At 72.5% G+C, this 57,671-nt stretch carries 46 protein-coding genes (1 of these 46 cut by a window edge); 25 read left to right on the forward strand and 21 right to left on the reverse strand.

Annotation, left to right across the window (positions count from 1 at the left end; genetic code table 11):
• The 3 genes from ACH5A8_RS27750 to ACH5A8_RS27760 form a co-directional block, all read right to left on the reverse strand.
• Positions 1-734, reverse strand: the 5' portion of a protein-coding gene (locus tag ACH5A8_RS27750) for an ATP-binding protein (RefSeq protein WP_399006396.1). Its footprint begins 448 nt before the window's first position; 734 of the gene's 1,182 nt are visible here — the first part of the coding sequence; the start codon lies at positions 732-734; its stop codon lies off the left edge, out of view.
• Positions 731-1,468: a response regulator transcription factor gene (locus tag ACH5A8_RS27755; RefSeq protein WP_009190587.1), complete on the reverse strand. Its 738-nt coding sequence runs from the start codon at positions 1,466-1,468 to the stop codon at positions 731-733. Before ACH5A8_RS27755 ends, ACH5A8_RS27750 begins: the two co-directional genes overlap by 4 nt.
• Before the next feature lie 122 nt (positions 1,469-1,590).
• Positions 1,591-2,268 (reverse strand): spermidine synthase, encoded by a 678-nt coding sequence (locus tag ACH5A8_RS27760; RefSeq protein ID WP_399006399.1) that lies wholly within the window; start codon positions 2,266-2,268, stop codon positions 1,591-1,593.
• Between the two features lie 416 nt (positions 2,269-2,684).
• Between ACH5A8_RS27760 and lon the strand changes: the two genes are divergently transcribed.
• Entirely contained in the window at positions 2,685-5,108 is a 2,424-nt protein-coding gene (lon, locus tag ACH5A8_RS27765; RefSeq protein WP_399006401.1) for an endopeptidase La, read from the forward strand.
• A 157-nt stretch (positions 5,109-5,265) separates the two neighbouring features.
• Here lon and ACH5A8_RS27770 read toward each other — a convergent pair whose 3' ends face one another.
• Complete coding sequence (locus ACH5A8_RS27770) at positions 5,266-6,084, reverse strand: lysozyme (protein WP_399006403.1); 819 nt, start codon at positions 6,082-6,084, stop codon at positions 5,266-5,268.
• A gap of 283 nt (positions 6,085-6,367) precedes the next feature.
• On the opposite strand from ACH5A8_RS27770, the gene ACH5A8_RS27775 reads away from it, so the two are divergent.
• Positions 6,368-6,859, forward strand: coding sequence for a MarR family winged helix-turn-helix transcriptional regulator (locus ACH5A8_RS27775; RefSeq protein ID WP_399006404.1), 492 nt, complete (start codon positions 6,368-6,370; stop codon positions 6,857-6,859).
• Positions 6,860-6,972: 113 nt separating this feature from the next.
• Here the strand turns inward: ACH5A8_RS27775 and ACH5A8_RS27780 are convergent, their stop codons facing one another.
• On the reverse strand, positions 6,973-7,761 hold the full coding sequence (locus ACH5A8_RS27780) for a hypothetical protein (protein WP_399006406.1): 789 nt from the start codon (positions 7,759-7,761) through the stop codon (positions 6,973-6,975).
• A gap of 403 nt (positions 7,762-8,164) precedes the next feature.
• Here ACH5A8_RS27780 and ACH5A8_RS27785 point away from each other — a divergent pair, with 403 nt between their 5' ends.
• The 5 genes from ACH5A8_RS27785 (at position 8,165) to ACH5A8_RS27805 (ending at position 14,299) form a co-directional block, all read left to right on the forward strand.
• Entirely contained in the window at positions 8,165-11,326 is a 3,162-nt protein-coding gene (locus ACH5A8_RS27785; protein WP_399006408.1) for a nitrate- and nitrite sensing domain-containing protein, read from the forward strand.
• Positions 11,323-11,835 carry a roadblock/LC7 domain-containing protein gene (locus tag ACH5A8_RS27790; RefSeq protein ID WP_399006410.1) on the forward strand — a complete coding sequence of 171 codons (513 nt, stop codon included), beginning with the start codon at positions 11,323-11,325 and terminating at the stop codon, positions 11,833-11,835. Before ACH5A8_RS27785 ends, ACH5A8_RS27790 begins: the two co-directional genes overlap by 4 nt.
• Complete coding sequence (locus ACH5A8_RS27795; RefSeq protein ID WP_399006412.1) at positions 11,832-12,278, forward strand: DUF742 domain-containing protein; 447 nt, start codon at positions 11,832-11,834, stop codon at positions 12,276-12,278. The genes ACH5A8_RS27790 and ACH5A8_RS27795 overlap by 4 nt, the downstream gene beginning before the upstream one ends.
• Positions 12,259-12,921 carry a GTP-binding protein gene (locus ACH5A8_RS27800; RefSeq protein WP_399006414.1) on the forward strand — a complete coding sequence of 221 codons (663 nt, stop codon included), beginning with the start codon at positions 12,259-12,261 and terminating at the stop codon, positions 12,919-12,921. The genes ACH5A8_RS27795 and ACH5A8_RS27800 overlap by 20 nt, the downstream gene beginning before the upstream one ends.
• Positions 12,922-13,000: 79 nt before the next feature.
• Positions 13,001-14,299: a styrene monooxygenase/indole monooxygenase family protein gene (locus tag ACH5A8_RS27805; protein WP_399006416.1), complete on the forward strand. Its 1,299-nt coding sequence runs from the start codon at positions 13,001-13,003 to the stop codon at positions 14,297-14,299.
• On the opposite strand, the gene ACH5A8_RS27810 is transcribed toward ACH5A8_RS27805, so the two are convergent.
• From ACH5A8_RS27810 to ACH5A8_RS27825, 4 genes are all read right to left on the reverse strand, one after another.
• Complete coding sequence (locus ACH5A8_RS27810) at positions 14,227-15,297, reverse strand: C40 family peptidase (protein WP_399006596.1); 1,071 nt, start codon at positions 15,295-15,297, stop codon at positions 14,227-14,229. The genes ACH5A8_RS27805 and ACH5A8_RS27810 overlap by 73 nt on opposite strands.
• A gap of 648 nt (positions 15,298-15,945) precedes the next feature.
• Complete coding sequence (locus ACH5A8_RS27815) at positions 15,946-16,263, reverse strand: hypothetical protein (RefSeq protein WP_399006418.1); 318 nt, start codon at positions 16,261-16,263, stop codon at positions 15,946-15,948.
• Positions 16,264-16,273: 10 nt separating this feature from the next.
• Positions 16,274-16,933, reverse strand: a complete 660-nt coding sequence (locus tag ACH5A8_RS27820) for a TetR/AcrR family transcriptional regulator (protein ID WP_399006420.1) — start codon at positions 16,931-16,933, stop codon at positions 16,274-16,276.
• Positions 16,934-16,977: 44 nt separating this feature from the next.
• The gene (locus ACH5A8_RS27825; protein WP_399006422.1) at positions 16,978-17,916 is read right to left on the reverse strand and encodes a diiron oxygenase; all 939 of its coding nucleotides are present in this window, start codon (positions 17,914-17,916) and stop codon (positions 16,978-16,980) included.
• 150 nt (positions 17,917-18,066) lie between these two features.
• On the opposite strand from ACH5A8_RS27825, the gene ACH5A8_RS27830 reads away from it, so the two are divergent.
• Together ACH5A8_RS27830 and ACH5A8_RS27835 are read left to right on the forward strand one after the other, a co-directional pair.
• The gene (locus ACH5A8_RS27830) at positions 18,067-19,176 is read left to right on the forward strand and encodes a ferritin-like domain-containing protein (RefSeq protein WP_399006424.1); all 1,110 of its coding nucleotides are present in this window, start codon (positions 18,067-18,069) and stop codon (positions 19,174-19,176) included.
• A gap of 30 nt (positions 19,177-19,206) precedes the next feature.
• Positions 19,207-20,064, forward strand: coding sequence for a hypothetical protein (locus ACH5A8_RS27835; RefSeq protein ID WP_399006426.1), 858 nt, complete (start codon positions 19,207-19,209; stop codon positions 20,062-20,064).
• Positions 20,065-20,239: 175 nt separating this feature from the next.
• Here ACH5A8_RS27835 and ACH5A8_RS27840 read toward each other — a convergent pair whose 3' ends face one another.
• The 6 genes from ACH5A8_RS27840 to ACH5A8_RS27865 all read right to left on the reverse strand — a co-directional run bounded on the left by ACH5A8_RS27840 (position 20,240) and on the right by ACH5A8_RS27865 (position 26,835).
• Entirely contained in the window at positions 20,240-21,712 is a 1,473-nt protein-coding gene (locus ACH5A8_RS27840; protein ID WP_399006428.1) for a penicillin-binding transpeptidase domain-containing protein, read from the reverse strand.
• Between the two features lie 223 nt (positions 21,713-21,935).
• The gene (locus ACH5A8_RS27845; RefSeq protein ID WP_399006430.1) at positions 21,936-23,327 is read right to left on the reverse strand and encodes an FtsW/RodA/SpoVE family cell cycle protein; all 1,392 of its coding nucleotides are present in this window, start codon (positions 23,325-23,327) and stop codon (positions 21,936-21,938) included.
• Positions 23,328-23,370: 43 nt separating this feature from the next.
• Positions 23,371-23,931, reverse strand: coding sequence for an SH3 domain-containing protein (locus ACH5A8_RS27850; protein ID WP_399006432.1), 561 nt, complete (start codon positions 23,929-23,931; stop codon positions 23,371-23,373).
• Between the two features lie 134 nt (positions 23,932-24,065).
• Positions 24,066-25,388, reverse strand: a complete 1,323-nt coding sequence (locus ACH5A8_RS27855; RefSeq protein ID WP_399006433.1) for an ATP-binding protein — start codon at positions 25,386-25,388, stop codon at positions 24,066-24,068.
• Entirely contained in the window at positions 25,385-26,197 is an 813-nt protein-coding gene (locus ACH5A8_RS27860) for a hypothetical protein (protein ID WP_399006435.1), read from the reverse strand. The genes ACH5A8_RS27855 and ACH5A8_RS27860 overlap by 4 nt, the downstream gene beginning before the upstream one ends.
• Positions 26,198-26,328: 131 nt before the next feature.
• Entirely contained in the window at positions 26,329-26,835 is a 507-nt protein-coding gene (locus ACH5A8_RS27865; protein WP_399006437.1) for a dual specificity protein phosphatase family protein, read from the reverse strand.
• Positions 26,836-26,936: 101 nt separating this feature from the next.
• On the opposite strand from ACH5A8_RS27865, the gene ACH5A8_RS27870 reads away from it, so the two are divergent.
• Complete coding sequence (locus ACH5A8_RS27870; protein WP_399006439.1) at positions 26,937-27,776, forward strand: nuclease-related domain-containing protein; 840 nt, start codon at positions 26,937-26,939, stop codon at positions 27,774-27,776.
• Positions 27,777-28,117: 341 nt separating this feature from the next.
• Here ACH5A8_RS27870 and ligD read toward each other — a convergent pair whose 3' ends face one another.
• Positions 28,118-28,999, reverse strand: a complete 882-nt coding sequence (gene ligD, locus ACH5A8_RS27875) for a non-homologous end-joining DNA ligase (protein WP_399006441.1) — start codon at positions 28,997-28,999, stop codon at positions 28,118-28,120.
• 76 nt (positions 29,000-29,075) lie between these two features.
• Here ligD and ACH5A8_RS27880 point away from each other — a divergent pair, with 76 nt between their 5' ends.
• Positions 29,076-30,161, forward strand: coding sequence for a Ku protein (locus tag ACH5A8_RS27880; RefSeq protein WP_399006443.1), 1,086 nt, complete (start codon positions 29,076-29,078; stop codon positions 30,159-30,161).
• Positions 30,162-30,462: 301 nt separating this feature from the next.
• Here ACH5A8_RS27880 and ACH5A8_RS27885 read toward each other — a convergent pair whose 3' ends face one another.
• Positions 30,463-32,256 carry a beta-ketoacyl-[acyl-carrier-protein] synthase family protein gene (locus ACH5A8_RS27885; RefSeq protein WP_399006445.1) on the reverse strand — a complete coding sequence of 598 codons (1,794 nt, stop codon included), beginning with the start codon at positions 32,254-32,256 and terminating at the stop codon, positions 30,463-30,465.
• A gap of 1,025 nt (positions 32,257-33,281) precedes the next feature.
• Between ACH5A8_RS27885 and ACH5A8_RS27890 the strand changes: the two genes are divergently transcribed.
• The 9 genes from ACH5A8_RS27890 (at position 33,282) to ACH5A8_RS27930 (ending at position 48,470) form a co-directional block, all read left to right on the forward strand.
• Entirely contained in the window at positions 33,282-35,507 is a 2,226-nt protein-coding gene (locus ACH5A8_RS27890; protein WP_399006446.1) for a M4 family metallopeptidase, read from the forward strand.
• A gap of 335 nt (positions 35,508-35,842) precedes the next feature.
• Positions 35,843-39,073: an AAA family ATPase gene (locus tag ACH5A8_RS27895; protein WP_399006448.1), complete on the forward strand. Its 3,231-nt coding sequence runs from the start codon at positions 35,843-35,845 to the stop codon at positions 39,071-39,073.
• A gap of 218 nt (positions 39,074-39,291) precedes the next feature.
• Positions 39,292-40,995 (forward strand): serine/threonine-protein kinase, encoded by a 1,704-nt coding sequence (locus ACH5A8_RS27900; protein ID WP_399006449.1) that lies wholly within the window; start codon positions 39,292-39,294, stop codon positions 40,993-40,995.
• A 326-nt stretch (positions 40,996-41,321) separates the two neighbouring features.
• Positions 41,322-43,361: a TerD family protein gene (locus tag ACH5A8_RS27905; protein ID WP_399006451.1), complete on the forward strand. Its 2,040-nt coding sequence runs from the start codon at positions 41,322-41,324 to the stop codon at positions 43,359-43,361.
• A gap of 221 nt (positions 43,362-43,582) precedes the next feature.
• Positions 43,583-44,812: an HNH endonuclease gene (locus ACH5A8_RS27910; protein ID WP_399006453.1), complete on the forward strand. Its 1,230-nt coding sequence runs from the start codon at positions 43,583-43,585 to the stop codon at positions 44,810-44,812.
• Positions 44,813-45,083: 271 nt separating this feature from the next.
• The gene (locus ACH5A8_RS27915) at positions 45,084-45,347 is read left to right on the forward strand and encodes a hypothetical protein (protein ID WP_399006454.1); all 264 of its coding nucleotides are present in this window, start codon (positions 45,084-45,086) and stop codon (positions 45,345-45,347) included.
• 293 nt (positions 45,348-45,640) lie between these two features.
• Positions 45,641-45,958 carry a ferrous iron transport protein A gene (locus tag ACH5A8_RS27920; protein WP_399006456.1) on the forward strand — a complete coding sequence of 106 codons (318 nt, stop codon included), beginning with the start codon at positions 45,641-45,643 and terminating at the stop codon, positions 45,956-45,958.
• Positions 45,955-47,895: a ferrous iron transporter B gene (locus ACH5A8_RS27925; RefSeq protein ID WP_399006458.1), complete on the forward strand. Its 1,941-nt coding sequence runs from the start codon at positions 45,955-45,957 to the stop codon at positions 47,893-47,895. Before ACH5A8_RS27920 ends, ACH5A8_RS27925 begins: the two co-directional genes overlap by 4 nt.
• Positions 47,892-48,470: a NifU family protein gene (locus tag ACH5A8_RS27930; protein ID WP_399006460.1), complete on the forward strand. Its 579-nt coding sequence runs from the start codon at positions 47,892-47,894 to the stop codon at positions 48,468-48,470. The genes ACH5A8_RS27925 and ACH5A8_RS27930 overlap by 4 nt, the downstream gene beginning before the upstream one ends.
• A gap of 82 nt (positions 48,471-48,552) precedes the next feature.
• On the opposite strand, the gene ACH5A8_RS27935 is transcribed toward ACH5A8_RS27930, so the two are convergent.
• Together ACH5A8_RS27935 and ACH5A8_RS27940 are read right to left on the reverse strand one after the other, a co-directional pair.
• Positions 48,553-48,738, reverse strand: a complete 186-nt coding sequence (locus ACH5A8_RS27935; RefSeq protein ID WP_399006462.1) for a DUF397 domain-containing protein — start codon at positions 48,736-48,738, stop codon at positions 48,553-48,555.
• Positions 48,735-49,595 carry a Scr1 family TA system antitoxin-like transcriptional regulator gene (locus tag ACH5A8_RS27940; protein WP_399006464.1) on the reverse strand — a complete coding sequence of 287 codons (861 nt, stop codon included), beginning with the start codon at positions 49,593-49,595 and terminating at the stop codon, positions 48,735-48,737. The genes ACH5A8_RS27935 and ACH5A8_RS27940 overlap by 4 nt, the downstream gene beginning before the upstream one ends.
• Before the next feature lie 161 nt (positions 49,596-49,756).
• Here ACH5A8_RS27940 and ACH5A8_RS27945 point away from each other — a divergent pair, with 161 nt between their 5' ends.
• The gene (locus ACH5A8_RS27945) at positions 49,757-50,254 is read left to right on the forward strand and encodes an ATP-binding protein (protein WP_399006465.1); all 498 of its coding nucleotides are present in this window, start codon (positions 49,757-49,759) and stop codon (positions 50,252-50,254) included.
• Positions 50,255-50,313: 59 nt separating this feature from the next.
• Here ACH5A8_RS27945 and ACH5A8_RS27950 read toward each other — a convergent pair whose 3' ends face one another.
• On the reverse strand, positions 50,314-50,793 hold the full coding sequence (locus ACH5A8_RS27950) for a DUF2690 domain-containing protein (RefSeq protein WP_399006467.1): 480 nt from the start codon (positions 50,791-50,793) through the stop codon (positions 50,314-50,316).
• A gap of 533 nt (positions 50,794-51,326) precedes the next feature.
• On the opposite strand from ACH5A8_RS27950, the gene ACH5A8_RS27955 reads away from it, so the two are divergent.
• Genes ACH5A8_RS27955 through ACH5A8_RS27970 form a run of 4 tightly spaced genes read left to right on the forward strand, consistent with a single transcriptional unit; the run spans position 51,327 to position 56,341 of the window.
• On the forward strand, positions 51,327-52,172 hold the full coding sequence (locus ACH5A8_RS27955; protein WP_399006469.1) for a hypothetical protein: 846 nt from the start codon (positions 51,327-51,329) through the stop codon (positions 52,170-52,172).
• A 6-nt stretch (positions 52,173-52,178) separates the two neighbouring features.
• A complete protein-coding gene (locus ACH5A8_RS27960; protein ID WP_399006471.1) occupies positions 52,179-53,513 on the forward strand; it encodes a ParB N-terminal domain-containing protein in 1,335 nt (444 codons plus the stop codon).
• Positions 53,510-55,393: a DEAD/DEAH box helicase gene (locus ACH5A8_RS27965; protein WP_399006473.1), complete on the forward strand. Its 1,884-nt coding sequence runs from the start codon at positions 53,510-53,512 to the stop codon at positions 55,391-55,393. Before ACH5A8_RS27960 ends, ACH5A8_RS27965 begins: the two co-directional genes overlap by 4 nt.
• Positions 55,394-55,402: 9 nt before the next feature.
• The gene (locus tag ACH5A8_RS27970) at positions 55,403-56,341 is read left to right on the forward strand and encodes a DUF3883 domain-containing protein (RefSeq protein WP_399006475.1); all 939 of its coding nucleotides are present in this window, start codon (positions 55,403-55,405) and stop codon (positions 56,339-56,341) included.
• Positions 56,342-56,402: 61 nt separating this feature from the next.
• Here ACH5A8_RS27970 and ACH5A8_RS27975 read toward each other — a convergent pair whose 3' ends face one another.
• Complete coding sequence (locus ACH5A8_RS27975; protein WP_399006476.1) at positions 56,403-57,587, reverse strand: DNA cytosine methyltransferase; 1,185 nt, start codon at positions 57,585-57,587, stop codon at positions 56,403-56,405.
• Between the last annotated feature and the right edge of the window lie 84 nt (positions 57,588-57,671).

Raw genomic sequence — 57,671 nt, forward strand, 5'->3', positions numbered from 1 at the left:
GCCGCGCGCGCGGAGGCGACCATGTTGGCCTCCTTCAGCACGCCCGCCAGATACGGCCACACCTCGAAGCGGCGCATCTTCAGCGGGACGACGCCGTTGTCCAGGCGGGACAGGTCGAGCAGCGTCTCCACCAGCCGGCCCAGCCGCTCGGTCTGCTTCAGGGCGGTGCGCATGGTCTCCGCGTCGGGCTCGGTGAACCCGTCCACGATGTTCTCCAGCACCGCGCGCAGCCCCGCGATCGGGGTGCGCAGCTCGTGCGAGACGTTCGCCACCAGTTCCTTGCGCTGCTGGTCCTGGGCCGCCAGCTCGTCCGCCATGCGGTTGATCGTCTGGGCCAGGTCGCCCAGCTCGTCCCTGCGGTTCTCGCGCACCCGGCGCGTGTAGTCGCCGTGCGAGATCGAGCGGGCCACGGCGTTCATCTCGTCCAGCGGCGCGGTCAGCGAGTGCGCCACGAACTGCGTGATGAGCAGGGTCGCGATCATCGAGAAGACCATGATGAAGCGCAGCTCGGTCTTGGTGTGCACCGCGATCATCGACAGCCCCGTCGTGATCAGCACCGAGATGACGACCAGCGTGCCGAGCTTCGTCTTGACCGAGAAGCCCAGCCTGGCGCCGACCGGGAGGCGGCGCGCGCCGTCCCGGGGGTCGCGCCGGTCCCGGCGCGGGGGTTCCTGCCGGCTCCGCCGCGCGGGCTCCCGCCGGTCCCGCCGTACGGCCGGCCGCCCCGTGCTCATGGGGTCGGCGTCTCCAGCGCGTAGCCCACGCCGTGCACCGTGCGGATCCGCTCGGCGCCGATCTTCCGGCGCAGCGCCTTGATGTGGCTGTCGACGGTGCGGGTGCCGGAGGCGTCCGCCCAGTCCCACACCTCGGCCAGCAGCTGCTCACGGGAGAGCACCGCGCGCGGGGTGTTCGCCAGGCACACCAGGAGGTCGAACTCCGTCGGCGTCAGGTGGACGTCCTCGCTGCGCACCCGCACCCTGCGCTGCGCGTGGTCGATCTCCAGCTCGCCCAGGCGCAGGATGCCGCTGCGCGGGGTCGCGGCGGCCAGCGCCGCGCGCTCCATGCGGCGCAGCAGCACGTGCACCCGCGCCGCCAGCTCCCGCATCGAGAAGGGCTTCGTCATGTAGTCGTCGGCGCCGACCCCGAGGCCGACCAGCATGTCGGTCTCGTCGTCGCGCGCGGTGAGCATCAGCACCGGCACCGGCCGCTGGGCCTGCACCCGGCGGCAGACCTCCAGTCCGTCGAACCCGGGCAGCATGATGTCGAGGATCAGCAGATCGGGCTGCCAGGCCTCGGCGGTGTCGACCGCGGCCGGACCGTCGCCCGCCGTTTGCACCAGGAATCCCTCGGCGCGCAGGCGGGTGGCGATGGCGTCCAAGATGGTCTGATCGTCCTCGACCACCAGAACCCGGCGCTGTGCGCCCGGGCCGGCCGTCGTGCCGTTGTGCGAGGTGTGTGTCTGCTCCATCGCCCGCCCCTGAGGTGTGCTTCCGGAATCCGTGGGGTGATTCCTTGACTGCGCATGGTTGCGATTGACGCTTGAATGATCGGCGTCAGGGAAGCAGCGTACGGGGAGTCACCGCGGCTTTGCTATCCAGGTCTGACGGCGAGGTGCACCACGTCGGGAACGCCCCGGGCAACGGGGATCTCTTCGGTGCGCACCTGTTGGAATCCGACATTCCACAAGGTTCCTTCAAATTCCGGAGACGGCTTCGCCGACCACACCGCGAGCACTCCGCCGGGTCTCAACACCCTTGCGCAGCCCGTGAGTCCGGCCGGCCGGTACAGCCCCTGGTTGCCCTCGGTGACGGTCCAGTCGGGGCCGTTGTCGATGTCGAGGCACAGCGCGTCGAAAGTGTCGGATGTCTCATTGACGTAATCGAGCAGATCGGCTCCGACGATCGCGGTGCGCGGATCGGCCAGCGCCCGTGCGGTCAGTTCGGACAGCGGGCCGTCCCGGTGCCAGTCGATGACGGCCTGTTCCCGCTCGACGACGGTGATCCGGCCCCAGCGCGGGTCGGCCGCGGCGTGCGCCAGGGAGAAGCCGACGCCGAGCCCGCCGATCAGCAGGTGCGGCGCCCGGCGGCCGTCCAGGGCGTCCAGGGCGGCGTCGACCAGCAGCCGCTCGGAGCGGCCGTCGGAGGTGTCCATCAGGAAGCAGCCGTTGGCGATGATCTGCAGCAGCGCGCCGTGCCGGCGCAGCACGACCTCGCCGTGCGGGCCCTCGCGACGGTCCAGCACCACGGGAGTCTCGTACGAGGCGGTCATGGGGTCATCCTGCCCCAACGGGCCTGGACCGCCACGTGAATTAAGGGTGACGGCCGGTGACGCCTGTTGCCGGGTCGCGGGGTCGGCCCTCCTGCCGGGGGGGGCCGACGACTCGCCCGCTCGAACCGTCGTCTCGCTCCTCCGAACCGTCGTCACGCTCCTCCGAGCCGTCGTCACGCTTCTCCGAGCCGTCGTCTCGCTCGTCCGAACCGTCGGTCTCGGTGTCCGCTCCGGCCGGTGTCTCGCCCGTACGGCCCCGGCCCGGCCGGCCCGTGTCGCGGGCCGTCCCGGCCCTGACCTGCCGCTTCCGCTCCGTCTCCGGGTGATCGCTCACGGCGAACACGGGTCGGGGAACAATCGAGGGCGCCCCGTGCATTGAGTCGGCATAACTCAACTTGACTGCCGAAGGGGAGATCATGGCTGCTGAGTCCACGGCGTTCACACCGATCGTCCTGCCCGTGCTGCCGCTCGACGACGAGGTCGTGCTGCCCGGGATGGTGGTCCCGCTCGACCTGAGCGACGCCGAGGTGCGGGCCGCGGTGGAGGCCGCGCAGGCCGCCGCCCGCGACGAGCCCGGGAAGCCCAGGGTGCTGCTGGTGCCGCGGGTCGAGGGGACGTACGCGACGACCGGCGTCCTCGGCACCGTCGAGCAGGTCGGCCGGCTCGCCGACGGCGACCCCGGCGCGCTGATCCGCGGCCGGAGCCGGGTGAGGATCGGCGCCGGGACCACCGGTCCGGGCGCGGCGCTGTGGGTCGAGGGCTCCCGGATCGACGAGAGCGCGCCGGAGCCCCTGCCCGGCCACGTCACCGAACTGGTCAAGGAGTACAAGGCCCTGGCCACCGCCTGGCTGCGCAAGCGCGGCGCCTGGCAGGTCGTGGACCGCGTGCAGGCCATCGACGACGTGTCCCAGCTCGCCGACAACTCCGGGTACTCGCCGTTCCTGACCACCGGGCAGAAGGTCGAGCTGCTGGAGACCGCCGACCCGGTGGCCCGGCTCCGGCTCGCCATCCGGCACCTGCGCGACCACCTCGCCGAGCAGGACGTGGCCGAGACGATCGCCAAGGACGTCCAGGAGGGCGTCGACAAGCAGCAGCGCGAGTTCCTGCTGCGCCGTCAGCTCGAGGCCGTCCGCAAGGAGCTGCGCGAGCTGAACGGCGAGACGGAGGGCGAGGAGTCCGACGACTACCGCGCCCGCGTCGAGGCGGCCGACCTGCCGGAGAAGGTCCGTGAGGCCGCCCTCAAGGAGGTCGACAAGCTGGAGCGCGCCTCCGAGCAGTCGCCCGAGGGCTCCTGGATCCGCACCTGGCTGGACACGGTCCTGGAGATGCCCTGGAACGAGCGGACCGACGACACGTACGACATCCAGGGCGCCAAGGCGGTCCTGGACGCCGAGCACGCCGGCCTGGAGGACGTGAAGGAGCGGATCACCGAGTACCTGGCGGTGCGCAAGCGCCGCGGCGACCGGGGGCTCGGGGTGATCGGCGGCCGGCGCGGCGGCGCCGTCCTGGCGCTGGTCGGTCCGCCCGGCGTCGGCAAGACGTCGCTGGGCGAGTCCGTCGCCCACGCCATGGGCCGCAAGTTCGTCCGCGTCGCCCTGGGCGGGGTCCGCGACGAGGCCGAGGTGCGCGGCCACCGGCGTACGTACGTCGGGGCGCTGCCCGGCCGGATCGTGCGCGCCGTCAAGGAGGCCGGGTCGATGAACCCGGTGGTCCTGCTCGACGAGATCGACAAGGTGGGCTCAGACTTCCGCGGCGACCCGGCCGCGGCCCTGCTGGAGGTCCTCGACCCGGCGCAGAACCACACCTTCCGGGACCACTACCTGGAGGTGGAGCTGGACCTGTCCGACGTGGTCTTCCTGGCCACGGCCAACGTCCTGGAGGCCATCCCGGAGGCGCTGGCGGACCGCATGGAGATCGTGCGCCTGGACGGCTACACCGAGGACGAGAAGGTCGTCATCGCCCGCGACCACCTGCTCCCGCGCCAGCTGGAGCGGGCCGGTCTGCGCCCGGACGAGGTCACCCTCGACGAGGGCGCGCTGCGCAGGCTGGCGGGCGAGTACACCCGCGAGGCGGGCGTGCGCACCCTGGAGCGGTCCGTCGCGCGGCTGCTGCGCAAGATCGCGGCCCAGCACGAGCTGGGGGAGCGGGAGCTGCCCTTCATCGTCACCGGCGACGACCTGCGGGCGCTGATCGGCCGGCCGCACCACGTGCCGGAGTCCGCCCAGGACCCGGCCGAGCGCCGGACGTCCGTGCCGGGCGTGGCGACGGGCCTGGCGGTGACCGGGGCCGGCGGCGACGTCCTGTACGTCGAGGCGTCGCTCGCCGATCCGGAGACGGGCGCGGCGGGCCTGACCCTGACCGGGCAGCTGGGCGACGTGATGAAGGAGTCCGCGCAGATCGCGCTGAGCTTCCTGCGCAGCCACGGCGCCGAGCTGGAGCTTCCGGTGGGCGACCTGAAGGACCGGGGCGTGCACATCCACTTCCCGGCGGGCGCGGTCCCCAAGGACGGTCCGAGCGCCGGTGTCACGATGACGACCGCGCTGGCCTCGCTGCTGTCCGGCCGGCTGGTCCGCACGGACGTGGCGATGACCGGCGAGGTGTCGCTCACCGGCCGGGTGCTGCCCATCGGGGGCGTGAAGCAGAAGCTGCTCGCCGCCCAGCGCGCCGGGGTGACCACCGTGATCATCCCCAAGCGCAACGAGCCCGATCTGGACGACGTCCCGGCGCAGGTGCTGGACAAGCTCGACGTCCACGCCGTCTCCGACGTCCGCCAGGTCCTGGAGCTGGCCCTCGCACCGGCGACGAACGCTGCGGAGCCCGCGGTTCCGGCGGCGGCGTGACGGCGCGGAGACCGCGCTTCCGGCGGCGGCGTGACGGCGCCGCCGGATGAGGGAAGGCCCGGGTCCCGTGAGGGAGGCCCGGGCCTTCACCGTGCGCGGCGCGACGGCCGCCGGCGGCGGCAGCGGCGGGACGCGGCCGCGGTCCGTGCGGGGCGGATCAGCCGTTGGCCAGCGCCTGTACGCGGTCCAGGGCCCCGTTGAACTTGTCGTGGTCGCCGACGGTCGGGCCGGACGAGGTGTACTGCCACATCGTGTAGTAGCCCCAGCCGGCCGGCAGGGTCCCCACCGTCGAGGCGTAGCGGGCGATCCACAGCGGGTTGTCGGCGGCGAAGCCGCCGTAGTTGCCGGTGCACTGGGTCCACCAGCTGGTGGCGGTGTAGATGACCGCGTCACGGCCGGTGCGGGCCTTGTACGTGTTGAGGAAGTCGGCGATCCAGCTGACCATCGCGCTCGCGGACTTGCCGTAGCAGGCGGCGCCGTAGGGGTTCCACTCGATGTCGAGGGCGCCCGGCAGGGTCTTGCCGTCCTTGGACCAGCCGCCGCCGTGGTCCACGAAGTAGTTGGCCTGGGTGGCGCCGCTGGTGGTGTCCGGGGTGGCGAAGTGGTACGAGCCGCGGATCATGCCGACGTTGTACGAGCCGTTGTACTGCTGCGTGAAGTAGGGGTTCGTGTAGTACGTCCCCTCGGTGGCCTTGGTGTAGGCCCACCTGACGCCGCTGTTCCAGAGGGTGGACCAGGCCACGTTGCCCTGGTAGCCGGAGACGTCGACGCCTTCGGTCTGGGCTGCCTTGTCGGACGCGGGCGTACCGCTCTGACCGTCGTGCGCCAAAACGCCCATGCCCATGTAGGCGGAGCCGCGGGCGGGCGTCGTGGTGGCCGAGGAGGGCGCCGTGAGGAAGAAGGAGAACGCTGCGAGCAGGACTCCCGCTGCCGTCAGCCGCCGGGCGCGGGCCGATCCGGATCTGTGCACGGGCATGACGTGCCTCCGAAAGTTCGGTGGTGCTCGGTGGGGGATAAAGCGGGCACGGCCCACGGTCGCACGGGGGGAGAGCGGATCATGGAAGACCCGCCGGTGAGGGTGTGCTGGCGTGAGCATGCCATTCATTGCCTGACGAAGAAGCTACGCACGTAGACCCGCGGCTGGGAAGGGGGACCGGGGGCCGCCGTTGGTCTACGCCTGCGAAATACTGACGGAGCTGCGGCGATGGCGGCAGATGGCGGAAACTTTCAGGACCGGGAAACTCCAGGCAGGGGCTGACGTGCACGAAGACGCGAACAGCGGAGCACACGAGGGTGAACTCGGCCCTTCGCCGAGTGGTGCAGACCGGCCGTTCCTCGCGCTGGAGCGGGAGCTGACCCTGCTGCTGCGACGGGCCCGGGCCAGCCAGGGCGAGATGGCCCGCGAGGTGCACCCCGAACTGGAGTCCTCGGCGTACGGGCTGCTGGCCCGGCTGGACGAGTGCGGCGGCCAGCGCGCCACGGCGCTCGCCGCGTACATCGGCGTCGGCAAGGCCACCATGTCCCGCCAGCTGCGCGCCCTGGAGGAACTGGGACTGGTCGCCCGCGAACCGGATCCCGCGGACGGACGGGCCTGGCTGGTGGCCCTCACCGCCGACGGCCGCCGCCGCGTCGGCCAGGTGCGCGAGGCGCGCCGTGCCCGCTACGTCAGCCAGCTCGCCCACTGGGACCGCCGCGAGGTCGCCGAACTGGCCAGGCTGCTGCACGAGTTGAACGGCGTCATGGACAAGTAGGCCCTCGCTCGGACCTGCCGCCCGGCTCACCGCCGCCGTCCCACCGCTGCCGGGTCCCGCCGCCACCCGGCTTCACCGCTGCCGGTGCCCGCCTTCGTCCGCCCGCTCTCCCCTCACAGCTCGGCGAAGACCACCGTCGCGTCGTCGTGCGTCTTGCTCCGGCCGAGGTGCGTCCGCTCCTCGCGGTCCGCCTCCTCCAGCATCCGGACGCGGTCCACCAGGGCGCGCGCCCCCTCCTTGCGCACGAGGGCGAGGCACTGCCCCCAGTCGCCCTCGCCGAACCGCTCCACCCAGCGCGTCGCCCCGTCCGTCAGCGCGGCCAGCGCGCGCACCCGCTCGCACGGCACGCTGCCCGTCATCGCCCGGCCCGCCACCGAGGGATCCGCCGCCGCGGTGAAGAAGCCGCCCTCCTTGTTGCGCAGGGTGGCGTCGATGAGCTCGTCGGTGGCGAGCGCGGACCGGGGGAGCCGGGCCAGCCGGTCGTCCAGTACGGGTACGACCGAACCGTCGGCGTACTCCAGCAGGAGCGCCGAGTCGGACAGGACCAGGTGGTCGACCGTGCCGGCGGACCAGCGCACGAGCACCACGGTTGCCTGAGGCGTGCGCGGGTGAGAAAGGTCACAGGTGACGGCGTGTGCCGCGGCGGTCCGGGCGATCGCCCGCGAGAGGATCTCCGTCAGCGTCAGATCTGGGCAGGAAACGGTCAGTTCGGTCAACGCGCCGCCGAGCCGGGCGGTGAACCAGGGAACGGAATGCAGACACCCGGTGTCCGTCCTCGGCGGCGTCACCCCGTCCAGGACGACCGCACAGCCGCCCTGCCCGGAGGCGGGCAGTGCGACGGCGGCGAAGTCCTCGTTGGGCCGCTCGGCCAGGCCGGGTTCCGAAACAACCTCAGTACGCATCCGGCCAGTCTGCACCAGGCCTTCACATGGCTCGCCAAAAGCCGCCAACCACCTGGGAAATAGCGCACCGACGCAGGTCAGCCGCCTGGTTTGGGAGGGAATGGCGGGCTCCGGGAAGGCGTGGCGGCGAATCCTGCCAAAGCCTGCCGCAGACGTCCAACCGGCCCACCGGGCAAAGCCCCGGCACAGGCCGGAGGAACTTGCCCGCCAACTCCCCTCCGGGGTTCACTCCTTCGGGTGGCCGGTCGGACGATGCGGGCCCACTGCCCACCGGCACTGGGAGGGTCGGAAACCGATGCAGGTCCCCCGCGCGGCGCGACAGCGCGGGCCGGGGGAGGGTGCGCGCACCCGTCGCACGCGTCGACGGAGAGCCACCCGGGCCCATGAGTACACGAGTACAGGAATGCGAGCACCGGTGCAGAAGAAGCGGCCTCGGCGCACAGACCAGCAGACGGCCACCGCGGGCGGCCCGGCACAGCCGCCCGGCGCGTCCCCCGCGGCTCCCGCCTCCTCCGCCGCACCCGCCTCCTCCGCCGCACCCGCCGCACCCGCCGCCGGCGCCGTTCCCGTCGGCAAGGGCCGCCCCACCCACGTGCGCAACCGCCTCATCGCCGCGGTCGCCGTCGTCACCGCCGCCGTCGCCGCGGCCGGCGCGCCCTCCCTCATCGCCGCCTCCGGTCAGCTCGGCGACTCCCAGGACCTGGTGACCCTCGCCGGGCAGACCCAGGACGCCCTCGCCCTCGCCCACTCGCTCGCCGACGAACGCGACGAGGTGACCTCCTACGTCGCCGCCGGCCGCCCCAAGTCCAAGGCGCCCTCCGAGCAGCGCAGCACCCGGGTGGACCGCCAGGTCGACGACCTGCGCGCCGACCCCGACACCCCCGGCCGGCTGCGCACCGACCTGAACGGCATCGCCGCCGTGCGCCGCTCGGCGCTCACCGGGCGGAGCGGCGCCCTCGAGGTCCACCAGGCGTACTCCGCCACCATCGCCGAACTGCACCGGCTCGCCGAGCGACTGGCCGAGCGGATGCCCTCGCGCGCCGGTTCCGGGGCGCACGCGCTCGCCGAGCTCGACACCGCCGTCCAGCAGGCCGCCGCCGCCCGCGGGCTGCTGCTGGCCGCCCTGAACGTGCCGTACTCCACGAGCACCGTCTACAACCCGCTCACCGGCCGGTCCGAACGGACGTACACCTCCTCGGAGGCCGACACCGAACGGCGCGACGCCCTCAGCACCGCCGCCCAGCAGGCCCGGTTCCGCTCGGACGCGGCCCTCGCCGAGTTCCGCGACACCGCCCCCGAGGCGGCCCGCGACTCCTACGACTCCACGGTCACCGGAGCCGAGGCGAAGAGCGGCGAGGACTACCTGAAGAAGCTCACCGCGCAGCCGACGCTCGGCGACGACGACCTGAACACCAGCGTCAAGAAGGCGGACGCCGCGCTCAGCGCCCGCGTCGACCTGATGCGCGGCGCGGAGTCCTCCCTCTACGACCACCGGACCAAGGACCTCGCGGCCCTGCGCGACGACGACGTCACCGCGCTGGAGATCCGCGTCGCCCTGCTCGGCGCCCTCCTGCTGCTCACCGTCGGCGTCGCCACGGCCCTCGCCCGCACCCTCACCCGCCCGCTCGCCGTGCTCCGCCTGGGCTCGGCCCGCCTGGCCGGCGCCGAGGACCCCACCGCCGAGGAAGCGATCCGCTTCACCGGCCGCGACGACGAGTTCGCGCAGGTCGTCCGTTCCGTCAACACCCTGCACACCAGGGCCGCCGCCCTCGCCGAGCGGATCGCCACCCTGGAGACCGACCGCAAGCACCTGGTCGGCCAGCGGCAGAAGATGGCCGACGCCCGTGAGGAACTGCGCGCCGAACTCGCCGACGCCGTCGCCCAGCTGGAGCGGCTGCGCACCGGCATCGGCTCCACCTTCGTGAACCTGGCGCTGCGCACCCTCGGCCTGGTCGAGCGGCAGCTCGCCGTCATCGAGGGCCTGGAGGAGCGCGAGCAGGACCCCGAACGTCTGGCCACCCTCTTCAAGCTGGACCACTTCGCCACGGTCATGCGCCGGCACAGCGAGAACCTGCTGGTCCTGGCCGGCACCGAGCACGTCCAGCAGCACGCCGGGCCGGTCCCGCTGGTCGACGTCGTACGGGCCGCGGTCAGCGAGATCGAGCGCTACGAGCGGGTGCGCATCGCCGCGCTGCCGCCGCACGCGCACGTCGCCGGCTTCGCCGCGGACGACCTCTCCCACCTGCTGGCCGAACTCATGGAGAACGCCACCTCGTTCTCCCCGCCCGACCAGCCGGTCGAGGTCTCCGGCTGGCTCCTGGAGAACGGCGAGATCATGCTCTCCGTCCAGGACGAGGGCATCGGCATGGCCGCCGAGCGGCTCACCCGTCTCAACGCCCGCCTCGCCGACTTCGACCCGCAGGCCTCCTACGACCAGGAGAGCGAGGACGGCCTGGGCCTCGGCCTCTACGTGGTGGCCCGCCTCGCCCACCGGCACGGCGCCCGTGTGCAGCTGCGCGAGCAGAAGCAGGGCGGCATCGCGGCGGTCGTCGTCGTGCCCCAGCCGCTCCTGGCCCCCGCGCCGTCCGCCGCCGTCCCGGCCACCGGCCCGGCCCCCGGCGGCACCGGGACCATCACGCTGCCCGGCGCGGACGCCGAGGCCAACTCCAACGTCCTGCACGTCCGCGCCAAGGACGGCGACCCGCTGGTGCACCAGGCGGAGAAGGCGGTGCGGGAGTCGGAGGCGGCCCAGGAGACGCCCCGGGAGACGGCCGCGGCGCCGGAACCGGCCGCCGCGCGACCCGCGCAGGCTCCGCCGGAGTCCCCGGCGGAGACCACGATGGAACTCCTCCTGCCGCACCCCGCTCCGGAACGGACCGCCCGGGAACCGCATCCCGCGCCCGGCGCCGTCCCCGCGCAGGCTCACCCCGCGCCCGGGACCGTCCCCCCGCAGGCACATCCCGGGCCCCAGACGGCGTCGGCGCAGCCGCAGCCGGCGTCCGGGCGGCCCGAGCCGGCCCCGCACCCCGCGTCCGGGACCGTCCCCCCGCAGGCGCACGCCGCGCCCGAGACGGCGTCGGCGCAGCCGCAGCCGCAGCCGGTGTCCCGGCGGGCCGAGCCGGGCCCGCCGCCCGCGTCCGGGACCGCGGGCCGGTCCGAGCAGGCGCGGACCGCCGGTGAGCACGCGCCGCACGGGGTGTCCGTGCCCGGCGGCGACAGCCGCACGGGCGGGAACGGCGGCGACAGGCTTCCGGCCGAAGGCGGCGCCGAGACCGCCGACACGCACGAGCGCGCGTCGGGCGACCAGGTCACCGCCAAGGGCCTCCCCAAGCGCACCCCGAGAATCACCACCCCCACCCAGGCCCCGCGCCGGCGCACCGGCTCCGTGGACGCCGACGCCCTGCGCCGCCGCCTGGGCGGATTCCGTCAGGGTGCGCAGGCGGGCCACCGCGACGTACAGGCGGAGATCGCCGAGCGGACGGGCCAGAACCAGCGGCCGACACCGGCCGACCGAGCGCCGGCTGAGGAATCCACGGGGGGCACCGTCGAGGAGGCAAGCAGTTGACCGCTCCCAGCACCTTCGGAACCTTCGGACTGAGCCGTGAGGCCCGCAACCTGCACTGGCTGCTGACCAACCTCGTCGAGGAGGTCCCCGGCATCGAATCCGTCGCCGTGGTCTCCTCCGACGGCCTCCTGCTCCTCTCCTCCGACCAGGACCGCAACGACGCGGCCCGCCGCTCCCCGGGCGCCCCGCGGAGCGGCCCGCGCGGCTCCGCCGCCGACCTCGCCACCGTCGTCTCCGGCATCGGCAGCCTCACCGTCGGCGCGGCCCGGCTGATGGACGGCGGCGCCGTCAAGCACACGATGGTCGCGATGGACGAGGGCAGCCTCTTCGTGATGTCGATCAGCGACGGCTCGCTGCTCGGCGTGCACGGCTCCGCGGAGTGCGACATGAGCGTGGTGGCGTACCACATGGCGCTCTTCGTCGGCCGCGCCGGGCACGTCCTGACGCCCGAACTCCGCAGCGAGCTGAGGAAGTCCCTGGAGTCCGAGTCGGTGGGGAGCGTCCGATGAGCCATGCCATGAGCGGTCCGCTGGGCGGCGTGCCCAGACAGCAGCTCCCGGTGCGCGGCGGCGACCGCAGGCCCGCCCGCGTCCGGCCCTACTCCCTCACCGGCGGCCGTACCCGCTTCGGCCACGTCCTCCTCGTGGAGACGTTCGTGGCGAGCACGGCCGCGCTGGAGGCGGCGGAGGAGCGCAAGGAGCTGGAGAAGGGCTCCGTCACCAGCCGGGTCATGCCGGAGATGCGGGCCATCGTCGAACTGTGCCGCCGGATGCGGACGGTGGCCGAGATCGCCGCGCTGCTGAAGATGCCGCTCGGCGTGGTCCGCGTGCTCCTGAGCGATCTCGCGGACCAGGGAAAGATCCGTGTGTACGGAACCGGAACCGGTCATGGCACCGGTCGTCCGGACCGCGCTCTGCTGGAAAGGGTGCTGAGTGGACTCCGCCGTCTCTGACTCCGCCGTCGCCGCCACCGCCGTCCCCCCGGCCGGCGCCGCCCCCCTCGTCGAGCCCGACGAGACCCTGCGGCCCTGGCAGACGGACCGCACCCGCGCCCCGATCGCCACGAAGATAGTGGTGGCCGGCGGCTTCGGCGTCGGCAAGACCACGCTGGTCACCACCGTCTCGGAGATCACGCCCCTGCAGACCGAGGCGCTGATGACCGAGGCGAGCGAGGAGACCGACGACCTCAGCGCCACGCCGGGCAAGGCGACCACCACCGTCGCCATGGACTTCGGCCGGATCACGCTCGACGACGACCTGGTGCTGTACCTGTTCGGCACGCCCGGCCAGCAGCGGTTCTGGTTCATGTGGGACGACCTGGTGCGCGGCGCGATCGGCGCCGTCGTCCTGGCCGACACCCGCCGGCTGAAGGACTGCTTCCCGGCCCTGGACTACTTCGAGAGCTGCGGCCTGCCGTACGTCGTCGCGGTCAACCACTTCGACGGCACCGAGCTGTTCGAGCCGGAGGACGTCCGGGAGGCGCTCACCGTCCCCGCGCACATACCTGTCATGATCATGGACGCGCGGCGCCGGATCTCGGCCGTCGAGACCCTGCTGGCCCTCGTGGCCCACGCGCTCGAGGAGACCCCCGAGTAGCCACGGCCCCCGAGCAGCCCCGGCCCCGGGCACTCCCGTTCCGCGCGCCGTCCCCGAAGCCGTAGGAGGCACCACCCGCATGCGCAAGATACTCGTCGTGGGGGCCGGCCAGTCCGGTCTCCAGCTCGCCCTCGGCCTGCAGTCGCACGGGTACGAGGTCACCTTGATGTCCAACCGGACCGCGGACGAGATCCGCTCCGGCCGGGTCATGTCGACGCAGTGCATGTTCCACACCGCGCTCCAGCACGAGCGGGACCTGCGGCTGAACTTCTGGGAGCCGCAGGCCCCCAGGATCGAGGGACTCGGCGTCTCGGTCGCCGCCCCCGGCTCCTTCGACCCGGGCCCCTCGCAGCGCGCGATCGACTGGGTGGGCAGGCTCGACGGGTACGCGCAGTCGGTCGACCAGCGGGTCAAGATGGCCGGCTGGATGGAGACGTTCGCGCAGCGCGGCGGCCAGCTGGTCATCCACGGCGCGGCCGTCGGCGACCTCGACTACTTCTCCCGCGCCTACGACCTCGTCCTCGTCTCGGCGGGCAAGGGCGAACTGGTGTCCATGTTCGAGCGGGACGCCGAGCGCTCCCCGTACGGCGAGCCGCAGCGCGCGCTGGCGGTGGCGTACGTGCACGGGATGGGCCCGCGGCCCGAGCACCCCGACTTCGACGCGGTCCGCTGCAACGTGGTCCCCGGCGTCGGCGAGCTGTTCGTCATGCCGACGTACACCCTCTCCGGCCGGGCCGACATCCTGTTCTGGGAGGGCATACCCGGCGGCCCGCTCGACGTCTTCAAGGGCGTCAAGGACCCGTCGGAGCACCTGGCGCTCACCCTCGACCTCATGAAGACCTTCCTGCCGTGGGAGTACGCGCGCTCCACCAAGGTCGAGCTCACGGACGCCGGCGGCACCCTCGCCGGCCGCTACGCCCCGACCGTGCGCAAGCCGATCGGCCGGCTGCCCGGCGGCGGCCTGGTCCTGGGCGTCGCGGACGTCGTCGTCGCCAACGACCCGATCACCGGCCAGGGTTCCAACTCGGCGTCCAAGTGCGCCGCCGCCTACCTCGCCTCGATCCTCGAACACGGCGACCGGCCGTTCGACGAGGAGTGGATGCAGCAGACGTTCGACCGCTACTGGAAGACCGCGCGGCACGTCACCAAGTGGACGAACGCCATGCTCGCCCCGCCGCCGGAGCACGTTCTGAACCTGTTCGGCGCCGCCGGTGAGCTCCAGCCGGTCGCCGACCGCTTCGCCAACGCCTTCGACAACCCGGCCGACCTCGAGGACTTCTTCTTCGACCCGGCGAAGACCGAGGCCTACCTGGGCGAGGTCGCCGCCGGTGCCGGTGCTGGAGCCGGTGCCGAGGCCGCCGCCGGGTCGGCCGAGTAGAGCCCCGCGTCCGGTCCGTCCAGGGCGCCCCTGGGGAGCACCGGCGGCACGTACCGCCGCAGGGGCTCCCCGCCCGGATCGGGCCGTACGGCGCCCAGCACCGGGTTGGCGGCGAGCGGCGACACCTTCACCCTCGCGCCCGGCCGGGGCGCCTGCACCACCATGCCGTCGCCGAGGTAGAGCGCGACGTGCGTGGCCTCGGGGAAGTAGACCACCAGGTCGCCCGGGCGCAGCTCGCTCAGCGGCACCCGCCTCAGCCGGGCCCACTGCTCCTGGCTGGTCCGCGGGATGGGCGTCCCGGCCCGCGCCCACGCCTGCGAGGTCAGCCCCGAACAGTCGTAGGCCCGCGGGCCCGCCGCGCCCCACTCGTACGGCTTGCCCAGTTGCCCCACGGCGTAGCGCACGGCCTCCTCGCCCGCCGCGGTGGGCGGCCGCCCGGGGCCGAGCGCGCCGGAGGCCAGGAACCTGCGCTGCGCCTCGATGATGCCGCCGCGCTCGAACTCGGCGAGCGCCGTCAGCTGCTGGGTGCTGAGCGAGGCCAGCAGCTTCTCGATGTCGCCGAGCCGCTTTCGCACGTCGTCCCGGGCCCGCTGCCGGCGCCGGGCGACGGCGAGCTGGGCGTCGAGCGCGGTGTGCGCCTCGCGGGCCAGCGCGGCCGCCTTCTTCTCGTCGTCCGTCAGCCGCTTCACCGTCTCGGCCCGCTCGCGCGCGAGCTGCCCGATCACATGGCCCTCCTGCAGCGCGTGCTGCGGGTCGCGGGCCAGCAGCAGCCGCAGGTAGGGGGAGAGGTCGCCGCTGTTCTGGTACTGCTGGCGGGCGAGCCGGCCGGCCGCCGCGCGGCTGCCGGTCAGGGCGAGCCGGGCGCGGGCGAGCGCCGCGTCGAGCCGGCGGGCCTCGGCCCGCCGCTTCTCCAGCAGCTCACCGGCGGTGTCGTACGTCTCGGTGGCCTGCTCGGCCTGCCGGTACAGCTTCCCCAGATCCGTCAGCAGCCCGGCCACGGACGGCTGCCCGGCGACGCCTTGCGGTCCGGCGACGCCTTGCGGTCCGGCAACCCCTGGCGATCCGGCCGCCCCCGGCGACGCGGCGGCGGTCTGCGGTCCGGTGGCGGACGGCCCCCCGGGCGCGGTCTGCGGGGCCGTCGTGAGCGGCGGCCCGAAGGCGGCCGGCGGCCCGGCGGCGGCCCGCGGCCCCGCGAGGGACGGCTCCCCGCTCGTGGCCTGCGACTCACCCGTGGCCCGCGGCCCGCCCGGGGACGGCTGTCCACCCGAGGGCGGTCGCCCGGCGGCCCCCGCCGCTCCGGGCGTGCCCGGCTGCCCGGCCGTGCCCGGCCGTGCGGCCGAGTTCCGCCGCAGGTCCGTGCCCGGCTGCCCGGGTGCGGGCGGCAGCGCGGGCCGGTTCTGCCGGCCGGCGGCGGGCGGCTGTCCGGGGCCGGACTGCTGTCCGGCCGCGGGGGGCTGGGGCACCGCCGTGGCGGTCACCGTCGCGAGCGCGGCCTGCGCCGCCACCGCGGCCGTGCACACCAGACGCGGCAACCTCCCTGACATGTCATCACCTCCGGTGCGGGGCGGCCTCTCCGCTCCACACCGTGAGATTCGACGTATGAACCGACCATGTGCGCCTGTCCTGCTCCGGACGGAGCAAAACGCTCACCCGCCGGTGTCACCCGGCTTGCCCTCGGCGCCGTTCGGGTCCCCTGTGCGGGACGGCCTGGACCACGGCCACTTCGGTCCGCCGCCCCGCTTTCCCTCGGGATCGAACTCGTACTTCCACCCCTGGGGCAGCCCGAGCCGCTTGCTGTGCCCGCGCGGGACCCGACGGTAGACGAGCACGGTGGGCGGACCGCCCGCCGCGTCCGGGACCGGGATGCGATACGTCTTCGGGGGGTTCCCGGTGGGCCCCACCAGCACGGGCAGCGTCCGCCCGTCCATGGGGCCGCCCTCGAAGGGGGTGTCTTCGCTCTTCACAGCTCCAGTGTCAGCCATTCGCCGGCGACAGCAGGCGCCGTACCAGCGCGGCGGTCTGCGGGTCCCGGTTCGCGGTCACCGACAGCACCGCGACGAACTGCTCGACCAGCCAGTCCCGCAGCTCCTGGAGCGGCGGCTGCTTGTCCTCGTCGAGCCAGATCAGCGAGGCCGCCTCCACCGCCGTGATCCACATGCGCACGGTCATGCGCAGCCGAGGCCCCGGGTCCGCGACCTCCAGGTGGCTGAGGATGTGCTCGGCGGCGGTCCTGCGCACCCCGTCCACGATGGCGCTCGTACGGGACGTCTCCACCACGCTGCCGCCCTGGAGCAACGCGGTGAAGCCGGCGTCGTGCCCGTCGACGAAGGTGAGGTAGCGGTCCAGGGCGCGGGTGAGGCGGGGCAGGAGCGGGCCGTCGTGCGGCTCGTCGAAGCAGAGCCGCAGCTCCTCCGCCGCCGAGCGCAGGGCGGCCTCGTACAGCTGCTGCTTGCCGCCGGGGAAGTAGCGGTACACCAGCGGCCGGGACACTCCGGCCGCCTCCGCCACGTCGTCCAGCGACACCTCCTCGGGCGCCCGGTGCGCGAAGAGGGACAGCGCGGCCTCGAGCAGCTGAGCGCGCCGCTCCTCGACGCTGAGTCTTCGGTAGGCGGGGGTGGACGCGGCAGGGCTCATGTCCGGCAGCGTAATCGCCGGCCGGCCCCGCCGCCCGAGCCCCTTCAGGCCAGCAGCCCGGAGGACCGCCACATCCGCCGCCCGACGCCCCGCAGCACACCGATGTCGTCCAGGAAGTCGGTCAGACGCTTGGACCCGGTCTGCATCACGTCGCGCCGGTGGCCGCTCGCCTTCACCTGGGCCATGGCCTCCCGCTTGTCCAGTCCCACGTTCGTGTAGACCTCGGGGTTGATGAAGGCCACGGAGAACACGCGGGCGAACTCGCCGGAGGTGACGCGGGTGAACTCCCGCGACCACCTCGGCGCGGTCACCATCTGCCGGCGCAGCTCCTCACGGGCGTAGCGCACGTGCCGCGCCTCCTCCACGACGTGGATGCGCGTGACCCCGCGGATCAGGGTCTGCACCCGCTCGTCCGGGAAGGTCAGCCGCTGCATCCAGTCCAGGACCTCCTCGCCGAGCAGGGTCGCCGTGAAGGAGCCGGGCGTGGTGGAGATCGTCTTGAAGAGCCGGCCGAGGTGCTGGTGGACGGGGGCCACCGGGTACCAGGGGGTGCCGCCGCGGGTGATCACGCGGGCGAACATCTTCGAGTGCCGGCACTCGTCCTCGATCTCGGTGAGGGCGTACCGGACGTGGGCGCTGGTGGCCGGCTTGTCGTAGATGTGCCGCACGAGCAGCTGCATCAGGATCAGCTCGAACCAGATGCCGAGCGAGGCGAGCGCGGCGGCCTCGTGCTGGGAGAGCGCGATGCGCTGCTCCTCGCTCATCCGCTTCCACAGCGGCGTGCCGTACAGCGACACCAGCTCCGGCGGCCAGAACCACTTGCCCTCCTCGAAGGGCGCGTCCCAGTCCAGCTCCTTGTCGGGGTCGAAGGAGTGCTTGGCGGACGAGTCCAGCAGCCGCTCGGCCACCTGCTCCCGGTCCTTCAGCAGACCGAGCGCGTCGCGCAGTCCGGCGAGCGCGTCGGCATCCGTCACGGTCGTCATGGCTGTCCCACCTCGTCGTACGGGTCGTGGCCGGATCGGCCGGTTACCCGGCGGTCAGGTTCCCGCCTTTATGAGACTGCGTGTCAGCAAGGGCGTCAATCCCTCGCACACGACTTGTTGACTCGACGTCTACGTGTGAGCCTGCGAAGTATGCCGACCTACGACGTGTACGCCAACGACCCGGGCGACCCGCACTGGCAGGTCCCCGCCGCCGGCGCGGCGCGCTTCAGCTGGGAGTACGACGACGGCCGCGACCGCCTCCTCGCCCTCTACCAGAAGGGCAAGGACAAGCAGTGGGACGGGCGGAAGCGGATCGACTGGGACCTGGAGGTCGACCCCTTCGACCCGCTGGGCACCCCCGAGGAGGCGATGGTCCTGTACGGCACGCCGTACTGGGCGAAGATGACCGACCGTGACAAGGGCGAGCTGCGACGGCACTTCGCCTCCTGGCAGTTCAGCCAGTTCCTGCACGGCGAACAGGGCGCGATGATCTGCGCCGCGCGGATCGTGGAGTCCGTCCCCGACCTGGACGCCAAGTTCTACTCCGCGACCCAGACCATGGACGAGGCCCGGCACGCCGAGATCTACGGCCGCTTCCTGCACGAGAAGATCGGGATGGTCTACCCGATCAACGACAACCTCCAGGCGCTGCTCGGCGACACCCTCCGCGACAGCCGCTGGGACATGCCGTACCTGGGCATGCAGGTCCTGATCGAGGGCCTGGCGCTGGCCGCCTTCGGCATGATCCGCGACACCACCGACAAGCCGCTGCCCCAGCAGATCCTCGCCTACGTCATGCAGGACGAGGCCCGCCACGTGGCCTTCGGCCGCATGGCGCTGCGCGACTACTACCAGCAGCTCACCGACGCCGAACTGCGCGAGCGCGAGGAATTCGTCATCGAGGGCTGCTACCTGATGCGCGACCGCCTGCGGGGCGTCGAGGTCCTGGAGAACTTCGGCATCCCGCGGGCCGAGGCCGGCGAACTCAGCGAGAACTCCGAATTCCTCCAGCTCTTCCGGCAGTTGCTCTTCAGCCGCATCGTCCCCTGCGTCAAGGACATCGGCCTGTGGGGCAAGCGCCTCCAGCAGGCCTACGTCGACATGGGCGTCCTGGAGATGGGCGACTCCAGCCTGGACCTGCTGATGGCCCAGGACGAGGAGATCGCCGAACGCCTGGACGCGGAACGCTTCGCGGCCGAGGAACGCGAGCGCGTCGCCGAGGTGGAGGAGGCGATCGAGGCGGGGGCGACCGAGGCGTGAGCTCTCCGGCACGTGCAGTAACGTGCTGGCGTGTCCATGCCTCCACCACCGCAGAACCCCTCCGCGCCGCCGCCCCCGCCGCCGGAGCCGTACGGGCAGCAGCCCCCGCCCCCGGGACCGTACGGGCAGCAGCCGCGGACGCCGGGTCCGTACCCGCCCGGCCCCCACGGCACGCAGCCGCCCCCGCCGCTGTACGCCGGGTACCCCCAGCAGCCCTACGGCTGGGGGTACCCGCCCATGGCCCCGCCGCCGAAGAAGCGGCGGGTCGGGCTGATCCTCGGCATCGCGGGCGGCGCCCTCGCCCTGGTCGTGGCGGTCGTGGTGGGCCTCGCGCTGATCGGCACGCAGCTCGACAAGAGCGCTCCGGCGGGCACGGCCACGCTGACCGTCCCCAAGACGCTGGCCGACGGCCGCTACCGGCTGACCAAGGATCTCTCCGACACCGAGGGCGCCAAGATCAAGAAGTCGGCGGGCGGCACCCGGGACGACCGGATCACCGACGCGGTCGTCGGCCGGTACGACGAGAGCGGCGACTCCCTGGGCGGACTCGTGATCTCCGGCGCCTACGGCCGGTTCCGGGACGTCGACGCCATGCGGCACGGCATGCTGAGCGGCGCCCGGCAGGGCCAGGGCGTCAGCGAGGTGATCCCGCCCAAGGACTTCGTCCGTACCGGCTCGCCCGTGGTCAGCTGCGAGGTGCTCACCCGGGAGCAGGGCGGCGCGAGCGTGACCTACCCCGTGTGCGGGTGGGCCGACGCCGGCACGGCGGCCGTGATCGTCGTGATGAACTCCAAGTCGGTCGGGCAGAACCCCTACGACCTGGACCTCGGGTCCTACGCCGAGCTGACCCGCAAGGTCCGCTCCGAGACGGTGAAGCCGGCCGGCTGACGTGTGGTCCGGGTCCGTACGGCGCGCGGACCCTCCCGGCCCGCCGCCCACGGGCTCCACGTGACGGTGCGGCGCCCGGGCCTTCCACGACGGTGCGGCGCCCCGGCCGGCCCCGGGCCCGCGCCCGCCGCCCGCGGCGGGCCGGCTCCGTGTGCCCGGCGGGCGGCCCCGCCCCTCACGCCGCCGGCGGCGGCGAGTGCAGCACCGCCTCCATCACCGCCTTCGCGATCGGTGCCGCCGTACCGCCCCCGCTGATGTCATCGCGCCGCGCCGAGGCGTCCTCCACCACCACCGCGACCGCGACCCTCGGATCCAGGTCCTGGTCGCCCTGCGCCCACGAGACGAACCAGGCGTACGGCGTGCCCCTGTTGCCCACACCGTGCTGCGCGGTCCCCGTCTTGCCGCCCACCATGGCCCCGGGGATCGCCGCGTTGCGGCCGGTGCCCTCCTCGACCACCCCGCACATCAGCTCCCGCAGCAGCACCGCGGTCGTCGGCAGCATCACCTGCCGCGCCGGCCGCGAACCGGCCGCCGACACCGTGCCCCCGCCGCTGCGCGTGGTCCGCTCCACCAGGTACGGCGCGCGCGACTGCCCGCCGTCGGCGACCGCCGCAGCCACCATCGCCATCTGCAACGGCGTGGCCCGCGTGTTGTACTGCCCGATCGACGACAGCGCCCGCTGCGCCTTGTCCGCGGGCGCGTCGAACGTGCTCGGCGTCACCGGGAAGGGGATCCGCAGCTCCCGGTCGTCGAAGCCGAACCCCCGCGCCGCCCTCCCCATGGCCCCGGCGCCCGCGTCCACGCCCAGCTTCGCGAACACCGTGTTGCACGAGAACTCGAACGCGTAGCGCAGCGAGGCGTTCTCACAGCCCTCGCCCTCGTTCACCAGTCGCGTGGTGCTGCCCGGCAGCGGATACGGGTCCGGCGAGTCGGTCGGCGCGTCGAGGTCCGTCACCAGCCCCGAGTCCAGCGCCGCCGCCGCGGTGACCACCTTGAACGTCGAACCCGGCGGATACGTCTGCCGCACCGCCCGGTTGAGCATCGGCTGCTCCGGATCGTCGTTCAGCCGCGCCCAGGCCGCCGCCACCGCCGGGCCGTTGCCGGACAGCTCCGCCGGGTCGTAGGAGGGCGTGGACACCAGTGCCAGGACCCGGCCCGTCATCGGCTCGATCGCCGCGACCGCGCCCTTGCGAGGCCCCAGCCCGTCGAACGCGGCCCGCTGCGCGGCCGGGTTCAGGGTCGTCACGACGTCGCCGCCCGGCGCCTGCCCGCGGGTGAAGTCGTTCCACAGCCGGAACCCCGCCAGCATCGGATCGGTGCCCGAGAGCACCTTGTCCTCGGTGTGCTCCAGGAACGTCGTCCCGTAGCGCTGGGAGGCGAAGCCGGTGACCGGCGCGTACAACGGGCCGGCGGCGTAGGTGCGTTCGTAGCGGAGCTGCTCGCCGGTGTCCCTGGACCCGGTCACCGGTCGGCCGCCGACCAGGATCCGGCCGCGCGGCTGATCGTAACGGGCGATGGTGGGACGGCGGTTGGCCGGGTTGCCTCGGTAGGAGGGGCTCAGGAAGAGCTGCAGCCAGGCGGTGTTGATCAGCAGCGCCACCAGCAGCAGCACGCAGAACGCGGCGGCGTGCCGGATGCACCGGGTCACCGGACGCACCCCCCGCCCGGTTCCCCGCCGGCCACCGGCGGCACGGCCCGGGGGCGGGCTTCCGCGCTTTTCGGCGAGCGGCGGTCCCACGGGCCGGGTTCCGGACGGGACAGGGGGGAGCCGAGGCGCCGCCCTCCGGTGTCCTCGCGGTGCACGGCGTGGTCCTGGCGGCCGGTGCCCGTGTGCTTCGGGCCGAGGTCGCGGTGGTCGGTGGCGGTGCGGATCACGGCGCGGTCTTCCCGTCGTAGTTCCGGCGGGCCACGTGGCTCACCCGGATCAGCAGCGCCACGATCGCCCAGTTGGTGACGACCGAGGAGCCGCCCTGGGCGAGGAACGGCATCGCCATGCCGGTCAGCGGGATCAGCCCCGTCACCCCGCCCGCGATCACGAACACCTGCAGCGCCAGCAGCGAGGCGAGCCCGACCGCCAGCAGCCGGCCGAAGGGGTCGCGCAGGGCCAGGCCCGCCCGGTAGCCGCGCTCGACGAGCAGGGCGTACAGCAGGAAGACCGCCGACAGCCCGGCCAGCCCCAGTTCCTCCCCGGCGGTGGCGAGGATGAAGTCGGACTTGGCGGCGAAGCCGACCAGGATGGAGTGGCCCGAGCCCAGCCCCGCGCCGAGCAGCCCGCCGGCCGCGAACGAGAACAGCGACTGGGCGACCTGGCCGGGCCCCTGACCCGCCTCGATGGACGCGAACGGGTGCAGCCACTCCGCCACCCGGCCGTGCACGTGCGGCTCCAGCCGGCCGACGCCGATCGCGCCGGCCGCGGCGAGCAGCAGCCCGACCGCGATCCATCCGGTACGGCCGGTGGCGACGTACAGCATGACGACGAACAGCCCGAAGAACAGCAGCGAGGTCCCGAGATCGCGCTCCAGCACCAGCACGCCCACGCTCAGCAGCCAGATCGCCGCCACCGGACCCAGCACCCGGCCGGTGGGCAGCTGCAGCCGCCACACCCGGCGGCCCGTGTACGCCAGCGCGCTGCGGCCCGCGGCGAGGTACGCGGCGAAGAACACCGCCAGCAGCACCTTGGCGAACTCGCCCGGCTGGATGGAGAACCCGCCGATCCGGATCCAGATGCGGGCGCCGTTCACCGGCGGGAAGAGGATGGGCAGCGTGAGCAGGACGAGCGCGGTGACGACGCACACGTAGGAGTAGCGCTGGAGCCAGCGGTGGTCGCGCAGCACGAGCACCACCAGGATGAACAGGGCGACCCCCAGCGTGGACCACACCAGCTGGGCCGGGGCGGCCCGGTCGCCCGGGGTCTCCAGGTCGAGGCGGTAGATCAGCACCAGGCCGAGCCCGTTGAGCAGCACGCCGATGGGCAGCAGCAGCGGGTCGGCGTACGGCGCGCGCAGCCGCACCACGCCGTGCGCGAGCAGCGCGAGCACGCCGAGCCCGGCGCCGTATCCGGCGGCGCCGGGCGGGAGAGTGCCGTACTTCGCCAGGCCCACGGCGCAGTAGCCGTACACGGACAGCAGGACGGCGACCACGATGAGGGCGAGTTCGACGCCGCGCCGCCGGGGGAGCCGGCCGGCGGCCGGGGCGGCCGGTACGGCGGACGCCACGGCCGTCCCGGTGGCTTTCGCGGTCCCGGTGGTTCCGGCCTCGGTCATGCCCGGAACCTACCGAAAGACGGCGCTTCGCCCGCCCTGGGGCTCAGCACCAGCGTGGCGCGGGCCCGATGTTGTCGATGAAGCGGGCCGCGCCCCACGCCCAGGTGCCGTCCGCGAGCAGGTACCACAGGTTGTTGCCCCGCACGTTCTGGCCGGGCGTCTTGCAGTAGATCCAGACGACCTCGCCCTGCCGGGCGACCCGCAGCACCTGGCTGCCCCGGTCCGGGCGGGAGTGCAGGGCCAGTCCGCCCCGGGCCGTGACGCGGCCCCGGTAGAAGCGCGTGCCGTTCGCGCCGGGGTCGGCGGCGCCGCCGACCTGCGCCTGCGTGCCGGCGCTGCTCTGCGGGGCGGCGGTCGCCGTGCCCTTGCCGGCCTCCGCCGTGCCCTTGCCCGTGTCGGCCGTGCCCTTGCCCGGGGCGGCGGTGCCGGAGCCGGCGCCCGTGCCGGTGGCCGCGCTCGGGGTGGCCTCGCCGCCGACCGGCGCGGGCCCCGAGGCGCCGCCCCGGCCGGCGTCGGCCACGGCGGGCACCACGGCGGCCGTGGTCACCAGGGCGCCGGCGGCCGCCGCCACGGCCAGCCGGGTGAGGGGGGAACGCAGGAACATGGAGAACCTCCACCTGAGGTGGCGAAGCCCGCCGGCGGCGGACGAATCTGACTAACCGCCACATTAGGAGCGACATTCGTCCCGCGCCCGCCGCACTGCGCCATCGGGGCCGCGCGTCCCCACGTGAGGAGGTGTCAGCGCCGCTTCGGCGAGGGGTCGGCGGGGACCGCGGCCGCAGGCCCCTCGCCCGGGGGGCGCTGAGGCAGCGTGAGCGTCGCCACCGCGCCGCCGTCCGGGGCGTTGGAGAAGTCCAGCCGCGCGCCCAGCACCTCCGCCTGGCCCCGCGCGATCGTCAGCCCCAGCCCGTGCCCCGTCGCGCCGCCCTCGGTGCGGAACCGCTGCGGCCCGTGCGCGAGGAGGTACTCCGGATAGCCCTCGCCGTGGTCGCGCACGCTCACCACCGGCCCGTCCACGGTCAGCACCACCGGCTCCCGTCCGTGCCGGTGCGCGTTGGCCACGAGGTTGCCCAGCACCCGCTCCAGCCGCCGCCGGTCCGTCTCCACGTACACGTCCCGTACGACCTCGACGCGGGTCCCGGCTCCCGTGCCCACATCCGCGCCGGGACCCGCCGCGCGCACCACCCGCAGGGCGACCGCGCTCAGGTGTTCGGCGTCGAGGTCGAGCCGCTCCCGTCCGGTGTCCAGCCGGGAGATCTCCAGCAGGTCCTCGGTCAGGGTGCGCAGCGCGGCCACCCGGTCGCGCACCAGCTCGGTGGGGCGGCCCGGCGGCAGCAGCTCGGCCGCCGCGTGCAGTCCGGTGAGCGGGGTGCGCAGCTCGTGCGCCACGTCCGCGGTGAACCGCTGCTCGGCCAGCAGCTTGCCCTGCAGCGAGGACGCCATGGAGTCCAGCGCGGCGGCGACCGCGGCCACCTCGTCCTGCGGGCGGGAACGGTCCCGGGTCAGGGGGTCGTTGACGCGTGCGTCCAGGTCGCCGGCGGTGATCCGCCGGGCCACCCGGGCCGTCGCGTGCAGCCGCCGGGTCACCCGGGTCACCGCGAACGCGCCCACCAGCAGCGTCGCCCCGATCGCCAGCACCGAGGACCACAGGATGGCCCCGTCCAGACCGGCGATGGTGCGGGCCTGCTGCGAGTAGTCGACCTCGACGGCCAGCGCCCGCCCGTGGTCGGCGGGGCCGGCCGCCCACATCGTGGGCCGCCCGTGGTGCCGGCCGACCATCGTGCCGCGCTGTCCGTCCACGGCCAGCCGGCGCAGCGAGGCGGGCAGCCCCGGCGGGTCCACGCCCGCGCCGGGCAGCAGCGTGTCCCCGTCCTCGAACGCGCTGGTCGCGTCCTTCAGCCGGGACAGCGCCAGGGTGCGGGCCTGGCCGACGGTCTGGTCGGTCACCGAGACGTGCACCAGGATGCCGAGCAGCGCGGCGAGCGCGCAGCACATCACCGTGATGAAGGCGGCGGCCTTCATGGGGAGGGTCCCGGCCCACCGGGGGAGCGCGACCCTCATCCGGCGCTCGCGGAGGACGCGTCCGAGGACCGCGCGCCCGAGGACGGCGGGCCGGGGGTGAGGTCAGGGGTCGGCGTCGGCCGGGGGACGGGCGACGGAGAGGCGGTGGCCGCCGGGGTGTGCGCCCGGGTGGGCTTGCGCCGCCCGGTGCGCAGGAACTCGTCGCGGGTGAACACCATCGCCCGCTGGTCCGGGTCCCAGGACCACGTGGTGCGGTACTCGTACCCGGCGATCCCGGCCGGCGAGCGGATGATCACCGCCCGCCCGGCCAGCTCCACCCCGATCACGGCGTCGTCGTTGGCGAAGACCTGGACGAGCTTGTGCCCCTCGAAGGTGTAGACGCGCACGGCGGTCTGGTTGGTCGGGTACAGCCGGAAGCCGAGCGTCATGTCCTCGCGCCCGTCACCGGTCAGGTCGCGGTAGTACGGCCGCATGACGGGGCACCGCTCCCGGTCCTCGCCGCCCTTGCCGCAGTCGGCCAGCCTGGTCGCGGCCTCGCGGTACGGCGCCTTGGCGACCGTGTAGTCGTCCGGGTGCGCGGCGACCTCGGCCCGTACGACGGCCACCGGGTCGACCCGGCGGATGTCGTCGCCGGGGGCCGTGACGCCCTTCACCGTCTCGATCTGCACCTCGTCGTAGGGCCACGCCGGGCTGGCGGCCGGCCGCAGCGAGGGCCAGAGCCGGGCCGGGCTGACCGCGGTCGGCGTACCGCCGGCGGACCGCAGGCCGCCCGCGTCGCCGCACGCCGTGGCCGTGCCCAGCAGCAGGGCGACGAGCGCGGTGAACAGGGCGGGACGTCTGCGGGACACTGCTCTCCGGTGGATGAGGGGCGGGGAAGGGCGCGCACAGGGCGCGTACACCTTATTCGTATGGAAGTCCTTTTTGTGCACCGGGCGTCTACTGGACGGCCCCGTGCAGCGTATGCAGTAAGACGAAACGATTATTCGGCCAGTTCCTCCAGGAGTCGGACCGTTGCCAGTCCCGCCCGCAGGTAGTCGGCGAACAGCGCGTTGTGCAGCGCCCAGGGGGAGCGGCGGTCGCGGATCAGCCGGATCGCCTCGTCGGCGGAGCGGCCCCGGCGCATCAGCACGTGCCCGACGACCAGCCCGGAGCGGTTGTACCCGGAGTAACAGCGGACCAGGACCCGGCGTCCGGCGTCGACCGCCTCGTCCGCGGTCTGGGCCAGTCGTATCACCCCGGCCAGCTGGGTGCCGTCCAGCGGACCGTCGGGAATCGGCCACACCTGGTGCTCGACGCCCCCGCCGGGGCCGTGGCCCGGCAGCCTGAGCAGGGTCTGCACCAGATCGAACTCGTCGCGCACGACGACGGCCTCCCGCAGCCCCGAGCGGGCGCGGAACTCGTGCCCGCCCATCCACAGACCGGGCACGATCTCGCTCCACGGGCTGTCCGGGGCCGGTACGTCGGGCTGCTTCCTGCGGGTCCGCAACGGCGCCTCCCCCACTCCGCTCCCCACCGCACCCCAACGGTAGCCGGGTTCTTGCCCTGGGAGCACCCCGCCTGTTCCCATGGTCATAGGGGTGATGGTGCATGAGCGGACCACGTCGACAGCCCGGGCGGCCCGGCCCGGGCGGCCTGCGCGTCATACCGGGCCGGCACCACGGCCAGGAGCGGCTCTACGTCTGCCACCCGGACGGCAGGAGCGCCGCCTGGTACGACCGGGAGGCGGCCCGAGTCCACCTGCTCAGCGAGGCCGAGCGGGAGGACGTCCTCCACGCCCTCGGCCCCTTCCTGACGGGCCCGGTCGCGGTCGGCCCGCCGCCCGTGCCCACCGCCGCGGACCTCGCCCGGCTGAGCCTGCACCCGGACGACGACCTCGCGCCCAACCGTCCCGGCGAGGCCCTCCTGATCGCCCTCGACCGCGACCCCGGTCCGGCGACCCGGCTCCGTCCGGACCCGAGGCGCCGGGCGCTCGCCGCCGAACAGGCGGTCGGCGAGGCCCTCGACCGGCTGGACGGCGCCGGCTGGCACACCGTGCACTCCGTCCCGCTGCCCGGCGGCGACCGCGTCCACCACCTGGCGATCGGCCCGGGCGGTCTGTTCGCCGTCCACAGCGTGTACGCCCGCAGGCAGCGGGTCCGGATCGCCGATCCCGTGGTCGCCCTGGGCCGCCGCGCCCCGGAGCCCCTGCTCCGCCGGGTCCGCGCGCTCGCCGACCGGGCGTCCTACGCCCTCACCGCCGAGGTCCACCCGATACTGGCCCTCATCGGGCCCGCCGACCTCAGCGTCACGGCCCCGCCGAGGGGCGTCCGGGTCCTGCGGTACGAGGAGCTGCCCGCCCTGGCGGAACTGGGCGGCGTCCTCAAACCGGCGGACGTGGACGCCCTCCACGCCATGGCGAGGGACCGCAGGACCTGGACGAGGGTCTGACGCGCCCACCGAGCCGTCGACCCCGGCCGCGGGCCGCGGCCCGCGGGCCGGGGGCCCTGCGGTGCCGGTGCGGGCGGCGGGCCCGGCGGCTTCGACGGCTCCGGCCTCCGGCCGCGAATCCGGCGGTTCCGGCTGTGGGCGGCACCCCGACGGCCCTGGCCTCCGGCCGCGAATCCGGCGGTTCCGGCCGCGGGCGGTGCTCCCGTCGGCTCGGCTGCGGGCAGTCGTGCCGCTGGGTCGATGGGGTCACCCTGTTCCTCGAGGGCCTGGGGGAGAGGGGACGCGGCGGCGTCCCGCGGGCGCGGCGAGCGTGCCGCCCCCCACGCCCGCGGCCACCGCGCTCACGGCAGCTCCGCGGCCCCCTCCACGTCCAGCACCGCCCGCATCAGATCCCCGGACTCCCGTACCCGGGCCGCCACGTCCCCCGCCAGGAACTCCAGTGCCTCGGCCTCCTCGCACCCGGCGACCTCCTCCCACGTCACCGGCGCCGACACCGTCGGCACCCCCCGGGCCCGCAACGTGTAAGGCGCCGCGGTCGTCTTCCGGGCCGCGTTCTGACTCCAGTCGACGAACACCTTCCCCGGCCGCAGACTCCGCGTCATCCGGTGCAGCACCAGCTCCGGCATGGCCTTCTCCGCCTCCACGGCGAGCCCCTTCGCGTACCGCGAGGCCCGCTCGCTGGTCGTCCCCCGCACCGCCGCCAGCAGATGCAGCCCCTTCGACCCGGAGGTCTTCGCGCACGCCTCGACCCCGTCGGCGGCCAGCCGCTCCCGCAGCCACAACGCCACCCGGCAGCAGTCCACCACCGTCGCGGGCGGCCCCGGGTCGAGGTCGAAGACCAGCCGGTCGGCCTCGCCGGGCGCCTCGATCACCCACTGCGGGGTGTGGAACTCGGTCACCAGGTTGGCCGCCCACATCAGACTCGCCAGATCCTGCACCAGCACCATGCGGGCCGCCCCCGCCGACCGGGGCACCTCCGCGGTCGTCACCCACTCGGGCGTACCCGCCGGAACGTTCTTGACGAAGAAGCGCTCCCCGTCCGCCCCGTCCGGATACCGCAGGAAGGACAGCGGCCGGTCGCGCAGATGGGGGAGCAGCACGTCGGCGATCATCGCGTAGTAGTGCAGCACCTCACCCTTGGTGAACCCGGTGGCGGGATACAGCACCTTGTCCAGGTTGCTGAGCGCGAGCCGTCGCCCCTCCACCTCTGTGATCGGTGCCATACGATAAGAAAACCACGACAAACCGTTCATATTGTGACGAACCTCCCGTACCGCTCCGATCCGGAAGGTGCTGCACGTGCGATCCATTTGGAACGGCGCCATCTCGTTCGGTCTGGTCAGCATCCCGATCAAGCTGATGAACGCCACCGAGCACCACGCCATCTCGTTCCGCCAGATCCACGAGAAGGACGGCGGCCGCATCCGCTACCGCAAGGTGTGCGAGCTGGAGGACCGCGAGGTCACCCAAGGGGAGATCGGCAAGGGGTACGAGGACTCGGACGGCAGCATCATCCCCATCACGGACGACGACCTGGCCCACCTGCCGCTGCCGACCGCGCGGACGATCGACATCGTGGCGTTCGTCCCGGCCGACCGGATCGACCCGCTCCAGATGGAGAGCGCCTACTACCTGGCCGCGAGCGGCGCGCCCGCCGCCAAGCCGTACACCCTGCTGCGGGAGGCGCTCAAGCGCAGTCAGCGGGTGGCGATCGCGAAGTTCGCCCTGCGCGGGCGGGAGCGCCTCGGGATGCTGCGCGTCGTGGACGACGTCATCGCCATGCACGGGCTGCTCTGGCCGGACGAGATCCGCGCCCCGCAGGGGGTGGCCCCGGACGTCGACGTGACGGTCCGCGACAAGGAGCTGGACCTGGCGGACGCCCTGATGGACACGCTCGGCGAGGTGGACCTGGAGGACCTGCACGACGAGTACCGCGAGGCCCTGGAGGAGGTCATCGCCGCGAAGGCCTCCGGCGAGGCGCCGCCCGAGAGTCCCGAACCGGCCCCCGGCGGCAAGGTCCTCGACCTGATGGCGGCCCTGGAGAAGAGCGTCCGGGCGGCCAGACGGTCCAGGGGCGAGGAGGGCGCGGAGGGCACTGAGGGGGAGGAACAGGCCGAGGCCGGTGAGCCGGCGGCGCGGGGCGGAGCCGAGTCCGGGTCCGAGGCCGAGGTCAGGCACCTTCCGCGCCGCAAGTCCACCCGCGCCGCCGAGGAGAAGCCGGCGCCCAAGAAGTCGACGGCGAAGAAGACCGCGGCGAAGAAGAGCGAGCCCAAGACCACCAGCCGGACGAAGAAGACGACGTCGACCGCCAAGACGGCGGACAAGAAGGCCACGGCGAAGAAGGCCCCGGCGAAGAAGACGGCGGCACGCAAGCGCACGGCATGACACCCGTGCCCCGTGCCCCGCCGCCCGCCGCGCTCCGTCGCACGTCCCACGCCGCGCTCCGCCGCACGCCGTCCGCGCCCCGCCGTACGCGGTCGCGTCTCGCCGTCCGCCGCCCCACGTCGTCGCGCCCAGGCGCAAGCCGCCGTCCCGCCGTACGCCGCCGCGCCCGCGCCCCGATCAACCGCGCCCCGTTCCGCACCCGCGCGCAGCGCCGACCCGCCGGCGGTGCCCTACGCTCCCCGCCCCCGCGCCCCCCGACCCCGCGTACGGGCGGCTTCCGAGGCCCCTCCCGCCGTCCCGGCTACACCCGCCGCAGTGCCAGCACCGCGTTGTGCCCGCCGAAGCCGAACGAGTTGCTGAGCACGAGGTCGCCGCCGTCCGGCAGCGCCCGCGGGGCGCCGGTCACCACGTCCAGGCCGATCCCCTCGCCGAGCTCCGCGCAGCCCACGGTGGGCGGCACGACCCCGTTGTGCAGGGTGAGCACGGCGGCGACGGCCTCGACACCGCCGGCGGCCCCCTGGAGGTGCCCGAGGTGTCCCTTGAGCGCGGTGACCGGCACCCCGGCGCCCACGCTCCCGTCCGGGCCCTCGCCGAGCACCGTGCGCAGGGCGCCGGCCTCGGCGAGGTCGCCCTCCACCGTGGCGGTGGCGTGCGCGTTGACGTGCACGACGTCGACGACGTGCCCGCCCGCGTCCCACAGGGCCCGCCGCAGCGCGAGCGCGACACCGCCGCCGCTGGGGTCGGGCGCGGCCATGTGGTGGGCGTCGGCGGACAGCCCCCATCCGGCGGCCTCGCAGTAGATCCGGGCGCCCCGGGCCCGGGCGTGCTCCTCGGCCTCCAGGACGAGCACCCCCGCGCCCTCGCCGTTGACGAACCCGGCGCGGTCCTTGGCGAACGGCCGAGAGGGCGAGACGCCGTCCTCGGTCCCGAGGTCGGACAGGGCCCTCATCGCGGCGAAGGACGCCATGATCGCGGGCGTGACGACGGCCTCCGCGCCACCGGCCAGGGCGACGTCGACGCGCCCGTACCGTATGCGGTCGATGGCCTCCCCGATCGCCTCGGTCCCGGAGGCGCAGGCGCTGGTCACGGTCCGGGCCTCGCCGGTGATGTGCAGGTCGAGGGAGACCTGGGAGGCGGCCTGCGAGGGCACGGTCATGGGCGTGGTGAGCGGTGACACGCCGCGCGGTCCCTTCTCGCGCAGCCTCCGGTCCCCGCCGACCAGGACCGAGGCGTCCCCGAGGATGGCCCCGAGGCTCACCCCGACCCGCTCCGGATCGATCCCGCTCTCCCGGGTCCCGCCCTCGGCGAACCCGGCGTCGCCCCAGGCCTCGCGGGCGGCGAGCACGGCGAACTGCGCGGAGCGGTTCATCCGCCGGGCGGCGGCCCGGGGCAGCAGGGCGGCGGGGTCCACCGGCACGACACCGGCGACCCGCACGGGCAGTCCGGCGAACTCCTCGCCGGCCAACTCCCTTATCCCGTGCCGCCCGTCGAGCAGTCCCCGCCACAGTTCGTCCACGCCGGCGCCGAGCGGGGTGAGGGCCCCGAGCCCGGTCACGACGACCCGCCGGGGCACGGTCGCCGAGGGCGCGTGCGCGGGCCGCGCGTGGTGCCGTACGACGTACCCCGCCCGGTCGGCGTCGGCGGCCCAGCCCCGTACGTCGTCGTCGGAGACGGTCCCGGAGGTCCTGGAGTCGAGGTCCAGGTGCCAGACGCCCCACCGCCGCCGGTACGTCACCTCGACGCCCTGCGGGTCGACGGCCCGCAGCCGGGTGACGGTGTCCCCGTCCCGGAACTCCACGGCGTCCAGCCGGGGCGACGTCACGGCCGGCACCGCCGCCTCGTCCAGCCGCCGCCCGGCGACGACCACCTCCTGCTCGCGCCGCAGCACCTCGTCGTGGTCCACGCCGCCCAGCGGCGGCCGCAGGGTGACCCGGATCGTCTCGGGCGACTCCGGGAGGGTGTGCATCACGACACACCACTGCCGACGGTCGGCCGCCTCCGGCGTCAGCGCGACGAGATCTCCGGGGACGACCTCGGCGGCCGTCACCGTGTGGGGATGGATGGGGACTTCTGGCATCTCGGACGAATAGGACATACCCGTACTTCTTCCTGGCTGCTTCCTGTGACCCAACTGCCGCATGGCGGACCATCACGAGTGAAACGGGCAAAGGTCCGGAAAGCCACGGAAATAGAGATAGGCCCCAAACAGGACGCCTGTACGAATACCCTCAATGCGGGCGAGCAGCGCCCGAGTTGGTGTGCGAGCCGCGCGCCCGTGTGTGCCGGCTCACTCGGGCGCGAGCGGAGTGCGCATGCGCGCGAGCACGTCGAAGGGGCCCCCGGGTCCAGCGGCGGGCACCGTCCGGCCGGTCTGTGGCGCAGGTCACCGATTCAGCCGGAGTCCCGTCAGGCGGAGTTCGCCCGCCCGCCGTCCGCCGCCTGCCGCCCGCCGCCCGCCGCCCGCCGCCCGCCATGAGGCGTCCGGAGGCCGTCGTCCGTCATGGCGCCTTCGTGTGCGTGCCCGTGTCCGCGTTCCTGCTCGTCCGGCCGTCGTCCGGCACGAACACGCTCAGCCGGTACGTGGTCGGCCGCGCCAGCCGCCCGCAGAGCGTGTCGATCCGGGTCGTCGCCCCGTCGATCCGCTTCCCGTCGATCCGCACCTCGCCGGCCCGCAGCCCGCGGAGGTACGCGCGCCAGTGCGCCTCGTCCCGCGTCTCGAAGAGGACTTCTCAGCGGCCCGTGCCGGGTTCCGCGCCGGCGGCCGACCGCCGTGCCGCCTCCTGCCGCCCGCGTCCGCGCTTCCGTTGTCCCGGCATCGACCCAGCATCGCCCGCCCCGGCCCCCTGCGGCAACGGAGATCGCGCTCCCCTTCCCGCGGCCGGGCAATGCCGCCCGACCCGGCGCCGCACCGTGCCGCGCCGGGTCGGGCGGGGATAGGGAAACCCCTCTCCCTCGGTGCAGTGCCTGGCCGGTGGGGCCGCCGCCTTCCGACACTCGTGCGTCGGCGCGGCTCGGCCCACGAGCGGCGCCGACGGTCCCCGCAGCGTCCGCCGCCTCCGTCACCGCCCCGCGACCAGGCGACGGGCTCCCGTGCACGAGGTGAAAGGAACTCCCCGCTCCATGGACATACGAAGAGCCGCGAGACTTCTGACGGTCACTCTGGCGTGCGTGTCCGCGTCCGCCGTCGCCCTGCCCGCCGCCACGGCGGCCCCCGCGCCGCACCGGAACCCCGCCCCGGCCGGCGCCGCGGCCTTCGCCGCCGCTCCGTACACGGCTGACCCGACGCCCGCCGTGCGCGACCGGGTCGTGGGCGACGCGCGCAAGGCGCTGGCCGCACACCCCGGCGCCGCCCACAAGGCCGACGGAGACGCCTTCGCGGTCCGCAACCTCGTCGTCGACCGCGACGGCTCCGCCACCGTCCGCTTCGACCGGACGTACAAGGGACTGCCCGCCTACGGCGGCGACGTCGTCGTGCGCCTGAGGAAGGACGGCACGTACGACTCGCTGGCCACCGGCTCGCGAACCTCCGGTGCGGTCTCCACCCGGCCCGAACTGGCCGCCTCCCGGGCCGCCGCGGTGTCCAGGGCGGCCTTCGACGGCCGCGTCGCATCCGTCTCCGCCTCGCACCTCGCGGTGCAGATGGAGGGCGCCCACGCCACCCTGGTCTGGGAGACGGTCGTCAGCGGCGTGCGCCAAGACCAGACACCGAGCCGCCTGCACGTGCTGGTGGACGCCCGTACCGGCAAGGTCGTACGGACCAGCGACGAGGTGGACACCTTCGCGGCGCCGGGGACCGCGCCCGCCGCCCGCCCGGCATCCACCACGGCGAAGGCCTCCCGCACCGTGAAGGCCGCCGTCACGGCGGGGGCCTCCGGCGCCGCGAAGGCCGCCGCGCCCACCGTCGCCGGCACCGGCCAGTCGATCTACAGCGGCCGCGTCTCCCTCGACGTCACCCAGTCCGGCAGCGGCTACACGATGCAGGACCCGGCGCACGGCAACGGCTACACCACCAACCTCAACCACGCCACCAGCGGCACCGGCAGCGTCTTCACCAGCTCCAGCGGCACCTTCGGCAACGGCTCCACCAGCGACCCCGCCTCCGCCGGCGTCGACGCCCACTACGGCGCCGCGAAGACGTTCGACTACTACAAGAACGTCCAGGGCCGCAACGGCATCTTCGGCGACGGCCGGGGCGTGCCCTCACGGACGCACTACGGCAACGCCTACGTCAACGCCTTCTGGGACGGCGCCCAGATGACCTACGGCGACGGCCAGGGCAACGCCCGTCCGCTGGTCGAACTCGACGTCGCCGGGCACGAGATGAGCCACGGCGTCAGCGGCGCCCTCACCGGCTGGGACGAGACCGGCGAGACCGGCGGCATGAACGAGGGCACCAGCGACATCTTCGGCACCATGGTCGAGTTCTACGCCGACAACCCCGTGGACACCCCCGACTACACCATGGGCGAGCTCATCAACATCAGCGGCGACAACCGCCCGCTGCGCTACATGTACAACCCCTCCCTCGACGGCCATTCGCCCAACTGCTGGAGCAGCGGCAACGGAAGCCTCGACCCGCACTACTCGATGGGCCCGCTGAACCACTGGTTCTTCCTGCTGGCCGTCGGCAGCGGCGAGCACGGCTACGGCAACAGCCCCACCTGCGACAACTCCACCGTCACCGGCATCGGCAACGACAAGGCCGCCAAGATCTGGTACAAGGCGCTGGCCTCCTACGCCAACAGCAGCGAGAACTACCACCAGGCCCGCACCGACTCGCTGCGCGCCGCCGCCGACCTCTACGGCGCCCACTGCGCCGAGTACAACGCCGTCGCCGCCGCCTGGGCGGCCGTCAGCGTCACCGGCGCCGACCCCGTGCCCGGCACCTGCAACAGCCAGCCGGGCGCGCCCTCGGTGACCAACCCGGGCAACCAGAACGGCGTCGTCGGCACCGCCGTGTCCCTCCAGATCCAGGCGAGCGACCCCGGCGGCAGGACGCTCACCTACAGCGCGACCGGGCTGCCGGCGGGACTGTCGATCGACTCCACCACCGGCCGGATCACCGGCACCCCGACCACCGCCGGCACCTCCTCCGTGACCGTCACGGCGAAGAACACCGACAACGCCACCGGCACCGCCTCCTTCACCTGGACGGTCACCGGCGGCGGCACCCCGCCCCCGCAGGGCTGCGGCAACCTGCCGGCCTGGAGCGCGACCACCGGCTACGTGCCGGGCGACCAGGTCTCGTACAACGGCCACAAGTGGTCCTCGCAGTGGTACTCGACCGGCGCCGAGCCGGGCGCGCCCGGCTCCTGGGCCGTCTGGAAGGACGAGGGCGCCTGCTGAGGCCGCTCGCCGGGCGGCGGTGACCGCCCGCGCCGGGCGGTGGCGCTCCTGACCGACCGCTCCTGACCGCCTCTGACCGGCACACAGCCACCGGGCCGTCGGCGCATCCGCCGACGGCCCGGTCGGCGTGCCCGGGAGCCATGTCCGGGCCTCCGACGGACGGCCCCGGGGCCTTCGGACGGGCGCCGCCGGCAACCGCGATTGGTCTTGACCTTTCCGCGAAGGCGGCCCTACATTCGGCGCGGCGCGATGAAGGGCAGGTTCCCGCCCGGCGGCCGAAGCGTGCGCGATCGGCGTCCGGCGCGTGAACGAGGCTGTGTCCGGAAGGGCTTGCGATGACCGAGCCGACCACCCTGCCGACCCACGGACCGGCGAGACCCGAGCCGCCCGCCGACAGGCCGATGGAGCCCCGGCCGCCCGCCGACAGGCCGATGGAGCCCCGGCTGCCCGCCGACAGGCCGATGGAGCCCCGGCTGCCCGCCGACAGGCCGATGGAGCCCCGGCTGCCCGCCGACAGGCCGATGGAGCCCCGGCAGCCCGCCGACAGGCCGATGGAGCCCAGGCTGCCCGCCGACAGGCCCATGGAGTCCCGGCCGCCCGCCGTCGCACGCGAGGCCCTCCGCGACACCGTACGCACCCACCTGACCGGCACGGGCGGCGTCCTGCTCACCGGCCCGGCGGGCATCGGCAGAACCACCCTGGCGTCCCGGCTGGCGGCGGACCTGGCCGTCCGTGGCCACCGGATCCTGCGCTGCTCGCCCGCCCCGTCCGAACGCGACAGCCCCTTCCTCGGCCTCATCGACCTCCTGGCCCCGGTCGGCGACGACGCCCTCGCCGCGCTCGCCGCCCACGAGAGAGCCGTACTCGAAGGCGCCCTACTGCGCGCCGCGCCGCTCACGGGGACCGATCCGGCCACCGGACGCGACGCGCTCGTCCTGCGCATCGCCGTCCGCAAGGTCCTCGCGCGGCTCGCCGGCGCCGGCCCGCTCCTGCTGCTCGTCGACGACGCCCAGTGGCTCGACGCGCCCACGGCCGACGTCCTCAAGTTCCTCGCCCGGCGCGGCGGTTCGGGCACATCCGTACTCGTCACCCTGCGCACCGCCGGCGGGGCGGACGGGCCCGGCGCCTCACCCGGCCGGACGCGTGAACCGGGCACGCGGCCCGACGGGACGTACGGATCCGGGACCGCCCCTCGCCAGGTGCGCGGACCGTTGCCCCCGCTCCGACAGGCCGACGTACTCAGCGACTTACCCGGCGGGGCGGACGATCTCGCGAGCGCCCTGGAGCTGTGCCCGCCCCCGGCCCGCAGGATCCCCGTACCGCCCATGACCGCGCACGAGACCGCCGAGCTGCTGGAGGCGCACGACCACCCCGCCTGGCCCCGGCCGCTCGCCGCCCGACTGCACCACGCCGCCGGCGGCAACCCCCGCACGGCGCTGGAACTCAGCTCCGCCCTCGACGACCGCGTCCGCGTCCAAGGGGCGGATCCGCCCGACAGCGCGGAACCGCTCCCCGTGCCGGACTGTCTGCGCCGGCCGATCCTCGACCGCATCGACGCCCTGCCCGCCCGCGCCCGGCAGACACTGGTCACCGCGGGCGCCGCCGTCCGCCCCACGGTGGAGCTGCTGCGGCGCGCCGGCCGCCCGCACGCAGCGGCCGACGTCGACATCTGTGTACGGCACGGCCTCCTCGGGGTCTCGCGGGCCACGCGGGCATCCGACCACGGGATCATCAGGTTCCCGGACCCGCTGACGCCGATCGTGCTGGCGGCCGAGACCCCGTACGAACACCTCATGCGGGCGCACCGCGCGCTGGCCGAGGCCTCCGACGACGCCGTCGAGCGCGCCCACCACATCGCCCGCCTCACGGCCGGCCCCGACCCGGCCGTGGCGCAACGGCTCGCCGACGCGGCCGGCGCCGCCCGCCGGCGCGGCGCCCCCGCGATCGCGGCACGGCTGGGCCGTATGGCCGCCGAGCACACCCCCGCCGACCAGGCCCGCGCCGACGTCGACCGCCGGCTCACCGCCGCCGAGGACGGCCTCGCGGCCGGAGACCTCGACTTCGCCCGGCAACTGGCCCACGAGGCCCTGGCCGAGGCCGACCGGCCCGCCGACCGGGTACGGGCCTGGAACGTCGTCATCGACTCCTGCGGCCAGGCCATGGCCGAGATCGCCGACGTGTTTCCCGAGGCGGTGCGGGACGCCGGCGGCGACCCGGGGCTGCTGGCCCCGCTGCACTACCGGATGAGCTGGCGCGAGTGGATGGTGGGCGGCTCCGCGGCGCGCGCCCACGGCCACGCCGTCCGTGCCGCCGAACTCGCCGCGCGGACCGGCGACCGGCACACCGAGCTGATGGCGCTGACCCAGCAGGCGGCCCTGGAACTCTTCCTCGGGCATCCGCGTGCGGAGACGACCCTGGCCGCCGCCCTCGCCGCGCCGTACGACGCCCACGCCATGACCCACCACAACGGCCCCGCCTACCTCAAGCACCGCTTCCACCTCGCCCGCGACGAGCTGGACCAGGCCCGCTCCGAACTGCGCACCCTCGTCTACACGTTGCGCCAGCGAGGCTCGGCCGACAGTCTCAGCCACTGCCTCAACGGCCTCGCGCAGGTCGAGATCCTCCGCGGCCGCTGCCGGCCGGCCCTGACCCTCGCCCGGCAGAGCCTGCGCATCACCGAGGAGGCGGGACTGAGCCCAGGGCCCGCCTGGTACACGGTCGCGCTCGCCGAGACGGCGGGCGGCAGCCTGAGCCAGGCGCTCGCCGCCGCCGAGACGGCCGGACGGCACAGCGAGGACGACGACGACCGGCTCTTCCTGCCCCGCGCCCTGCATGCCGAGGGCAGGATCAGGCTCTTCGCCGGCCAGTACGACCGGGCCGCCGAACTCCTCTCCAGGACAGCCGCGTTGGAGACCGGCCAGGGCCAACGGGACCCGGCGGCCCGGCGCTGGCACGCCGACCTCGCGGAGGCCCTGGCCGGCAGCGGCGCGGCCGACGAGGCGGAAGCCGTCATCGCCCGGGCCCGCCACCAGGCCGAACGCCTCGGCCGGCACGGCGTCCTGGCCACGCTGGACAGAGCGAAGGCCGCGGTCAGCACGTCACGAGGCGAACTGGGCGACGCGGTACGGGGGTTCGAGGAGGCCGCGACACGGCTGCGGGTCACCGGGTACCCCCTGGAGGAGGCCCGCACCCGGGTCTGCCTGGGCCGCGTCCGCCGCCTCGCCGGGGACGAGACGGCCGCCCGGGCCGCCTTCGCCGACGCCCTGCGCGTCTTCACCAAGGCGGACGCTCGCTCCTGGGTCGCCATGACCCGCGCCGAACGCGACCGCGCGGCCGACACCCCCGTCCCGCTGCCCGCCGTCGGCTCCTGGTCCGAACACCTCACCTCGACCGAACGCAGCGTCGTGGCCCGCGTCGCCCAGGGCGCCACCAACCGGGAGATCGCCACCGCCCTGGTCCTCAGCGTCAAGACCGTCGAGGCGGCCCTCACTCGCGCGTACCGCAAGCTGGGCGCGAAGTCGCGCGTGGAGATCGCGCGGATGGTGATGACGAGGCCCACGGCGTAGGACTCCGGGAGCGCGCCCGGCGTCGCGGCGCCGCGCGGGACGTACCGGCTCCGCGTCCCGCTGTCGTAGAGACGTACGAGTGTCGTAGGGGCGTACGAGCGTACGGGCCTCCGCGACGCTTCGTGACGAACCGTGCACGCGAATCGCTGCCCAACTGGCGTACGTCCATGAGATAGTGCTGCTATCCAAAGGCGCGCGGCACGGCGACGGGGGCACGGATGGCAGTCCGGTTCACTCCTCTCGAGGACGACGACCCGAAGCGGGTCGCCGGGTACGAATTGAGGGCCCGCCTGGGCGCGGGCGGCATGGGGCGCGTGTATCTCGCCTTCAGCCCGGGCGGGCGGGCGCTCGCCGTCAAGGTCGTACGGCCTGACTACGCCCAGGACCCCGAGTTCCGCCGCCGCTTCAAGAGGGAGATCGCGGCCGCCCAGAGAGTGCAGGGGCTGTACACGGCGCCCGTCGTGGACGCCGACGGCGAGGCGAAGCTCCCGTGGCTGGCCACCGCCTACGTACCGGGGCCGTCGCTGCAGCAGGCCGTCTCCGAGCACGGACCGCTCCCACCGCTCACCGTCCTCAGGCTGCTGGCGGGCGTCGCCGAGGGCCTCGCCGCCATCCACGCCTGTGAGTTGATCCACCGCGACCTCAAGCCGGCGAACATCCTCCTGGCGGACGACGGCCCCCGCGTCATCGACTTCGGCATCGCGCACGCCGCCAGCGCGACGACCGCCACGAGTACCGAGGTCCGTATCGGCACCCCCGCGTACATGGCTCCCGAACAGATCCGCGCGGGCTCGGCCAGTCCGGCGACCGACGTGTTCGCGCTGGGCAACCTGGCGGTCCACGCGGCCACCGGGCACGCCGCGTTCGGCGAGGGCAACTCGGAGGCCCTGTTCTACCGGATCATCAACGAGGAGCCGTTCCTCGACGACTGCCCGTCAGAGGTGCGCGACATCGTGGAGCGGTGCCTGGCCAAGGCCCCGGAGGAGCGACCCGCCGTCGACGAGGTGATGCGCCACGCGCGCCGGCGGACCGAGGGCGAGACGCTGGGCCTGGCCGGCTCCTGGCTGCCGGAGACACTGGCGATCTCGCTGGCCGGCTACGACACGGTGAAGTACAAGAAGACCGCCACGACGAAGAAGGCGAAGACGGCCCCGACGAAGCCGGCGACCACCGCCACCAAGGCCGGGTCCGCGACCAAGACCACCACCGAACCGAGCAAGAAGCCGGCCAAGAAGCCGACCACCGGGCCGACCAGGACCACCACCAAGCCCGACGCCGGCAAAGCCGGGAAGACGCCCCCCACGGCGGACAGTTCCGTCGGCTCGGTGCTCGGCTGTCTCCTCTTCGTCGCCATCGTCGTGGTGATGGCCATCGGCCCCGACAAGGTGCTCGCCTGGGTCAGGTCCGAGGGCAAGCCGTCCGGAACCGCGGCGGAGGCGGGCCCGACCCGCCCGGCCCCGGCGTTCGGCGCGACCACGGGCGCGAGCGGTGGCACAGGCACGGGCAGCGACACGGACACCGACACGGGCACCCCCACCGGCTCGGGCACCGATACCGGCTCGGACACCGCCGAGGACCCGACGCAGGACGAGACGGCCGACGAGCAGCCGGACGGCTGCGCACAGGGAAACCGCGTCTTCAGCAGCCAGACCGCCATGTACGACAAGACCGACAGTGCCACGTTGAGCGTACTGGCCTCCAACCTCGACGCGGCGGCGGACGCCGCGGGCGACTCCGCAGTGGAGTCGGCACTGCGTGACATCGCGGACGACACCCGGGCGATGAGCACCGCCCAGGCCGGGGTCGACGACGCGGGCGAACGCCGGGACGCCGACGCCCTCGGCAGGTACTCCACCGCGTTCGACTCGGCGTTCGAGGAGTGGCAGAAGGACACCAAGACCTTCCAGTCGCTGTGCACCTGACCCCGTCGGCCTCCCGAACCTGACCGCCCGGCTCCGGCGGCCGGCAGCGTTGTCGGTCCGCTCTGCCGTCATCCCGCCATGCACTGGCGGGCGGGTGGCGAGGGGAGTCGCGGACCTGCCGGAGGCGTCCCAGCGCCGGCCCCGGGCCACGCCGGGAGCCGCCCCCGCCGAACTGGAGGAGCGACTTCCGAACGACCCCTTCCGCCCCGCTCCATGGGCACTACAGTTACTTGTGTGTGGCGCGTCACTCTGCGTCGCGATGTGAGGCGGCCGGGACGGGAGTTCCTCGTGCCCGGCTTGCGTACGGTGGGGGCATAGTGCATGAAATGATCAAGGGCTCGAACGTCTCTCTGGGAGCCCTGAGCGAGAACGTCGGCTCGGTGCTCGTCAGTCTGGGCTGGGGGAGCCCGACCGGCGAGGGCGACGCGGACGTGTCCGTCCTGCTGCTGGACGTGAACGGCAAGGTGCGCAGCGACGCCGACTTCTACTTCTACAACAACCCGGTGGCCGCGGACGGAAGCGTGCAACTGCTCGGCAAGACGCCGACGGCGGACGGGAACGAGGACCGGATCAGCTTCGACCTGACCGCCGTCCCGCCCGAGGTCGAACGCGTCGTCGTGGCCGCCAGCCGCTACGGCGAGGCCCGCTTCGGCGAACTGGAGGACGTACGGCTCTCGCTCGCGGACGGCGCGGGCGAGGACCTCCTCCACTTCGCCATCGACGACGCCGACTCGGTGAGCGCGATCATCTTCGGTGAGCTGTACCGTCGCGCCGACGAGTGGAAGTTCCGGGCCGTCGGCCAGGGATACGCCACCGGCCTGGCCGGACTGGCCATGGACTTCGGGGTCGACATCGAGGACGACGCGGCCGCGGTGGAGGCGCAGGAGGCCGCCGCGGCCGACGAGCGGGCGGACCTGACGTCACCGACCGCGGCAGACGAGGAGCCGGCCGCGCGAGCGACGTCGGAGGCTGCCGTCCCGGCTCCGCGACCGCCCGAGGACGACGCCGGGCAGAAGAAGCCGGCCACCCGCCCCCGCACGGCGAAGAAGAAGGTCACGCTGCCCAAGGCGGCCAAGAAGTCCCTGGCGGAGAACGACGCCTGGCGGGCCGCCCGGCTCTTCCCGGTGTCCACGCTCAAGAGCGACCGGGACCGTGAGATGCGGGCCACCTCCGTGCTGCTGTCGGTGATGGCACAGGTGCCCGAGTTCGGCAGGAGGCTCACCGCCGCGTTCGGGGCGCCCGCCGGCCGGATGGAGACCTTCACCGAGGTCACCCTGCCGCACGGCGACACCCCGCGCCGCCCCGACGGAGTCATCCGCGTCGAGCGCGCCGGGAAACTCTGGACGGCGCTGGTCGAGACGAAGACCAACGGCAACGCCCTCAAGTCCGACCAGGTCCAGGCGTACATGGACATAGCCGCGCGCCGTGGCTACGAAGCCGTGATCACCCTCTCCAACGACGTCGCGCTGGAGGGCAGCCCTCTGGTCGACGTGAAGATCGACCAGCGTCGCAAGCACAAGGTGGGGCTCTGGCACCTGTCGTGGGCGGAGGTCGCGCACCAGGCGCAGATGCTGATCCGCCACGAGGGCGTCGGCAACGCGGCACACGCCTGGCTCCTCCACGAGCTGCTGCACTACCTCCAGCACGACAACTCCGGCTGCCACGGCTTCCAGAACATGGGCCCGGCCTGGGTCCCCGTGCGCAACGGAATCGACGACGAGACCCTGTGCCAGGGTGACGCACGCGCCCTGGAGGTCGTCGAGAGCTGGGAGCGCCTCATCCGCCAGGTGTGCCTCGGACTGGGCGGCGAGTTGGGACAGAAGGTGCTGCCCGTCCAGCGCGCCAAGCGGGGAACGGACCCGGGCGCCCGCCGCAGCGACCTCGCGGACCGGCTCTGCCGGGACGGCAGGCTCTCGGCGGAGCTGCGCATCGAGGGAACGCCCGGCGTCCTGGCGATCACGGCCGACCTCCGCACCGGCAAGCTGCGCACCTCCATCGACATCCCCGCACCCGAGCAGGGCTATCCCCTGTCCTGGGCCAAGCGGCTCGTCAGGCACCTGACCGACGCACCGGCGGACCTCCACGTCGAGACCCTCGTCGAGGGGGAGACCGGCGGCCCCCGAGGCACCCTGGAACGCCTCCGCCCCGAGCCGGCGGACATGCTGCCGAAGGACAACACCACCCGCATCACCGGCTTCCGGCTCTCCCTCCTCAAGAGCATGGGAAGCAGCCGCGGCAACGCCGAGACCGGCTTCATCCGCAGCGTCGACGACGCGGTCCACCGCTTCTACACCACAGTGGTCACCCACCTGGACCGTACGACGCCCCGCCGGGGTCCGTCGAAGGAGGGTTCGGCGGCCTCCTGAGCCGCGCCGACGTTCTTCTTCACCACGCGAATCACCAGTGATCACCGCCGCGCCGCCTGGGTATTCCGGTAGCAGGACCCGGGCGGCGCGGTGTTGGCGGTGAACCGGGGGCGGACAGGAAGAAGTGGTCCAAGTCAGTCCGGGCCGGCCTCGGCACGGCGTGTCAGGGCCGCCCATCGGCGCCGCATGGATTGTCATACCGTCCGATTAGTCTTCGGTGGATGGGGCTTGGGGACATCAAGTACGAAGATGTGATCGCGGCAACCGAAGAGTTCCGCCGTCTGGGGCGGGACATCTTCCTCCAGACGTACGGATTCGGGCGGGCCAAGTCGTACGAACTGGTCCTGGACGGCTCTCGCTTCGACTCGAAGGCCATCGCCGGTGTCGCTCACGGGCACGCCACCGGCGACTTCCTGAGCGCGAAGGATTTCAGCGGCGGCGCCGCCACCGTGGCCCGACGCCTGCGCGAGCTCGGCTTCGTGGTGGAGACCGGAGCGATGTCACCGAACCGTGCGACCCTGTTGGAGCGCCTTCGACAACTCAAGGTCTCCCGTGGCCCCGGGAACCCCGCACCCAGCCGCCACCAGCCCTTGAGCCTCCTGTGGGCCATAGGCCGCGAGGCCGACGAGCGGCCCCGCATGACCCCATGGCCACAGTTCCGGGACGAAGTCGGTCCGCTCCTCGTCGAGTTCGGCCTCCCGAACGCGAAGGCCACACCGGAGTACCCCTTCTGGCACCTCCGGGGCAGTGAACTGTGGGAGGTGCAGGGCATACCGGCCGAGCGGGTCAGGGAGATGCCGAAGGTGAGCATCCTCAAAGCGCATCACCCGCTGGCCGGCTTCAAGGAAGAGACCGCCGCACTCCTCAGGGACCCGGTCACCCGTCTCGACGCCATCGCCACGATCTGCGAAACCTATCTCGCGGACGTCGACCGCCAGGCGCTCTTCAAGCGAATGGGCCTGGACGGATACACCACGGCAGGCAACCTGGCGAGCCCGTCGGAGGACGAGACCAGCGGTGCCGATGTGGACGAGTACGGGCGGGTGACCACCCCCGCACCGCGCCGTGACGCGACCCGCTCCGTCATCGTCCGCGACGAGGCCCTGGCCAGGAAGGTCAAGGAACTCGAGAACGATCAGTGCCAGATCTGCGGCACGGCGCTTCGCTACTTGAACCGCCCGTACAGCCAGGCAGCCCACATAAGAGGCCTGGGCAGACCCCACCACGGTCCGGACGAACTGCAGAACCTCCTGTGCCTGTGCGCCAACTGCCACGTCCTCTTCGACGGCCTGGAGATATACGTCGACCCTGACGGCCTGGTCAGAGGAACGAGAGACAGCAGACACCCCCGCCCGCTCCGCCGGGATCCCGGCCACCCGATCGACCAGGCGCACCTGGACTACCACCGCGACCTGTGCAGGATCAACGCGCGTCAGCCTGCGGCGGGCTGAGTCTGTCTTCGCGAAGACCCGGCCCACGGGCGCCGATCCTGCTCGGCGTCCGGTCGCTGTGACCGACGACCTCGGCACCTGGCCTCGGCACAGGGGAGATACGCACGAGGTTCCAGCAGCATCTGGCAGACGCGCTCGACGAGTCGGTGATCGCGCAGCCGCTTCCGGCGGACGCCGTTCAATCACCGGTCCGCCGGCTGGCCGATCCGGACAGGGTCGGCCGGTACGCCCAGGGCACCGGGGCCCACGGCATCGCATTCGTCCCGTCGAGATGGGCGGCCGTCGAGCCGCCGTCTGGGACGACCCCGCCCAGGACGCCGCCAAGATCCGCCGGCTGAGCCGAGCCGTGCACGCGGTCGAGCCCCTGGGCACCGGTCACTACATCGCCGAGACCGACCTCACCGCCGCGGCGACCCGAGCCCGTCGATCCTTCACCCCGGAAGACCGGCAGGGCCTCCAGCACCTCAAAGCGCGGTACGACCCCGACGGCGTCTTCTGCACCTACCTGACACCGGAGGACGCCACGCCAACGTAGCCCGACGCTCCACGGCCGCCGCCACCGAGAACCCCGGGCGCCGGCCACCAACTGCGTGCCGCCCGCCGCCTGCCGTCGGTCGTCGGTCGTCGAAGGGGGAGAGGCTGGGCGGCCGGGTGGCCGGTGCGGTGAACGAGCCGGCGGCAATGCTCGGTCGACGGAACCGGCGCCGGACCACACGGCACCGGTGCCCACCGGGCGGCGACCGTGGAGACGAACCCGACATTGCCGCCGCCGGGGCGAAAAGTTAGCCTTCCCTAAGCTACTCAAGTGATCCGGGGTCGAGGATGGCGATGGTCTCAGTGCAGTCGGGTGCGCGCCAAAAGGGCGGCCCGTCCACGTCGGCGGATTTCTCGGCGGAGGATCCCTCGCAGGACGCGCCACTGGCCGACCTGCGCCCCGGGATGAGCGGCCACGTGGTCGGCATCGACGAGTCGGTCGAGCCGAGCACCGCGCGACGACTGGCCGACCTGGGCTTCGCCCCCGGCGCCGAGGTCACCGTGCTGCGCAAGGCGCCGCTCGGCGACCCCTTCGTCTTCCAGGTCGTGGACTACGAGGTGGCACTGCGCAAGGCACAGGCCGCCGGCATCCGTGTACGGCGCACCGCGTGAGCGCCCACTGCGGTCCGGCGGCGGACCGGACGGTCACCGGCGCCACGCGTCTGGCCCTCGTCGGCAGCCCGAACTCGGGCAAGAGCACACTCTTCAACGCCCTCACCGGCCTGCGGACCAAGACCGGCAACTACCCCGGGGTGACCGTCGCCCGCTACGAGGGAGTCGCACGGGTCGACGGCCACGAGGTGGTCATCGAGGACCTGCCCGGCACCTACAGCCTCGACCCGATCAGCCCGGACGAGCAGGTCGTCGCCGACGCGCTCGACCCGGACAACCCCGCCATCGGCACACCCGACGGCATCCTCGTCACGCTCGACATGACCACGCTGCGTCGCTCCCTCGGGCTGCTCGCCCAGGTCATGCGGACCGGACTGCCGATCTGCGTGATCCTCACCTTCCGAGACGAGCTGACCCGCCGCGGCGGCGCCCTCGACGTCCCCGCCCTGCGCCGCGCGCTGGGCGTGCCGGTCGTCGCGGTGACGAGCGGATCACGCGAGGACCTGGCGCGGTTGCAGTCCCTGCTGGCCGACTCCGCCGCGTGGGAGCGCCCGGTCGTCCCGCCGCCCACCGATCCCTCGCAGCGGCGCGCCTGGGTGGAGTCGCTGCTGGGGAGCGCCGGCTACCAGGTGCCCGAGGTCGACCGCCGCACCCGGCGCATCGACGCCGTCCTGCTGCACCCGCTGTGGGGCACGCTCATCTTCTTCGCGACCATGTTCGCGTTCTTCCAGATCATCTTCACCGTCGCGGCACCGCTGCAGGACGCCGTGCAGAGCGTCTTCGACTGGCTCGGCACGCAGGTCACCGAGCACGCCTCCAACCCACTGCTCTCCGGGTTCCTCGGCAACGCCCTGATCGGCGGCGTGGGCGGTGTCCTGGTCTTCCTGCCGCAGATCGCCCTGCTGTTCCTCATGATCTCGCTGCTGGAGGGCAGCGGCTACCTCTCCCGCGCGGCGTTCCTCATGGACCGGCTCATGGCCAAGGCCGGGCTGGAGGGCCGGGCGTTCGTCGCCCTGCTCTCCTCCCTCGCCTGCGCCATCCCGGGCATCATGGCCACCCGCTCCCTGCCGTCCGCCAAGGACCGCTTCGCGACCATGATGGCCGCGCCGCTGATGACCTGCTCGGCACGCCTGACGGTCTACGTCCTGCTGACCGGCCTGCTGGTCACCCCGGGCGCCAGGGTGGGCCCCTTCGGCGCCCAGGGCGCCGTCATGTTCGCCCTGTACCTCGTCGGCGCCCTCTCGGCCATGGCGACGGCCTGGGTCTTCAAACGGTTCAGCAGCCGGGGCGGCCCGATGCTGCCGTTCTACATGGAGATGCCCTCCTACCGGCTGCCCCGCCCGCGGTCGGTGGCCGACGCCATCTGGAGCGCCTGCAAGGGCTTCCTGCACAAGGTCGGCCGCGTCATCCTGCTCGTCACCGTAGGGCTGTGGCTGCTGCTCAGCCTGCCCATGCACAGCGACGCCCAACTGCGCTCCGCCGGTGTCGACCCGGCCGACCGGACCGCGGTCTCGGCCTACGAGATCGACCACAGCTACGCCGCCGACATCGGACACGCCATCGAACCCGTCTTCGAACCCCTCGGCTTCGACTGGCGGATCAACATCGGCGTGCTGGGATCGCTGTCCGCCCGCGAGGTGTTCGTCGCCACCCTCGGCCAGGTCGCCGCCGCCCAGGACGCCGAACAGCCCGCCGAAGCCCTGACCCACATGACCTACACCGACGGACCGCACCAGGGTCAGAAGCTCTTCACCCCGGCCACGACGGCCGCCTTGCTGGTCTTCTTCCTCTACGCGCTGCAGTGCATGTCGACCATCGGGGTCATGCGCCGGGAGACCGGCTCGTGGAAATGGCCCACGATCGCCTTCGGCTACATGTTCGTACTGGCCTGGGGCATGGCCTTCCTGACGCACACCGTCGTCGGGGCGCTGACATGAGCCTCGTCCCCATGCACCCCGAGGCCACGGACGACCCGCGGACCGTCCGCTGGGTGATCCCCGCCGGCACGCTGCCGGTCGTCGGAGAGGTGGCCGAGGCGCCTGACCCGCTCGGGGAGATGCTCCGCTCCGAGGTCATCGCCTCCATCGAGGTGGAGACACAGGCGGTGGTGATCCGGCTGACCGACGGCCACACGTGGTCCGGCACAGGAGCGCGGGTGCGCGACGCGCTCGGCACCGCACTGGGCCACCCCCAACGGTGGCGGCCGGCCGGCACGGTCACCGAGGACGACATCCTGCGCGCCGCGCTGAGGGACGTCCTGGACGGCCCCGCCGGCGACTACATCCGCTCCCACGGCGGCGAAGTGACGATAGTGTCCGCCCACGACCGACGCGCCGAGGTGCGGATGGCGGGCACCTGCACCCACTGCCCGGCCGCCGGATTCACCCTCCACTCCCGCCTCGAGTCGGAGCTGCGCGCCCGGTTCCCCGACCTGCTGGAACTGCGGGCCACGGAGGAGCCCGGCAGGGCGGCGAGGCCCACCTGGCTCACCCTGCGCCGCCGTGGCGCCTGACCCACACGGCCGACCGAGCCCCCTGAGAAGACGCCAAGCGCCCCGCACCGGAGTACCGACGCGGGGCGGCTGTCGTGAAGAGTCAGCGCTGTGCGGCGTAGGTGATGAAGTCGCTCCACGCGGTGGGGGAGAGAGCGAGCTCAGGGCTCTGCAGGTCCTTGGAGTCCCGCACATGGACCGCCCGCGTGCCGGCCGCCACCTCTACGCAGCTGTCCCCCTCGGAGCCGCTGTAACTGCTCTTGAACCAGGCCAGTCCGGACATGTTCATAGCGCTCCTCGCATTCGCTCCAGCAGGCCCAGGGAGTCGTCGGGCGTCAGGGCCTGTGAGCGCAGTTTCGCATAGCGCTGTTGGAGCACGCTGATCTCCTTCGGATCGGCGATCAAGCGCCCGTTCTTCTGTCCCTCCGAGTAGCCGAACCAGCGATTGTCGGGTGTCTCAGCCAACTGCAACGGGCCATCCAACCCCGCATGCGACGGCCTCCGTGTCGGCATCACCTGAAACTCCACGTTCCAGTGCTGCTTGATCAAGGCCACCAAGTGGTCGAAGAGTTCCCGCGACACCTCCTCCCCACCCGTCCACCGCTCCAGCACCGCCTGCTCCACGATGAAGCTGAACGCCGTCGGCGGTGTCCGCGTGACGGCCAGCAGCTCCTGCCGAGCCAGTCGCGCCGCGATCCGCTGCTCCAGCTCCACCGGGTCGGGCAGCGGTGGCACGTCCAGGGACACCGCCCGCGCGTAAGCCTCCGTCTGCAACAAGCCGGGCACCACCCGGCATTCGTACGTGTACAGGCTGATCGCCGTAGCCTCCAACCGGGCCCACTGCCGGAACCAACTCGCAAGTCCCGCCTGCCGGGACAGATGGGGCGAGGCCTTCCGCAGCGCCCCCGTGTTGCCGAGTGCGGGCTCGGCGCGCTCGACGAAGTCGCGGTCCGGCATCCTGCGGCCCTGTTCGACGGAGGCGACCGTGTGCTTGGAGAAGCCGACCAGATCCGCGAACTCCTCCCTGCTCAGCCCCGCGTGCTCCCGTAAGGCCTGGACGACCGCGCCGAAGGTGCGCAGACTGTCCGACGCCGCCGGCTCCGTACCACCCGCCCCCGTACCGCCGTCCGTGCTCTCATGGGCCACAGTCGGCCACCTCCCGTGCCACCCGCCCGCCGTACCGCTTCCGACTCAGGCCATCGTCACGCACGGTGTCGGGTACAGTCCACTCACTGTGCGCGTACGCCCACGGAGAGTACGCATCGCGGCCCTGGCGAACCCGCCCTTTCCGGCATCACATTGGGCACATGACACCACCGTCCACCCCGGCGACTCCCCAGGACATCGTCACCGTACGTGTGTTCACCCAGCGCTTCAGCTCCACCCCGCGGGGCGCCCGCCTCGCCCGCCGGCTCACGCTGCACCAACTCGACGCCTGGGGGCTGCCGTACGACAGCGAGGCGTCCGACACCGCGGCGCTGCTGATCGCGGAGCTGGCGGCCAACGCGGTGACGCACGGCCGCGTCCCCGGCCGGGACTTCGAGGTAGCCGTCGATCTCCTCGGCGGGACCCTACGCATCGAGGTCTCCGACACTCGGACCGAACTCCGTCCCTCTGCCCCGGGAACGCCCCGCCCCACACCCCGGCCGCTCACGGAAACCGGCCGGGGCATGCTCCTCGTAGAGGCCCTGGCCAGCCGCTGGGAGATCCTGGATCGCCCCCCTGTAGGCAAGACGATCGCCGCCGAACTGGACCTACCGACGGACCGCGCCGAGGGAACGAGAAATCCCGCGGAGCCGACATGATCGGAGACGCGCGAACCTGTCGGGACTCGGCTGAGCCGACGGGCAGCGGGGCGGGTGAATCAGTGCCAGCCGGTGCAGGACCAGCTGCCCCCTCGGCCGTCGTACTGCTCGACGCACGCACGGTAGGCGTTGCTGGAGCCGACCATCGGCGTGTACGCCTCGTAGGAGGGCGAGGCGTTCGCGATATACGCATGCCCCTTGCGAATCTCGATCTTGAACCGCCAGGAGCTGTTCGCCTTCTGGATCCGCGCCCAGGCGGCACTGCACCGGGCGGAGTTGCGGAGCTCCACCTGCGGCCCACCGCCGGCAGGGCTCACCTTGGCGATGACCTGGGCGCCGGAACCGCACCCCTCACGCTGAGGATTCTTCCCCGTGCACGCGGAGCTCTTGCACGCGGTAGGCGCGGCAGCCTCGGCCGACAAACCCGAAACCAGCAACAACGCCGAGGCCAGAACAGCAGCACCGACAGACGAGACAACTGAACGACGAACGACCACAGGGCTCTCCTTCACCGCACCGGAGAAGCGCACGTGGAGCATGTTCTCCAGTGCCCCCGGCGCTCGCCCTGAATGCTGCTCCGACAACCACCCCCGAAATCTCCCCCCACCACCACACCACCCCACCGAGTGAGCCCAACCAAGAAGCCCACCCGCGCCCGACGAACTGCGCCGCACGCCCGCATGACCTCGCAAGAGCGCCTTGACGGCCCGCGAGCCCCACCCTGAACTGCTGTCAAGCCCTCAAAGATCAACACGCTTCGGACACGGCTCCGGAGGGCGCTTCGCCTCCCAGACAAAGTGCTGGCCCCGGGCCTGATCTCTGCGCAGTGGCCGGGCTCCGTCCACGGATGGTCCACGAGGTAGCGTTCCACCCGCTCGATCCCGGCAGTCCGGGGATCCGCCAGGCCGCGGTCGAGAAGCGGGTGACCTTGGCCCGAGACCGTTGTCATACCCCATTGCTACGATTCTCGCCCTGCTCTTTGGGGGGGGCGGATTTGTCTGCTGGCCTGCGCGCGACACCGAGCACAGGGAACGAGCACGTCCAGCTGGCTAGAGGAATGGGGAAGTGAAGTATGGGGGCAGAGGAAGCCGCGCCGTGTCGTCACGCGGGAGCTCCTCCGGTCGATGTCGTCGAGCGGGTTTCCCGGTTGATCCGAAGCCTCGGGGCCGAGGAAGCTCTGCTCACCCGTCATGGCATCACCGTGGAGGAGTTCCGCGAGGCCTTGGGGCCGACGATCGAGAAGATGCGCGGAAGCTCGAGCGCTGGCGTCGGTGACCGACGACAGTTCATGCGAGGCATGCTGAGACATCTGGTGACCAGCGGGCTGGTCACCCGCTTTGAGGAACCTCAGTATGGCGACGACACCGTCTATCGCTTGTCGATTCCTGGGATGGCCGAGGACGTGGCCATCATCCAAAAGGGTTGCCCTGACGGGGCGCACGGCAGCACCAGATGGTTGGTGCCCGACTGGGCTGGCGAAGCGTACTTGTGGTGGGTGTGCGACAGCATGAAGTACGAACCGGGCTCCCACGTTCACAAGGGTGTCCAGCGGCTCTTTCAGCGCTTCAGCGACGAGCGGCCCGACCAGCTCGCCGGGGTGATCTTCCATAACGAGTTGTGCGGCGGGTCCCGGCGCCTGTGTCCGAAGATGGAGCACGCCGTTACGATCGACGGGCGTGAGACGCCGCCGCCCTGTGTCTACGTGATGCCCGATCGGGATCCTTCCGCGAACGAGTGGAACTGGAACGGCGGCCAGAAGCGCGTGTTTCCCGCCGTGCTGATGAAGGCCTTCGGCATCCCGGCGGAGCACGCGTCGTTCTTCGTGGGCGACGTCGGCTACCGCTTCATCGGCGGCAAGCGCAAGACCAACATCGTTTCGCGTTATGGCCTGGCCCGCACGACCTCGCACAGGAGTTGATCCCGCATGCACTTCTCTTCTCTTGACCCGGATAGGTCTCAGTTCCTCGCGGCGCGCCTGAGCGGGGTGCAGAAGACCATGCCGGTGCCCGCGTGGCCGCGCTCCGAGAAGGAGCTGCCGGTCGTGGAGCTCGAGGTCGCCTGGGTGCGATTCTCGGTCATCAATCACCGTACCAAGGCTGAGCAGATGCGCGAGCAGCGCAAGGCCGGCCGCGATGACCTGTTCAGGCGGGACCCTCTCGGCAAGGAGGCGCAGGACGCCCAGTACCGGATTCTGTGCAGGCAGGAGGGCTTCGAGGACCTCAAGAGCGACTTGAAGACCCGGGGACAGCAGGAGCCGGCGATCGTCACCGGCGACGGAGTCCTTATCAACGGCAACCGCCGTTCTGCGGCAATGCGTTCGCTGTTCGTAGACGACGACGTGCGGAGCGCTCGCTATGTCAAGTGCCTGGTGCTTCCGGCGGACGCGACCGCTGCCGAGCTGGTCGACCTCGAGACGGAGCTTCAGGTCGCAAAGGATTTCAAGCAGGACTACTCATGGATCAACGAGGCCTTGCTCATCGAAGAGTTGTACGAGCGCGAGAACAAGGACTTCAAGCGTGTCGCCGAGCGCGTACACCGCAAGCATGAGGAGGTGCGCGACTACTACGAGAAGATTCAGCAGGTTCACCAGCTGGTGGCTCTCTCCAACGGGACGCGGGAGTACGTCGACTTCATCCCCAACGAGTCGGCCTTCGCGGAGCTCGCGAAGCACATCAAAAACAAGTCCGAGACGGAGGCGAAGGCGGTCAAGGACGTCTACTTCCTCGGCACGCTGGCTGGCGTGGAGTACCGGAACCTGCGTCACCTGCGCCGTCCGGACGCAGCGGAGCTGGTAGTCGACGAGCTGCGGACCAACGCCACCCTGGCTCCGCTGCTCGAGGCCCTGCCGCAGGCCTCGGGGGCCGGTCCCACCTCCGAGGACGACGACCTCTTGGACTCTTTGCTCGACGACGAGCCGGCTGGTTCCGAGCCGCTGGAGGACCTTCTGCGCCTGGTCGCCACGAAGGGGCCCGAGGAGACCGTCCAGGTCGCGGACGGAGGGTCGATTGAGATGACCGACCTGCTGAAGAGCGTGCGCGCCGTCGTCAAGAGCGCCGCCCAGGAGGCGGCCGAAGACACGCAGGACCGCAGAGAGATCACTGCGCCGCTGGAGCGTGCGGAGAAGGCCGCCCTCGAGCTGAAGCGCGCGATCGACGCGCTGCCGAAGGCCCGCCGTTACGACGAGTGGGACGAGAGGGAGTTCTCTGCGAGGATCGAGAAGCTCGGTGAGCTTCTCCGGACGGTCAGGGAAGCGTCGTGATCTACGCCGAGCTGTACCAGGACCCGAGGCCGGTCGTCGTTCTCGAGAAGCGGTCCGGGGTCAGCCTCGGCGCGTGGGCGAGCGTCCAGGAGGCGCTCGCCAGGGGAATCGTCGGCGGTTCCATCGACCGGACCGAGGTGCGGGTCGAGGTGTTCCTCGCCGAGCTCAACGCCATCGGAGCGGTCCGCAGGCGCTATGACCAGAAGGTCGATCTCGGCCCGTTGCTGCGGGAGCAGATCCAGGCGCTGGCAGCGGACCAGAAGCAGCGGCAGGCCGCTCTGGATGCACCCGTGTCCTCGGTCTCCCTGTCCGACCTGGAGCAGCAACTGGTGGACGCGGGTTTCACCAGGACGCTGAAGCCGTTCCAGCTGGAGAATTTGGCGCGGATCGTACGGCTGCCGCACGCCGCGGACTTCTCCGTGCCCGGGGCTGGCAAGACGACGGTGGCGCTGGCCAACCACTGCGTGGCGCGTGCCCGGGGACAGGTCGAGCAGCTGTTGGTGATCGCGCCCATCGCCGCTTTCTCCGCCTGGAAGGAGGAGGTCGAGGCTTGTCTCGATCCGGCGCCGAATCTCGTCGTCCACCACGGCTCCGCGTCTTTGATCCCGAAGAGCGCGCAGATCCTGCTGACGAACTACAACCGGGCGGCGAGCGACTACGACCGGATCAGGGACTTCGTGGTACGTCGTCCCACTCAGGTCGTTCTGGACGAGGCGCACCGGATCAAGCGGGGTTCGGGCGGCGTGCACGGGCGCGCTGTGCTCGACCTGGCGTATGCGGCGCGCCGCCGCGACGTGCTCACTGGGACGCCTGCTCCTCAGGGTGCGCACGATCTCGTCGCCCCGGTGCGGTTCCTCTATCCGGGCCAGGACCGCAAGATCCTCCCGGAGAGCGCCTACAACGAGCGCAACGGCCGCGACGAGGACGTGGTCCGCGACACCGGCAACGCCATTTCGAAGTACTTCGTCCGGACGCCGAAGGCGCGCCTGGAGTTGCCGGAAACGAAGATCATCCCCGAGGTTATGGAGATGCGGCCGATCCAGCGGGCGATCTACGAAGCGCTCGTCGGGCGGTATCGAGGGGAGTTCGCGCTGGCCGTCAAGGAGCGCCGGAACTTCGACCGGCTCGGCCGGATCATGATGTACCTGCTGGAGGCGGCCACCAACCCGGCGCTGCTCGTGGCTGGCTCCGACAGGGACGACGAGGACAGTTTCCTTCACCCGCCTTTGGAGGTGAAGGGCGACGAGCCCTTGGTGCGATTGCTCCAGCAGTACCGGGCGCACGAGGTCCCGTGGAAGTACGAACGCGTCCGGGAGATCGTCGCGCAGGAGGCGGCGCGTGGCCAGAAGGTCCTCGTCTGGTCGACGTTCGTCCGCAACCTGAAGATCCTGCGCACCTTCCTGAAGGAGTACGAGCCCGCAGTGGTGCACGGTGGTATCCCTTCCGCGGACGGGAATCCGCCGGCGGGCGCGGTGACCAGGGAGGCTGAGTTCGACCGGTTCCGCAACGACCCGTCGTGTCAGGTCCTGTTGGCCAACCCTGCTGCCTGCGGCGAGGGTGTCAGCCTCCAGCATTGGTGCCATCATGCGGTCTACCTGGACCGGACGTTCAACGCCGGTCACTACTTGCAGAGCCAGGACCGCATCCACCGTATTGGCCTTGCCGAGGGCACCCTCACCCAGTTCACGCTTCTGCTCAGCCAGGACACGATCGATGAGACCGTGGACGGACGGCTGCGGGACAAGATCGAAGCCATGGCCAAGCTGATGAACGACCCGGGTTTGGTGCGCGTTTCACTTCCCGAGCCTGACGAACACGTCGGCGGGGCGGCCGCCGTGGAGGACGACATGCAAATCATCGCGGCCATGCTGCGCCACTGAGGGGGGCCTGTGGATCTGCTCCCCCGGCACGGCGTCGTCTTCGCCGTGCTCCATCTCGCCCGCGTGGCGAGACTCGCACCACGTAGAGGCGTCGACGAGTGGGTGAGTGCCGCGTTGCTCCACGGCTCCTATATGACGGCGGCGACCGATCTGTGGTCGCCGGCGCGGGCGCTGGTCCGTTCAGGGCTCGCGTCGCTGGGCGAGGAGGGAGACATAAGGGTGGCGCGCTCGCTCGCCGCCGTGGCGGCGTCGAAAGTGGGAGCCCAGCATGCGATGCGTCATGCGGCGGTCGCGTTGCTGGCCTCCCAGCCTCCGGCGTGGTTGCGGGTCGCCGTGAGCACGGAAGGTGTCGAGCGCGTCTACATTCCTCAGCCGGACCTCGACGCTCTCGGTTGGCTGGAGGATGGCCTCGACGATGTCCTGGTGGAGGCTTGCCAGCTCGTCGGCGATCCTGACGGCGCGGATCTGGCCAAGGAGATCGGCGACGCCGCGGAGGAGATCGTCGTCGCGGCGCTGCGTGCGGCGGGCAAGGAGCCCTTGCATGTCGCCCGGATCTCCGACGGCTACGGGTACGACGTGGACGTGCCCGAGGGGCCCGTCCGATTCCTCGAGGTGAAGGCGGCCGGGCCGAAGACCCTGTCGCGCTTCCACCTCTCCCGCCACGAGTTCGACACGAGCGTCCGGCGGGGCGACGCCTGGTGTCTGGTCCAGGTGGTCTTCGAGGCGAGTGCGTTCGTCGCCGACCCGATCACGGCTGCGGACGTCAGCCACATACGCGAGCTGCCCGCCTCGGCGTTGCGGGACCTCGTGCCCGCGAATTCTTCCGTATTCCGGTGGGAGGACTCAGCGCTCATCACTCCGCCACCGGACGCATGGCGGTCGAGCACGCTGGAACCGGATCCGTCCTTCGTCCGGCCGGGCTTCGCGGTTGCGCGCAACCAACTCTGAAAGCGTGGGCCCCGACTCTTGTCAGAGTCGGGGCCCCACGGTTCCGATCAACTGCCTCGAGTCAGCGCTTGGAAGCCCCTTCGATGAGCGGCCGCAGGTAGTGCTCCCCCAACCAGGCCACCGCGTTCACGCAGACGGCGTCGCCGAAGCCCATGAGAGCCTGGTTCGTCCGTTTGGGGAGCGTGTAGTCGTCCGCACCCATCAAACAGGCATATTCACGCGGCGTCATCCAGCGAACCCGCAGGCCGTCTGGGGCGATCCGTACCACGGCTTGCTTGGAGGACCCGCCGCCCGTTGTGCGGAGGCAGCCGGCGACATCGTCAGCACGGATCTCCCAGGCTGGCACGCCATTGCGCGTCCGGCGGTACGCCGTCCGGTATACGACCGATCCGCTGTCCTGAAGCTTCTCGACGCGTTTGCGCTGGACGCTGGAGAGCTCAGATTCGAACTTTTTCCGTTGCAGGTCGTCCCACCAGAGGTCCTCCGCCACCGGCGGATTCTTCTTGATGAGCTCTGTCCAACCCTCGGAGCGATGCGGCGGCGGGCTGGGAAGAGCGGCCCGGTGAGTGATCAGTTCATCGCTCTCGAACAAGTGATTCAGCCATGCTGGGCGCAGGAAGAAGTTGCGACTGTCAGGGGCCTCCTCCTCCGGCGTTTGCATGGCGCCGACGATGAAGAGGCGAGGTCGGGATTGCGGAACCCAGCTACGCGCATCGAGGGTCAGAACGTCTACCGAGTAGCCGAGACCATTGAGCGCCTGCACTGCTGTCTGGAGGTCCTTGCCGCCGTGGCTGGTCGCGAAACCGTTGACGTTCTCCAAGGCGACCACCGGAGGTCGGTGACTGCCCAGATCGGCGAGGATCTGCATGAAGTCGTAAAACGTGCCCGAGTGCTTGCCCGCTAGCCCCTTCCGGCCACCGGCGAGGGAGAGGTCAGTGCAAGGGAAGGAAGCCCAGGCGAGACCGAGGTCCCGCGGCAGGCCGGGAGCGTCTCCAGCCTCAGCGAGCTTTTTGATGTCGCTCAGTACATAATGGTCGCGCTGATCTGCGAAGTGTGCACTGTACATGTCGTGTTTGTCGGACGACATGTCGTTCGCCCAGGTGACCCGCAGGCCGGCCTTCTCCAGACCCAGCCGTGCGAGCCCGATGCCCGCGAAGAACTCAGCGACGGCGAGGGTCGGCGTGGCCGGTTGCTCGGGCGACGCGGCAGGAGCGGGCACAGTGGGTGTTGCGGGCGCGAGTGTCACCCTCCGGATCCTAAGGCACCGCTCCTGATCCTCTTCGATCGGTGGGGAGAAGCCCGCGCGAGGGGGAGCGCCCTCCGATGTGAG

It is taken from the genome of Streptomyces sp. NPDC018610 (assembly GCF_044391765.1).
Taxonomy (GTDB): domain Bacteria; phylum Actinomycetota; class Actinomycetes; order Streptomycetales; family Streptomycetaceae; genus Streptomyces.

What these genes read in the sequence shown, in the direction of transcription:
- ACH5A8_RS27755 (WP_009190587.1), bottom strand. Translation starts at nt 1,468, where the DNA reads ATGGAGCAGACACACACCTCGCACAACGGCACGACGGCCGGCCCGGGC.
- ACH5A8_RS27760 (WP_399006399.1), bottom strand. Translation starts at nt 2,268, where the DNA reads ATGACCGCCTCGTACGAGACTCCCGTGGTGCTGGACCGTCGCGAGGGC.
- lon (WP_399006401.1), top strand. Translation starts at nt 2,685, where the DNA reads ATGGCTGCTGAGTCCACGGCGTTCACACCGATCGTCCTGCCCGTGCTG.
- ACH5A8_RS27770 (WP_399006403.1), bottom strand. Translation starts at nt 6,084, where the DNA reads ATGCCCGTGCACAGATCCGGATCGGCCCGCGCCCGGCGGCTGACGGCA.
- ACH5A8_RS27780 (WP_399006406.1), bottom strand. Translation starts at nt 7,761, where the DNA reads ATGCGTACTGAGGTTGTTTCGGAACCCGGCCTGGCCGAGCGGCCCAAC.
- ACH5A8_RS27785 (WP_399006408.1), top strand. Translation starts at nt 8,165, where the DNA reads ATGCGAGCACCGGTGCAGAAGAAGCGGCCTCGGCGCACAGACCAGCAG.
- ACH5A8_RS27795 (WP_399006412.1), top strand. Translation starts at nt 11,832, where the DNA reads ATGAGCCATGCCATGAGCGGTCCGCTGGGCGGCGTGCCCAGACAGCAG.
- ACH5A8_RS27805 (WP_399006416.1), top strand. Translation starts at nt 13,001, where the DNA reads ATGCGCAAGATACTCGTCGTGGGGGCCGGCCAGTCCGGTCTCCAGCTC.
- ACH5A8_RS27820 (WP_399006420.1), bottom strand. Translation starts at nt 16,933, where the DNA reads ATGAGCCCTGCCGCGTCCACCCCCGCCTACCGAAGACTCAGCGTCGAG.
- ACH5A8_RS27825 (WP_399006422.1), bottom strand. Translation starts at nt 17,916, where the DNA reads ATGACGACCGTGACGGATGCCGACGCGCTCGCCGGACTGCGCGACGCG.
- ACH5A8_RS27830 (WP_399006424.1), top strand. Translation starts at nt 18,067, where the DNA reads ATGCCGACCTACGACGTGTACGCCAACGACCCGGGCGACCCGCACTGG.
- ACH5A8_RS27845 (WP_399006430.1), bottom strand. Translation starts at nt 23,327, where the DNA reads ATGACCGAGGCCGGAACCACCGGGACCGCGAAAGCCACCGGGACGGCC.
- ACH5A8_RS27850 (WP_399006432.1), bottom strand. Translation starts at nt 23,931, where the DNA reads ATGTTCCTGCGTTCCCCCCTCACCCGGCTGGCCGTGGCGGCGGCCGCC.
- ACH5A8_RS27855 (WP_399006433.1), bottom strand. Translation starts at nt 25,388, where the DNA reads ATGAGGGTCGCGCTCCCCCGGTGGGCCGGGACCCTCCCCATGAAGGCC.
- ACH5A8_RS27870 (WP_399006439.1), top strand. Translation starts at nt 26,937, where the DNA reads ATGAGCGGACCACGTCGACAGCCCGGGCGGCCCGGCCCGGGCGGCCTG.
- ligD (WP_399006441.1), bottom strand. Translation starts at nt 28,999, where the DNA reads ATGGCACCGATCACAGAGGTGGAGGGGCGACGGCTCGCGCTCAGCAAC.
- ACH5A8_RS27885 (WP_399006445.1), bottom strand. Translation starts at nt 32,256, where the DNA reads ATGTCCTATTCGTCCGAGATGCCAGAAGTCCCCATCCATCCCCACACG.
- ACH5A8_RS27890 (WP_399006446.1), top strand. Translation starts at nt 33,282, where the DNA reads ATGGACATACGAAGAGCCGCGAGACTTCTGACGGTCACTCTGGCGTGC.
- ACH5A8_RS27895 (WP_399006448.1), top strand. Translation starts at nt 35,843, where the DNA reads ATGACCGAGCCGACCACCCTGCCGACCCACGGACCGGCGAGACCCGAG.
- ACH5A8_RS27900 (WP_399006449.1), top strand. Translation starts at nt 39,292, where the DNA reads ATGGCAGTCCGGTTCACTCCTCTCGAGGACGACGACCCGAAGCGGGTC.
- ACH5A8_RS27905 (WP_399006451.1), top strand. Translation starts at nt 41,322, where the DNA reads ATGATCAAGGGCTCGAACGTCTCTCTGGGAGCCCTGAGCGAGAACGTC.
- ACH5A8_RS27910 (WP_399006453.1), top strand. Translation starts at nt 43,583, where the DNA reads ATGGGGCTTGGGGACATCAAGTACGAAGATGTGATCGCGGCAACCGAA.
- ACH5A8_RS27915 (WP_399006454.1), top strand. Translation starts at nt 45,084, where the DNA reads ATGGGCGGCCGTCGAGCCGCCGTCTGGGACGACCCCGCCCAGGACGCC.
- ACH5A8_RS27920 (WP_399006456.1), top strand. Translation starts at nt 45,641, where the DNA reads ATGGTCTCAGTGCAGTCGGGTGCGCGCCAAAAGGGCGGCCCGTCCACG.
- ACH5A8_RS27930 (WP_399006460.1), top strand. Translation starts at nt 47,892, where the DNA reads ATGAGCCTCGTCCCCATGCACCCCGAGGCCACGGACGACCCGCGGACC.
- ACH5A8_RS27935 (WP_399006462.1), bottom strand. Translation starts at nt 48,738, where the DNA reads ATGAACATGTCCGGACTGGCCTGGTTCAAGAGCAGTTACAGCGGCTCC.
- ACH5A8_RS27945 (WP_399006465.1), top strand. Translation starts at nt 49,757, where the DNA reads ATGACACCACCGTCCACCCCGGCGACTCCCCAGGACATCGTCACCGTA.
- ACH5A8_RS27950 (WP_399006467.1), bottom strand. Translation starts at nt 50,793, where the DNA reads ATGCTCCACGTGCGCTTCTCCGGTGCGGTGAAGGAGAGCCCTGTGGTC.
- ACH5A8_RS27955 (WP_399006469.1), top strand. Translation starts at nt 51,327, where the DNA reads ATGGGGGCAGAGGAAGCCGCGCCGTGTCGTCACGCGGGAGCTCCTCCG.
- ACH5A8_RS27960 (WP_399006471.1), top strand. Translation starts at nt 52,179, where the DNA reads ATGCACTTCTCTTCTCTTGACCCGGATAGGTCTCAGTTCCTCGCGGCG.